The organism is Merdimonas faecis, assembly GCF_001754075.1.
Taxonomy (GTDB): domain Bacteria; phylum Bacillota; class Clostridia; order Lachnospirales; family Lachnospiraceae; genus Merdimonas; species Merdimonas faecis.
Window position 1 is genome coordinate 1 of the sequence record NZ_MIEH01000037.1, and the last position, 51,363, is coordinate 51,363.

At 42.1% G+C, this 51,363-nt stretch carries 50 protein-coding genes and 1 pseudogene; 49 read left to right on the forward strand and 2 right to left on the reverse strand.

Annotated features, from left to right (window positions below; translation table 11 throughout):
* Positions 1-126 precede the first annotated feature (126 nt).
* The 27 genes from BKD12_RS15430 (at position 127) to BKD12_RS15550 (ending at position 24,002) form a co-directional block, all read left to right on the forward strand.
* Positions 127-1,050 (forward strand): substrate-binding domain-containing protein, encoded by a 924-nt coding sequence (locus BKD12_RS15430; protein WP_070090247.1) that lies wholly within the window; start codon positions 127-129, stop codon positions 1,048-1,050.
* 1 nt (position 1,051) lies between these two features.
* Complete coding sequence (gene pstC / locus BKD12_RS15435; protein ID WP_070090248.1) at positions 1,052-1,927, forward strand: phosphate ABC transporter permease subunit PstC; 876 nt, start codon at positions 1,052-1,054, stop codon at positions 1,925-1,927.
* A gap of 85 nt (positions 1,928-2,012) precedes the next feature.
* Positions 2,013-2,813: a phosphate ABC transporter permease PstA gene (gene pstA / locus BKD12_RS15440; protein ID WP_070090287.1), complete on the forward strand. Its 801-nt coding sequence runs from the start codon at positions 2,013-2,015 to the stop codon at positions 2,811-2,813.
* A 12-nt stretch (positions 2,814-2,825) separates the two neighbouring features.
* Complete coding sequence (gene pstB / locus BKD12_RS15445) at positions 2,826-3,575, forward strand: phosphate ABC transporter ATP-binding protein PstB (RefSeq protein WP_070090249.1); 750 nt, start codon at positions 2,826-2,828, stop codon at positions 3,573-3,575.
* A gap of 3 nt (positions 3,576-3,578) precedes the next feature.
* Entirely contained in the window at positions 3,579-4,232 is a 654-nt protein-coding gene (gene phoU, locus BKD12_RS15450) for a phosphate signaling complex protein PhoU (protein WP_070090250.1), read from the forward strand.
* Positions 4,233-4,251: 19 nt separating this feature from the next.
* A complete protein-coding gene (locus BKD12_RS15455; protein ID WP_070090251.1) occupies positions 4,252-4,926 on the forward strand; it encodes a response regulator in 675 nt (224 codons plus the stop codon).
* 17 nt (positions 4,927-4,943) lie between these two features.
* Complete coding sequence (locus BKD12_RS15460) at positions 4,944-6,257, forward strand: sensor histidine kinase (protein ID WP_083263002.1); 1,314 nt, start codon at positions 4,944-4,946, stop codon at positions 6,255-6,257.
* A 206-nt stretch (positions 6,258-6,463) separates the two neighbouring features.
* Complete coding sequence (locus BKD12_RS15465; RefSeq protein ID WP_070090253.1) at positions 6,464-7,318, forward strand: tyrosine-type recombinase/integrase; 855 nt, start codon at positions 6,464-6,466, stop codon at positions 7,316-7,318.
* Positions 7,319-7,566: 248 nt separating this feature from the next.
* Positions 7,567-8,295 (forward strand): AP2/ERF family transcription factor, encoded by a 729-nt coding sequence (locus BKD12_RS15470; protein ID WP_242872785.1) that lies wholly within the window; start codon positions 7,567-7,569, stop codon positions 8,293-8,295.
* Positions 8,296-8,315: 20 nt separating this feature from the next.
* Positions 8,316-9,041 (forward strand): CpsB/CapC family capsule biosynthesis tyrosine phosphatase, encoded by a 726-nt coding sequence (locus tag BKD12_RS15475; protein ID WP_094078766.1) that lies wholly within the window; start codon positions 8,316-8,318, stop codon positions 9,039-9,041.
* Between the two features lies 1 nt (position 9,042).
* Complete coding sequence (locus tag BKD12_RS15480) at positions 9,043-9,816, forward strand: YveK family protein (RefSeq protein WP_083262995.1); 774 nt, start codon at positions 9,043-9,045, stop codon at positions 9,814-9,816.
* Between the two features lie 27 nt (positions 9,817-9,843).
* Positions 9,844-10,530 (forward strand): polysaccharide biosynthesis tyrosine autokinase, encoded by a 687-nt coding sequence (locus tag BKD12_RS15485; protein ID WP_070090255.1) that lies wholly within the window; start codon positions 9,844-9,846, stop codon positions 10,528-10,530.
* A gap of 3 nt (positions 10,531-10,533) precedes the next feature.
* On the forward strand, positions 10,534-11,241 hold the full coding sequence (locus tag BKD12_RS15490; protein ID WP_070090256.1) for an immunoglobulin-like domain-containing protein: 708 nt from the start codon (positions 10,534-10,536) through the stop codon (positions 11,239-11,241).
* Between the two features lie 40 nt (positions 11,242-11,281).
* Positions 11,282-12,712: an LCP family protein gene (locus BKD12_RS15495; RefSeq protein ID WP_242872786.1), complete on the forward strand. Its 1,431-nt coding sequence runs from the start codon at positions 11,282-11,284 to the stop codon at positions 12,710-12,712.
* A 33-nt stretch (positions 12,713-12,745) separates the two neighbouring features.
* Positions 12,746-12,901: a hypothetical protein gene (locus tag BKD12_RS17030; protein ID WP_176730989.1), complete on the forward strand. Its 156-nt coding sequence runs from the start codon at positions 12,746-12,748 to the stop codon at positions 12,899-12,901.
* Positions 12,894-14,762 (forward strand): polysaccharide biosynthesis protein, encoded by a 1,869-nt coding sequence (locus BKD12_RS15500; protein ID WP_070090257.1) that lies wholly within the window; start codon positions 12,894-12,896, stop codon positions 14,760-14,762. Before BKD12_RS17030 ends, BKD12_RS15500 begins: the two co-directional genes overlap by 8 nt.
* A gap of 166 nt (positions 14,763-14,928) precedes the next feature.
* The gene (gene loaP / locus BKD12_RS15505) at positions 14,929-15,435 is read left to right on the forward strand and encodes an antiterminator LoaP (RefSeq protein ID WP_070090258.1); all 507 of its coding nucleotides are present in this window, start codon (positions 14,929-14,931) and stop codon (positions 15,433-15,435) included.
* A gap of 78 nt (positions 15,436-15,513) precedes the next feature.
* Entirely contained in the window at positions 15,514-15,672 is a 159-nt protein-coding gene (locus tag BKD12_RS17035) for a hypothetical protein (protein WP_176730990.1), read from the forward strand.
* A 37-nt stretch (positions 15,673-15,709) separates the two neighbouring features.
* Positions 15,710-15,892, forward strand: coding sequence for a hypothetical protein (locus tag BKD12_RS15510; protein WP_070090259.1), 183 nt, complete (start codon positions 15,710-15,712; stop codon positions 15,890-15,892).
* Between the two features lie 308 nt (positions 15,893-16,200).
* On the forward strand, positions 16,201-17,421 hold the full coding sequence (locus BKD12_RS15515) for a DegT/DnrJ/EryC1/StrS family aminotransferase (RefSeq protein WP_070090260.1): 1,221 nt from the start codon (positions 16,201-16,203) through the stop codon (positions 17,419-17,421).
* An 18-nt stretch (positions 17,422-17,439) separates the two neighbouring features.
* Positions 17,440-17,721, forward strand: a complete 282-nt coding sequence (locus BKD12_RS15520; protein ID WP_070090261.1) for a hypothetical protein — start codon at positions 17,440-17,442, stop codon at positions 17,719-17,721.
* A 129-nt stretch (positions 17,722-17,850) separates the two neighbouring features.
* Positions 17,851-18,441 (forward strand): sugar transferase, encoded by a 591-nt coding sequence (locus tag BKD12_RS15525; protein ID WP_070090262.1) that lies wholly within the window; start codon positions 17,851-17,853, stop codon positions 18,439-18,441.
* A 15-nt stretch (positions 18,442-18,456) separates the two neighbouring features.
* Positions 18,457-20,022: a GNAT family N-acetyltransferase gene (locus BKD12_RS15530; protein WP_070090263.1), complete on the forward strand. Its 1,566-nt coding sequence runs from the start codon at positions 18,457-18,459 to the stop codon at positions 20,020-20,022.
* Entirely contained in the window at positions 20,019-21,230 is a 1,212-nt protein-coding gene (locus BKD12_RS15535; RefSeq protein WP_242872787.1) for an ATP-grasp domain-containing protein, read from the forward strand. The genes BKD12_RS15530 and BKD12_RS15535 overlap by 4 nt, the downstream gene beginning before the upstream one ends.
* Positions 21,224-22,456 carry a glycosyltransferase family 4 protein gene (locus BKD12_RS15540; protein ID WP_083262996.1) on the forward strand — a complete coding sequence of 411 codons (1,233 nt, stop codon included), beginning with the start codon at positions 21,224-21,226 and terminating at the stop codon, positions 22,454-22,456. Before BKD12_RS15535 ends, BKD12_RS15540 begins: the two co-directional genes overlap by 7 nt.
* Entirely contained in the window at positions 22,457-23,329 is an 873-nt protein-coding gene (locus tag BKD12_RS15545; protein WP_070090264.1) for a glycosyltransferase family 2 protein, read from the forward strand. It abuts the gene before it with no gap.
* Positions 23,322-24,002 (forward strand): polysaccharide deacetylase family protein, encoded by a 681-nt coding sequence (locus BKD12_RS15550; RefSeq protein ID WP_176730991.1) that lies wholly within the window; start codon positions 23,322-23,324, stop codon positions 24,000-24,002. Before BKD12_RS15545 ends, BKD12_RS15550 begins: the two co-directional genes overlap by 8 nt.
* A 170-nt stretch (positions 24,003-24,172) precedes the next feature.
* Here BKD12_RS15550 and BKD12_RS15555 read toward each other — a convergent pair whose 3' ends face one another.
* Positions 24,173-24,745 carry a hypothetical protein gene (locus tag BKD12_RS15555; RefSeq protein WP_141736963.1) on the reverse strand — a complete coding sequence of 191 codons (573 nt, stop codon included), beginning with the start codon at positions 24,743-24,745 and terminating at the stop codon, positions 24,173-24,175.
* A gap of 333 nt (positions 24,746-25,078) precedes the next feature.
* Between BKD12_RS15555 and BKD12_RS15565 the strand changes: the two genes are divergently transcribed.
* The 6 genes from BKD12_RS15565 (at position 25,079) to BKD12_RS15585 (ending at position 31,193) form a co-directional block, all read left to right on the forward strand.
* Positions 25,079-25,357 (forward strand): hypothetical protein, encoded by a 279-nt coding sequence (locus BKD12_RS15565; RefSeq protein WP_070090267.1) that lies wholly within the window; start codon positions 25,079-25,081, stop codon positions 25,355-25,357.
* A 531-nt stretch (positions 25,358-25,888) separates the two neighbouring features.
* Complete coding sequence (locus BKD12_RS15570; protein WP_070090268.1) at positions 25,889-27,079, forward strand: hypothetical protein; 1,191 nt, start codon at positions 25,889-25,891, stop codon at positions 27,077-27,079.
* Positions 27,080-27,170: 91 nt separating this feature from the next.
* Positions 27,171-27,452 carry an oligosaccharide flippase family protein gene (locus BKD12_RS17640; protein WP_083262997.1) on the forward strand — a complete coding sequence of 94 codons (282 nt, stop codon included), beginning with the start codon at positions 27,171-27,173 and terminating at the stop codon, positions 27,450-27,452.
* On the forward strand, positions 27,365-28,588 hold the full coding sequence (locus BKD12_RS15575; protein WP_083262998.1) for an oligosaccharide flippase family protein: 1,224 nt from the start codon (positions 27,365-27,367) through the stop codon (positions 28,586-28,588). Before BKD12_RS17640 ends, BKD12_RS15575 begins: the two co-directional genes overlap by 88 nt.
* Positions 28,589-28,635: 47 nt before the next feature.
* A complete protein-coding gene (locus tag BKD12_RS15580) occupies positions 28,636-29,958 on the forward strand; it encodes a nucleotide sugar dehydrogenase (protein ID WP_070090269.1) in 1,323 nt (440 codons plus the stop codon).
* Positions 29,959-29,975: 17 nt separating this feature from the next.
* The gene (locus BKD12_RS15585; RefSeq protein WP_070090293.1) at positions 29,976-31,193 is read left to right on the forward strand and encodes a glycosyltransferase; all 1,218 of its coding nucleotides are present in this window, start codon (positions 29,976-29,978) and stop codon (positions 31,191-31,193) included.
* Between the two features lie 133 nt (positions 31,194-31,326).
* Here the strand turns inward: BKD12_RS15585 and BKD12_RS17040 are convergent, their stop codons facing one another.
* On the reverse strand, positions 31,327-31,653 hold the full coding sequence (locus BKD12_RS17040; protein WP_176730988.1) for a hypothetical protein: 327 nt from the start codon (positions 31,651-31,653) through the stop codon (positions 31,327-31,329).
* 922 nt (positions 31,654-32,575) lie between these two features.
* Between BKD12_RS17040 and BKD12_RS15600 the strand changes: the two genes are divergently transcribed.
* The 16 genes and pseudogenes from BKD12_RS15600 (at position 32,576) to BKD12_RS15675 (ending at position 51,294) form a co-directional block, all read left to right on the forward strand.
* Positions 32,576-33,628: a polysaccharide biosynthesis protein gene (locus BKD12_RS15600; protein WP_070090272.1), complete on the forward strand. Its 1,053-nt coding sequence runs from the start codon at positions 32,576-32,578 to the stop codon at positions 33,626-33,628.
* Between the two features lie 32 nt (positions 33,629-33,660).
* The gene (locus BKD12_RS15605) at positions 33,661-34,857 is read left to right on the forward strand and encodes a capsular polysaccharide biosynthesis protein CapF (protein WP_070090294.1); all 1,197 of its coding nucleotides are present in this window, start codon (positions 33,661-33,663) and stop codon (positions 34,855-34,857) included.
* A gap of 16 nt (positions 34,858-34,873) precedes the next feature.
* A complete protein-coding gene (locus BKD12_RS15610; RefSeq protein WP_070090273.1) occupies positions 34,874-36,052 on the forward strand; it encodes a UDP-N-acetyl glucosamine 2-epimerase in 1,179 nt (392 codons plus the stop codon).
* Between the two features lie 359 nt (positions 36,053-36,411).
* Entirely contained in the window at positions 36,412-37,851 is a 1,440-nt protein-coding gene (locus tag BKD12_RS15615) for a hypothetical protein (protein WP_070090274.1), read from the forward strand.
* Positions 37,852-38,245: 394 nt separating this feature from the next.
* The gene (locus BKD12_RS15620; RefSeq protein ID WP_141736964.1) at positions 38,246-40,651 is read left to right on the forward strand and encodes a hypothetical protein; all 2,406 of its coding nucleotides are present in this window, start codon (positions 38,246-38,248) and stop codon (positions 40,649-40,651) included.
* A gap of 3 nt (positions 40,652-40,654) precedes the next feature.
* Positions 40,655-43,261: a hypothetical protein gene (locus BKD12_RS15625; protein ID WP_070090276.1), complete on the forward strand. Its 2,607-nt coding sequence runs from the start codon at positions 40,655-40,657 to the stop codon at positions 43,259-43,261.
* Positions 43,262-43,317: 56 nt separating this feature from the next.
* On the forward strand, positions 43,318-43,662 hold the full coding sequence (locus BKD12_RS15630; RefSeq protein ID WP_083263001.1) for a helix-turn-helix domain-containing protein: 345 nt from the start codon (positions 43,318-43,320) through the stop codon (positions 43,660-43,662).
* Positions 43,663-43,695: 33 nt separating this feature from the next.
* Entirely contained in the window at positions 43,696-44,853 is a 1,158-nt protein-coding gene (locus BKD12_RS15635) for a hypothetical protein (RefSeq protein WP_070090278.1), read from the forward strand.
* A gap of 68 nt (positions 44,854-44,921) precedes the next feature.
* On the forward strand, positions 44,922-45,260 hold the full coding sequence (locus BKD12_RS15640; protein ID WP_070090279.1) for a hypothetical protein: 339 nt from the start codon (positions 44,922-44,924) through the stop codon (positions 45,258-45,260).
* A 61-nt stretch (positions 45,261-45,321) separates the two neighbouring features.
* Positions 45,322-46,077, forward strand: coding sequence for a hypothetical protein (locus tag BKD12_RS15645; protein ID WP_070090280.1), 756 nt, complete (start codon positions 45,322-45,324; stop codon positions 46,075-46,077).
* Entirely contained in the window at positions 46,074-46,955 is an 882-nt protein-coding gene (locus BKD12_RS15650; RefSeq protein ID WP_141736965.1) for a hypothetical protein, read from the forward strand. Before BKD12_RS15645 ends, BKD12_RS15650 begins: the two co-directional genes overlap by 4 nt.
* Positions 46,956-47,017: 62 nt before the next feature.
* Positions 47,018-47,398, forward strand: a pseudogene (locus tag BKD12_RS15655) (UDP binding domain-containing protein); the annotation flags it as partial.
* Positions 47,399-47,604: 206 nt separating this feature from the next.
* Positions 47,605-48,180 (forward strand): hypothetical protein, encoded by a 576-nt coding sequence (locus tag BKD12_RS15660; RefSeq protein ID WP_070090283.1) that lies wholly within the window; start codon positions 47,605-47,607, stop codon positions 48,178-48,180.
* A complete protein-coding gene (locus BKD12_RS15665; protein ID WP_070090284.1) occupies positions 48,170-48,607 on the forward strand; it encodes a hypothetical protein in 438 nt (145 codons plus the stop codon). Before BKD12_RS15660 ends, BKD12_RS15665 begins: the two co-directional genes overlap by 11 nt.
* A 10-nt stretch (positions 48,608-48,617) precedes the next feature.
* A complete protein-coding gene (locus BKD12_RS15670; protein ID WP_070090285.1) occupies positions 48,618-49,967 on the forward strand; it encodes a hypothetical protein in 1,350 nt (449 codons plus the stop codon).
* A 112-nt stretch (positions 49,968-50,079) separates the two neighbouring features.
* The gene (locus tag BKD12_RS15675) at positions 50,080-51,294 is read left to right on the forward strand and encodes an SIR2 family protein (protein ID WP_176730992.1); all 1,215 of its coding nucleotides are present in this window, start codon (positions 50,080-50,082) and stop codon (positions 51,292-51,294) included.
* The last annotated feature ends 69 nt before the right edge of the window (positions 51,295-51,363 follow it).

Below are 51,363 nucleotides of genomic sequence, written 5' to 3' on the forward strand. Positions count from 1 at the left end.
TACGTCCCCATTTGCGATTTTACATAGATTTAACATTCGCCCTGTTTCAGATTTAACATTCCATCAGTATAGTATCCCTTGTGAAGAAGCTAACAAAAAATTCTGAAACAAAGGAGATTAAGAATTATGAAATTGAAAAAGTTTATTGCAGTTATGGCAACAGTAGGAATGGTTGCAAGTCTTGCAGTAGGATGTGGCGGATCTTCCGAAGACACATCTGCTGAGGGAGGAGATGCAGCAGCAGAAGGAAGCAGCGACTGGGATTCTTCCATGGACATCACCATCGTATCCCGTGAGGATGGATCCGGAACCAGAGGAGCTTTCATTGAGCTGTTCGGAATTGAAGAAGAAGTAGACGGCGAGAAGGTTGATATGACCACAGAAGAAGCACAGATTACAAACAGCACTTCTGTAATGCTTACTACAGTAGCTGGTGATGATTACGCAATCGGATATGTCTCTCTTGGATCTCTGGATGACAGCGTAAAAGCTCTGAAGATTGACGGGGCAGAAGCTACAGCAGAGAATATCAAGAGCGGAGATTACAAAGTATCCCGTCCGTTCAACATCGCAACAAAAACAGATATGAACAACCCGACAGCAGAAGACTTTATCTCATTCATCATGAGCCAGGAAGGCCAGGATGTGGTAGCTGAAGAAGGCTATATTCCGCTTGATGGGGCAGAAGCATATGCAGGAGATGCTCCGGCAGGCAAGGTTGTAGTCGGCGGATCCTCTTCCGTATCTCCTGTTATGGAAAAGCTGATCGAGGCATATGCTGAGGTAAATCCGGATGCAGAGATCGAACTTCAGACAACAGACTCTACCACAGGTATGGAATCTGCAATCAGCGGTGCATATGACATCGGTATGGCTTCCAGAGAAGTAAAAGAAGATGAGCTTTCTGCAGGTCTTGAGGCACAGGTTATCGCAACTGATGGTATTGCAGTAGTCGTAAACAACAACAACCCGACAGATGAACTGACAAGCGATCAGGTAAAATCTATCTATACGGGCGAAGCTCTTACATGGGATGAGGTAGTAGAGTAATATGAAATCAAAAGCATGGACTGAAAAATTCATGCGGGGAGTGTTCTTCATTGCCGCCTGCGCTTCGGTGCTGGCGGTAGCTCTCATTTGTGTGTTCTTATTTGCAAATGGTATCCCCGCAATGTCAGAAATCGGATTCTTAGACTTCCTGACGGGAAAAATGTGGAAACCTAACAATGACATTTACGGAATTTTCCCGATGATCGTTGGAAGCCTTTATGTAACAGCCGGAGCAATCATTGTCGGTGTTCCGATCGGAATCCTGACTGCGGTATTCATGGCTTTTTATTGTCCGAAACAGATTTATAAACCACTAAAAACAGCAACGGAGCTTCTGGCAGGGATTCCGTCAGTTGTATACGGTTTCTTCGGCCTGGTAGTACTGGTGCCTATCATCCGTCAGCTGGGAAGAGACCTGGGATTCGGCGGAAACGGAAGCAGTATGCTGACAGCTTCTTTACTTCTGGGTATGATGATTCTGCCAACCATTATCGGTCTTACAGAATCATCTCTCCGCGCAGTGCCGACCCAGTATTATGAAGGAGCCGTGGCATTGGGAGCAACTCACGAAAGAGCTATTTTCCGTGTAGTTCTTCCGGCGGCAAAATCCGGAACTATTGCGGCGATCGTTCTGGGTGTGGGACGTGCCATCGGAGAGACCATGGCGGTAATCATGGTAGCCGGAAACCAGGCAAGAATGCCGCAGGGTATTTTCCGCGGAATCCGTACATTAACAGCAAATATCGTTATTGAGATGGGATATGCGACAGACCTTCACAGGGAAGCTCTGATTGCCACCGGCGTGGTACTGTTCGTGTTTATCCTGATCATCAATTTCTGCGTAGCATTATTAAACAGGAGGGACAGCCGTGAGTAGTAAAAGCAGTAGCACACAAGCGAAAGGCGTCAATGAAGTGACCCTTGGGCAGAAGTTAAAAAGTTATACAAGAACTCCGGGATCCATGGTCGTCATGCTCCTGGTTATGCTGGCCGCAGTTATTACTTTTGCGGTGTTGATCTTTTTGATCGCATATATCCTGGTCAACGGTGTACCGTACCTTCAGCCGTCTTTGTTTTCGCTGGAATACTCCTCTGAGAATGCATCTTTGATGCCGGCGCTGATCAACACGGTCATCATGACAGCACTGTCGCTTTTGATCGCGGTTCCGTTTGGAATCTTTTCCGCCATCTTTCTGGTGGAATATGCAAAACGCGGCAACAAATTCGTAGAAGTGATTCGTCTTACAACGGAGACACTGCAGGGAATTCCGTCCATCGTATACGGTCTGTTCGGAATGTTGTTCTTCGTTACTACCTGTGGGTGGGGCTTTTCCATCCTGGCAGGTGCGTTTACCCTGTCCATCATGGTGCTGCCGCTGATCATGCGGAGTACAGAGGAAGCATTAAAGGCTGTGCCGGATTCCTACCGGGAAGGAAGCTTCGGACTGGGAGCAGGAAAGCTCCGTACGGTATTCCGTATCGTACTGCCGTCAGCGGTTCCGGGTATCCTGGCCGGCGTCATCCTGGCTATCGGGCGTATCGTCGGCGAGACAGCAGCGCTGATCTACACCGCCGGAACGGTTGCCGATATACCAAGCAGCGTCATGAGTTCCGGACGTACCCTTGCGGTACATATGTATAACCTTGCAAGTGAAGGTCTGTACATGGATCAGGCATATGCAACCGCGGTCATCCTGCTGGTACTGGTGGTTGGCATTAATACGCTGTCCGGCGTAGTAGCGAAGAGATTAACGAAAGCGTAGAGAGGGATAACAATGTCAAAATTAAGCATTAAGAATCTGGATCTTTACTACAGCGATTTTAAAGCGCTCAAAGATGTAAATCTGGAGATCGAAGAACATAAAATCACAGCATTTATCGGGCCTTCCGGATGTGGAAAGTCCACACTGTTAAAATCCATCAACCGTATGAATGACCTGGTGGAAGGCTGCCGCATTGAGGGCGAGATCCTCCTTGACGGAAAGAATATTTTCAAAGATATTGATGTAAACGTATTAAGAAAAAGAGTGGGAATGGTGTTCCAGAAACCAAATCCGTTCCCGATGAGCATTTACGATAACATCGCATATGGTCCCAGGACCCATGGAATCCATTCCAAGGCGAAGCTGGATGATATCGTGGAAAAATCCCTGCGCGATGCGGCGATCTGGGATGAATGTAAAGACCGCCTGAAAAAAAGCGCTCTTGGCATGTCCGGCGGACAGCAGCAGAGACTGTGTATCGCCAGAGCCCTTGCAGTACAGCCGGAGGTTCTTCTGATGGATGAGCCCACCAGCGCTCTGGATCCGATTTCCACCTCCAAGATCGAAGACCTTGCGATGGAACTGAAAAAGGACTATACTATTGTCATGGTAACACATAACATGCAGCAGGCAGTCCGTGTTTCTGACAATACCGCATTTTTCCTGCTGGGTGAAGTCGTAGAGTACAATGATACGGAAAAACTATTCTCAATACCGTCAGACAAGAGAACAGAAGACTATATCACAGGGAGGTTCGGTTAAATTATGCGTAATAAATTTGATATGCAGCTTGGCATGCTGAATGAACAGCTGATCCACATGGGAGAATTGTGCGAACTGGCCATCAACCGTGCAACGAAGGCACTGCAGAACGGCAGCATTGAGGAAGCAAAAAATGTGATCGATGCAGATCAGGAAATCGATCAGATGGAAAAGGATATTGAGCGTCTGTGCCTGAAACTGCTCCTGCAGCAGCAGCCGGTAGCAAGAGATTTAAGACAGATTTCCGCTGCTCTTAAGATGATCACGGATATGGAACGTATCGGTGACCAGGCCAGCGATATTGCAGAGATCATCATTTCCGAAAAGAAGTCTCAGGTAACGGATCTTAAGAAGATCGGAAGTATGTCAGAAGCAGCGGCAAAAATGGTCCGCGACAGTGTTACTTCCTATGTAAATAAGGATCTGGAGCTGTGCAGACGTGTGATGGAAGCAGATGATGCTGTAGACATCATGTTTGAAGAGACGAAAAAGGAACTGATCGATGCGATTGCAGACAACAAAGGTGATCAGGGAAAAGAAGCGATCGATCTGATCATGGTTGCCAAATATCTGGAGCGTATCGGAGACCATGCCACCAATATTGCAGAGTGGGTAGAGTTTTCGATCACTGGCATCCATAAAGACAGCCAGATTTAAATAATTAAGGAGATACAGCATGATATTTTGTGTAGAAGATGACAGCAATATCCGGGAACTCGTCGTATACACGCTTGAAACCACGGGCTTTAAAGCGCGTGGTTTTGAAGATGGAAGAGAATTCCTGGAAGCGCTGGCACTGGAAACCCCGGAGCTGGTGCTGATGGACATCATGCTTCCGGGTGATGACGGGCTGGAACTTTTGAAAAAATTAAAGGCGTCTCCCAAGACCCGGGAAATACCGGTGATCATGGTTACGGCCAAGGGTGCGGAATACGATAAAGTCAAAGGACTGGACCTGGGGGCGGATGATTATGTGACGAAGCCCTTTGGAATGATGGAGCTGGTCTCAAGGATCAAGGCGGTGCTCAGGCGTACCAGGAAAGATGCCCAGGAGCCTCAGGATATCATTGCAGTCGGCGAGATTGAGATCAACACAAAAAAACACGAGGTAACAGCGGCAGGAGAAGTGGTGAATCTGACATTGAAGGAATATGAACTTCTGAAGCGGCTGATGAAAAATCCGAATATTGTCATGACCAGAGACTGTCTGCTGGAAGATATCTGGGGTTATGACTTCGACGGAGAGACCCGTACCGTGGATGTACATGTCCGGACCTTAAGGCAGAAGCTTGGGCCCTGCGGCGAAAAGATTGAAACAGTCCGCGGCGTCGGATACAGGATGAGTGAGTAGGAGCACTGTGGATGAGGCTGAAAACAACGATTCAGAAAAATATGATCTTGATCATTGCAGCAACGCTGGTGATCGCCTATGCAATGACGACCTTTGTGGTATACCGGCAGACGGTGAGAGTCATGGAGGACGAGGTGCGTCAGGAAGCGGACTACATCTGTACAGCGATTGAGATATCCGGCCCTTCCTACCTGGAAGAAATGGATGCAGTCCGTGAAAACACCAGGGTTACCTGGATCACGGAGGACGGCGAGGTTCTGTATGACTCCGGACAGGATGAAGAGACGGAGATGGAGAATCACGCGGACCGCCCGGAAGTGAAGGAAGCGCTGAAAAATGGGCGGGGAAGTAATGTCAGGCGGTCGGATACCCTGAATGAGGAAATGTTTTACTATGCGATCCGGCTCTCGGACGGAACGATCCTTCGGGTATCAAAGACCATGGATACGGCTTTCCGGACGGCGCTTAACGTTCTGCCCGGAATGGGTGTGATTGCCGTAGTGATGCTTCTGCTGGCGACGGCCCTGTCCCGGAACCAGGTGGCAAAGATGATACGACCCATCAATGAGTTAGACTTAAATGTCCCTTTGGAAAATGAGATGTACGAGGAATTAACACCATTGCTGAAACGTATTGATGAACAAAACAAACAAAAAGATGCGATCGCGGATATGCGCAAAGAGTTTTCGGCCAATGTCTCCCATGAGCTGAAGACACCGCTGACCTCTATATCCGGTTATGCAGAGATTATGAAAAACGGCCTTGTAAAGCCGGAGGATATGAAGGTGTTCTCTGAACGCATTTATAATGAAGCAAGCCGGCTGATCACGCTGGTAGAAGATATTATCAAGCTTTCCAAGCTGGACGAGGGCGCGATCGAGGTGGAAAAAGAGGATGTGGATCTCTATGAGCTGACCAGGGAGATCGTAAGCCGTCTGGCGCCTCAGGCAGAAAGCCGGAATGTCCATTTAGAGGTTACTGGTGAAAATGTGATCTATCATGGCGTGCGGCAGATCCTGGATGAGATGATCTATAATATCTGTGAAAATGCAGTCAAATATAATAAAAAAGGCGGATCGGTCAGTGTCTGGGTAGGAGCTACCCTGAAAGGAAAGAAAGTGATCGTCAGCGATACCGGAATCGGGATCCCCGAAGATCAGCAGGAACGGATCTTTGAGAGATTCTACCGGGTAGACAAAAGCCATTCAAAGGAGACCGGGGGAACCGGCCTTGGCCTTTCCATTGTAAAGCATGGAGCGATCATGCACAATGCCCAGATCCATGTGGAGAGCGAAGAAGGCAAAGGAACTAAGATGGAAATTACTTTTTAAGGAAAGAAGAATAGACAGAAGCGTACGCACTGGAGAAGAATCTCAGGTGCGCACGCTTCTTTTTTTTCGTAAAAAAATGCGGACTTCCTGCTGGGAATTTAAGATTTATCTGATATACTACAAAGTTCATATGCCAAAAGATGAGGCGGAGCAGGTTATGAAAAACCACTTGTAGAGGCATAATATCACAAAGGAGGAAGCGCAGTATGACGAATACAACATTTTATTTTTCAGAGAAAGACATCAGAGAATTCAGGTATTATCTGCAGGAGAGAGAAAATGCGCAGGCAACAATGGAGAAGTACATCAGAGATGTGAGAAATTTTATGGAATACGTGGGAAAAGGCAGGAAGGTCGATAAAGAAAAGCTGCTCCAGTATAAACAGTGGCTGGTGGAGAATTACGCCATCAGCAGTGCAAATTCGATGATCGTGGCGCTGAACCAGTTTTTAATATTCAAGGGGCAGGGCGGACTCAGGCTGAAACGTATACGGACACAGAGGAATGGTATGCTGAATGTGGATAAAACGCTTGAAAGGGAGGAATTTTTAAGACTTGTGCGGACGGCCCGCGGTCAGGGAAAAGAGCAGATTGCCATGATCATGGAAACCATGTGCGCCACCGGGATCCGGGTAAGCGAACTGAAATTTTTCCGTGTAGAAAACCTAAAAAGCGGAATGATCCGGGTATGGAACAAAGGCAAATATCGTATCGTGATCCTGCCGGAAGTTCTAAGAAAAAAGCTTCTGGCCTATGCAGGAAAACACAGGATCCGCTCCGGAATGATCTTCTGCACCAGGACCGGACGTGAAAAGAACCGTTCCAACATCTGGAGGGAAATGAAGAAAATCTCCGAGCTGGCCGGAGTCAGACTTGAAAAGGTATTTCCCCATAATCTGAGACATTTATTTGCCCGTACTTTTTATAAAATGACAAAAGATCTGATCAACCTGGCAGACATACTGGGGCACAGCAGTGTAGAGGTGACACGGATCTATACGTCGGATAGTATTAACGAATGGCGAAGAAACCTGGACAGGATGGAAATCCTGGAAGAATAACAACATAATGTTAATTATGTAGTAAAACTTCTTTATTAAAAGGAATCTTTCTTTTTACCTTCTATAGTTTATATCAGTGAAATATGATTGTCAACAGATGTAAAGCAACTTTAGCCGCGATATGTAGAGAAAATCCTGGCAGCTATGGAAGCCATTGTCTACATTAGATATAAATTGCAATTAAAATTATACAATTATGCCCTGATACAACAACATAATTAACATTTTGTTGTAAAGGGGAAATTGCTGTGGCTAAAGTATCAAGAAGAACAGCAGAAGACTTGACCGGCAGAAGATTCGGCCGGCTGACTGTGATCAGACAGCTTGAAAACCGCAACAATAGAACCAGGTGGCTGTGCAGATGTGACTGTGGCAACGAAAAGGATGTCGCGGCCAGAGATCTGAAGGCGGGAAAAGTCAAAAGCTGCGGCTGTCTCAGGCGTGAAGGGAACCGGAAGAAGATGGACATTTCCGGGCAGCATTTCGGGAGGCTGACCGCACTGTATCCTACCGACCGCCGTGATTCCCACGGTGTTGTGTACTGGGTCTGCAGGTGCGACTGCGGCAATCAGACGGAGGTGCCGGCTTCCAATCTGGTAAACGGTACATGTAAAAGCTGCGGCTGCCTGAAAAAAGAGAATCAGGACAAGATCCAGGACCGTCTCCATCATATAGACGGGACCTGTGTGGAATTCCTGGAAAAGCGCAAAAAGAGAAAAGATAACAAAAGCGGTTTCCGGGGAGTATATCAGGGCAAAAATGGCAGATACAGAGTCAGCATCGGATTCCGCGGGAAGCGGATTTATCTGGGAATGTACGACGACTTTGAAAATGCCGTGGAAGCCCGGCTGGAAGCAGAAAAGAATATCTATGGAGAATTTCTGGAACTGTATCATGAATGGGAAAAGAAGTCCTCTGATGATCCCGAATGGGCAAGACGCCACCCCTTTTCTGTATCAGTGCCGGTGCCGAAGTAAACATGCAAGGAGGACAAGTGTTGGACAATTTCATAGATATGCATGTTCACATACTGCCAGGAGTAGACGACGGTGCAGAAGATATAAAAGAAATGGAAGAAATGCTGAAAATTGCATATAGCGAAGGCATCCGCTGTATCATAGCGACCCCCCACCACCATCCAAGACGCGGAAAAGAATCGCCGGAAGTGCTGAGGAAGAAGGCCGCTCTTTTGCGGAAGTCTGCCCATGAGATCGACGAACATTTCCGTATATATCTTGGAACGGAAATTTTTTTTGGGCAGGATGTGCTGGAGAAGCTGAAGGAGGGACGGATCCTTACCATGAACCGGCGCAATTACGTGCTGGTAGAGTTCTCTCCGTCTGAACCGTTTTCCTATATCAAACAGAGCCTGCAGCAGCTTATGATGGCGGGATACGAAGTCATCCTGGCGCACGCGGAACGGTACAGGTGCCTGACCGATGAGCCGGAGCTGGCGGAACAGCTGGGAGACATGGGGATCCTGCTCCAGATCAATGCCGGAAGCATTACCGGAGACGGCGGCAGAAGGATCCGGAAATTCATCAGGTATCTGATGGACGAAGATCTGGTCTTCTGCGTGGGAACCGACGCCCACAGTGCCAGGAGCCGGGCGCCGCGGATGAAAAAGGCCGCGGAGTACGTAAAGAAAAAGTACGGCGAGGAATATGTAAGAAAGATATTCTATGAAAATGCCAAGATGATGCTGAGGAAGGAAAAGAAATAAGATGAATCAAGAACGACTGATGAATCAGGAAATTGACAATGATGAAATTACCATAGATCTGACAGAGCTTTTTATGGCGCTTTGGTCCAGGCTCCATATCATACTGATGGCAGGAGTGCTGGGGGCGCTGATCGCCTTTGTGGGCACCAATCTTCTGGTGACGCCCATGTATACCTCGGAGACCAAGGTCTATGTGCTGACCCGCTCCGACAGCACGGCAGGCATCACCTACAATGACCTACAGATGGGAACACAGCTGACGCAGGACTATATGCAGCTGGTGACAAGCCGTCCGGTACTGGAGCAGGTGATCGCAGTCCTGAACCTGGATATGGAACCCGGTCAGTTAAAAGACATGATCTCGGTGGAGACGCCGGAGGGAACCCGTATCTTAAGTATCCGCGTCCAGAGCGAAGATCCCAAACAGGCCAAAGAAATCGCCGATGCGGTAAGAGACTCTGTCAGTATCCAGATCACGGAGATCATGGATGCCGATGCGGTTAACACGGTGGAGGAGGGGAACCTTCCTACCAGCCCCTCATCGCCCAGTATTCCCAGGAACATTGCCATCGGCGCCCTTTTGGGTCTGATCATTGCCATGGGTGTGATCACTCTGATCTTTATCCTGGACGACACGATCAAGACACCGGACGATGTGGAGCATTATCTGGGCTTAAATACCCTGACGTCCATTCCGATCAGCGAGGGGATGAAAAAGGGGAAAAAGGTAAAGAAACTTCCGGAAAAGCAGATGATGCGCAATATGAAGCGATAAGTGATGTTGGATAAAGGAGATACATAGATGCAGGAGATTACATTAAAAAATCTGGCAAAAGATTACCGGAGCAATGAAGCCTATAAGACTCTCCGGACGAATATTGAATTTTCGGGATCAGATAAACAGGTGATCGTGTTTACCAGCTGTACGCCGAACGAAGGAAAGAGTACCGTATCCCTTGCCCTGGCGGCCTCCCTGGCGGAAGGGGAGAAGCGGGTGCTGTTCATTGATGCGGATCTCCGGAAATCGGTAATGATGGGACGCCATAAGATTATCGGGGAACTGAATGGTTTAAGCCATTTCCTTTCCGGCCAGGTGGAATTAAAGGACGTGATCTGTAAAACCCAGATCCAGGGACTGTCCGTAATCATGGCAGGCGTGGTGCCGCCAAATCCTTCAGAGCTTCTGGGAAATCACCGGTTTGAGGCTATGCTGGACGGGGCGAGAAAAGCCTATGATTATGTGATCATCGATGCGCCGCCCCTTGGAAGTGTCATCGACGCGGCCATCGTTGCAAGACACTGCGACGCTTCTGTCCTGGTGGTGGCAGCGTCCACCATCAGCTATAAATTTGCCCGGACGGTCAAAGAGCAGCTGGAAAAAGCAGGCTGTCCCATCCTGGGTGTGGTGCTGAATAAGGTAGATATGAAGCAGAACAAATATTACGGGAAATATTATGGAAAATACTACGGATCATACGGGGAGAAGTAGAAGATGAAACAGCGTTTGGTAATGCTGGCTCTGGCGGCGGGCTGCATCGTACTGGCAGTGGCCGGTGCGCTGGTCTATCTCGGACAGGACCGGAAGGCGCCGGAGATTACAGTGGAAGATACGGAAATCAGTTATACGGAAGGCGGAGACTATGAGGAACTGCTGGAAGGTGTAACTGCAGAGGATAACATAGACGGCGACCTGACAGACCAGGTATTCGTAGATAAGATCATCCAGACCGGGGAAGATACCGGGATCGTCTACTATGGCGTCATGGATAAGCATCACAACGTAGGGACGGCCAGACGGACCATCACGTATCATCTGTCAGAAAACGGCGATGAGGCCGTGGCAGAACAGACAGAGGAAGCGGAAGAAGCGGAAGGCGAAGAGGAAGAGGCTGCCGGCCAGGAGGAGGCAGCGCAGACAGAGCCGAAGGAAGAAGAGACGCTTCAGCCTGACGGGGCCCGCCCTGCACTGGCTCTGACAGCGACAGAAACCACGATCGCCGTGGGGACAGCCTTTGATCCCATGAGTGTGGTCAAGGACGCCGTGGACGATGTGGATACCAAAGACTCTCTGTATCAGCGGATCAGCGCCAACGGAACCTATGATACCAACGTGCCAGGGACCTATACGATCCAGTATTTCGTGACAGACAGTTCGGGAAACACTTCGGATCCCCAGAATTTTACATTGAAGGTACAGTAGACAGGAAACGACTGAACGTACCGTGTAGAGGAGATTAGAGATGGAACATCATCATAAACGGAAAAAGAACAAAAATATGGCCGGAAAGCTGATCACGATCCTGCAGCTGATCCTGTCCGCGGGACTGCTGATCCTTGTCTGGAACAGCGGCATGGTTCCGGGACTGTATCTGGCGCTTCTGGGCGGAGGCCTGCTGCTTTTATTCGCAGTCACCTTCTGCCTGCAGTATGTGAAAAGCAAGGTTAAATATGCCGGTATGGTTATCAGTATCCTGATCAGTATCGGACTGACGGTGGGTATCGTCTACTTCCTGCGGATCCAGCAGACTATGGCGGATGTGGGAGGCGCCACCTATAAGACCGATAACATGATCGTGGTAGTCAAGGCCAGTGATCCGGCAGAAAGCATCCTGGATGCAGCAAACTACCGCTTCGGATATCAGACCAGCGTGGATCAGGAGAATAACGACAAAATGCTGGACGACGTCCAGACGGTGGCGGGCAGGGAGTTAAAACTCAGCGAGTACGACACGGTGACAGACCTGGCGAACGGCCTGCTGTCCGGCCAGATTGAGGCGGCCATCTACAACGAGGCCTTTGACGGCATCATCGAGGAGAGTATTGAAGACTATAAAGATCAGGTGAAGATCCTGTACCAGTACGGTATCGAGACGGAGATCCAGCAGGAAGACACCAGTGTGGAAGCGCCGTTCAACGTATATATCAGCGGTATCGACGTATCCGGACCGATCACCACCAACAGCCGGAGCGATGTGAACATTATCATGACGGTGAACCCGAATACCAAGAAGATCCTGCTGACCACCACGCCGAGAGACTATTACGTGACGATCCCGAATATTTCCGGAGAACAAAGGGACAAGCTGACCCATGCGGGAATCTACGGGGTGGACGCCTCCATGGCCACCCTGGAGCAGCTCTACGGCATCGATATCAGCTACTATGCGAGAGTCAATTTCACATCCCTGATCACCATCGTGGATGCGCTGGGAGGCGTGGATGTGAATTCGGAGTATGCCTTCAGCGCCGGCGGCTATGACTTTGTCCAGGGCACCAACCATCTGGACGGAAAAGCTGCACTGGCTTTCTCAAGAGAGCGTTACAGCTTCGAGAGCGGAGACAACCAGAGAGGCAAGAACCAGGAGGCAGTGCTGACGGCTATCCTGCAAAAAGCCATGTCTCCGGCTATCCTGACCAGCGCAAACCAGATTCTTTCTCAGGTCAGCGACAGTGTGGAGACCAATATGACCCAGGACGAGATGGCCAAATTCATCAATATGCAGTTGTCCGACGGTGCGGGCTGGACGATAGTATCTACAGCGGCCACCGGTACGGGAGACAACCAGGCATGCTTCTCGTCGGGATCACAGCTTCTCTATGTGATGTGGCCGGATGAGGCCATCGTGGGGGATATCTCCAGACGGATGGATCAGGTCTTAAGCGGCAATTAAGATGCAAAGTTATGAGGGAAAAGAGGAAATGGTATGGGATACATAGGATGGGCGCTGGCAAGCGCTGCAGTCGTTGACCCGGAACGGGCGGTCATTGCGGCCGGCGGTGCAGTTGCTGCAGGGATGGTGATCTTTTTTATAAGAAATAAAAGAAATATTGCAGAGAGGCTGAAGAAACATCATGGATAAGTGGATTCGAAATCCGGGGTGGACCTGGGTACAGAAAGCGTTTCTGATCGCCTTTCTGGATGGACTGATTATCCTGGCAGCCTATCTGATGGCGCTGCTCCTGCGGTTTGATTTCATATTCTCCCGGATTCCCAGAGAATATGTGGAAGGATATATCTGGTCCATGCCCTACTGGATCGCCATAACGATCGTAGTGTTTTACGGGTGCCGGCTGTATCACAGTGTCTGGCGTCTGGCCAGCATTTCAGAACTGCAGATGAGCATCGTTGCTTATATCATCTTAATACCGGCCTATACACTTGGCATGCTTTTCATGAAGCTTCAGATGCCCAGATCGTATTACTTCATGGGATATGTCCTGTCATTTCTGCTGACTACGGGATTAAGGTTTTCCTTTCGGTTCCTTCGCTTTTATGTAAGGAAGCGGGAAGGCGAAGACGAAGGGCAGGACCGGATCATGGTGATCGGCGGCGGATCGGCAGGGCAGGCAGTCATCAAGGAACTGACCGGCAGCCGCGGCAATCCGGCCAGAGTATGCTGTGTCATCGATGACAACCCTAACAAATGGGGCCGGATGCTGGAGGGCATCCCGATCGTGGGAGACAGGAATGACATCCTGGAAGCTGTAGAAAAATACAGAATCAACCGGATCATCTATGCGATCCCGGCGACCACCGGAAAGAACCGGAAAGACATCCTGAATATCTGTAAGGAAACCAGCTGCAGGCTTCAGACCGTGCCCAGCGTGGCGCAGCTGGTGAATGGAGAGGTCAAGGTGACCAGGCTTCGGGATGTGGAGATTACCGACCTTCTGGGACGTGCCCAGGTGAAGGTCAACAATCAGGAAATATTTGATGTGCTGAAGGATAAGGTGGTCATGGTGACCGGCGGCGGAGGCTCTATCGGAAGCGAGCTGTGCCGCCAGATTGCCGGTGCAGGCCCGCGGATACTGATCATTTTCGATATATACGAAAATAATGCCTATGCGATCCAGCAGGAATTAAAGAAAAAATATCCGGGACTTCACCTGGAAACGCTGATCGGTTCCGTAAGGAACACCAACCGGGTTAACAGCATTATCGAGAAGTACCGGCCGGACGTCATCTACCATGCGGCAGCCCACAAGCATGTGCCGCTGATGGAAGACAGCCCTAATGAGGCAATCAAGAACAATGTAGAGGGCACGTATAAAGTGGCCCGGTCCGCTGCAAAATATGGGGTGAAAAAGTTTGTACTGATCTCTACGGACAAGGCGGTGAATCCCACCAATATCATGGGGGCATCCAAGCGCCTGTGCGAGATGGTAGTACAGATGATGAACCGGCAGTCGCCGGGGACAGATTTTGTGGCGGTTCGATTCGGAAACGTGCTGGGCAGCAACGGCAGCGTGATCCCGCTTTTTAAGAAGCAGATCGCGGAGGGCGGTCCGGTGACAGTTACCGATAAAAATATTATCCGCTACTTCATGACCATCCCAGAGGCGGTGTCTCTGGTACTGCAGGCCTCCTACTATGCCAAAGGCGGAGAAATCTTCGTGCTGGACATGGGAGAGCCAGTCAAGATCGACGATATGGCCAGGAACCTGATTCGGCTGTCCGGTTACACGCCAGATGTAGACATCCCCATCGTCTATACCGGGCTCCGGCCCGGGGAGAAGCTGTATGAAGAGCTTCTGATGGATGAAGAGGGAATGCAGGAAACAGACAATGAACTGATCTTCATCGGAAAACCTATTGTGATGGATGATGAAGATTTTAAGGAAAAACTGGAACTGCTGGACAGAGAAAGCAGGAATGAGTCCGGCAGGATCAAGGAGATCGTGGCAGAAATCGTGCCAACGTATCATCCGGATTTGAACTAAAAATCTTATCGCATTTTCAATCGTCGCTTTGCCGCGTTGGAAACGCATAAGTGTAATAGGGTGTGTGAAAGATTCGGGCGTGCAGCTTTCGTAAAAGTTAAGCTGCAGCAGGCCGGAATGGCGAAGCATACCCTCTTATCAGGAAGGCAAAGCAGAAAGGACTGCTATGTGGTATGTGATCCAGGTCAGAACCGGTACAGAAGAGGAGATCCAGAGGCAGTGTGAAAATATCATTGATAAAAGCATATTAGAAAAAAGTTTCATTCCAAGGTATGAACAGGAACGGAAATATCGAGGACAATGGCATACAGAATTAAAGATACTGTTCCCGGGATACGTGTTCCTGGTCAGTGAGGAGAAAGAGAAGCTGTTCTTTGAACTGAAGCGGATCATGGGACTTACAAAGCTGCTGGGGACAGGAGAGACAATCGTCCCGCTGACGGATGAGGAAGTGAATTTCTTGCTGAGACTTGGCGGCGAAGAACAGACTGTCGGGATGTCGGAGGGAATCATTGAAAATGACAGAGTGGCCGTGACCAACGGCCCGCTGAAAGGAAATGAAGGACTGATCAGGAAAATCGACCGCCACAAACGGAAGGCCTGGCTGGAGATCGAAATGTTCGGGAGAACGGTGGAGATGCAGGTAGGGCTGGAAGTTGTGGGGAAGAGATAGAAGAAAATCAAAAAGAGAAGTTTGAAATGAGAGCCTTGCGGAGGCTCTTATTTTTGTGGAGAAATAAGGAAGAAGCAGATGTTAGCAGAAAGAGAAATAACAGAAATTCAGCCATTTGAAAAGAAGATCTGGCTCTCCAGCCCTACCATGCACGGGCCGGAACTAGAATATACAACAGAAGCCTACAGGACAAACTGGATGTCTACAGTGGGAGAAGAAAGCTATCTATATCTATAAGAGGTACAGAGAGGGCTTTAAAGATTTGCCAGTAACCATGAGCCCCTATGATGCCAAGAACAGTGAGTCAAACATCAGGCTGACCTGCATAATCATCAACCCGGAGGCCATGTGCCGTCAGGTGAGGGGAGAGCGGAAAGTTCTGTATATTACAGGGCCGCAGAGATCCTGTTCTATAGAAGTATTGGAGACGCTGGCATCCTGCAATGCAGAGAGATAACCCATCTGAAGACCTATGCATATGTGGCCGATGATGGAGATGGAAGAGGATTATGACTCTGTGTAGCATAACTTTAGAAGGATAGTGATTTGTATAAAACAAAATATTGGCGTAGAACTTAGAAGTTTGACTCAATATTTATGAAAGGTTAACAATAATAAACCGCACATAATCCTATAAGATCCACTTATGCAAGAAGAACCAGAAGGTATAGGCAACATATGTATGATGGGGCAAATAGGTCTACGTAAGTGGCTTGATGAATTACTGTGAAACAAAACATCGCATAGAAAGGAAAGACGATAATAATGAGAATATCATTTTCACCGCCAGACATGACTGAGTTGGAAGTAGAAGGTGCAGCAGATGCAATCAGGTCCGGATGGATTACTACAGGACCTAAAACAAAAGAATTTGAACGGCAGATTGCAGATTATTGTCACGTAAATATAGCAGTATGCTTAAACTCCCAGACTGTCTGTGCAGAAATGGCTCTCCGACTTCTTGGGATAGGTGCTGAGAATGGTGGAACCGCATCTGATGAGGTGATAGTGCCGGCCTATACATATACTGCATCGGCATCCGTTGTATTCCATGTGGGAGCAAAGCTTGTTTTGATAGATTCGCAGCCAGATGCTTTTGAGATGGATTATGATGCTGTGGAGAATGCCATTACAGAAAATACGAAAGCAATTATTCCGGTGGACCTTGGCGGCATTCCATGTGACTATGATCGGATTTTTGCAATAGTTGAGAATAAGAAGTACCTATTCAAAGCAGCAAATACCGTGCAGGAAGCTATTGGTAGAGTGGCGATTTGCTCTGATGCGGCTCATGCGTTCGGCGCAAGCTGGCATGGGAAAATGGTAGGGAAAATCGCTGATATGAGCAGTTTCTCATTCCATGCCGTAAAAAATCTGACGACAGCAGAAGGAGGAGCATTAACTTGGAATATTCCGGGAATTAATGATGAAGAACTGTACCATATGGCACAACTGTACAGCCTTCATGGACAGTCTAAAGATGCATTGGCGAAGACACAGCTTGGTGCGTGGGAATATGACATCGTAGGGCCGTGGTATAAGTGTAATATGACAGATATTATGGCTGGAATCGGTCTGGCACAGATGTCCAGATATGAGAAGATTCTGGAGAGACGACGGGAGATCATAGGGAGATATGATGCGGCTTTTAAGAAACTTGGTGTCGTTGTGCTGCCACATTATACAGATGATCATCAGTCTTCTGGTCATCTTTATATCACTAGAGTGCCAGGGATAAGGTTGGAACAGCGCCAAGAGATTATCGTAAAGATGGCTAAAGCCGGAATTGCAACGAATGTCCATTATAAACCGCTTCCAATGATGACCGCATATAAGAAGAGGGGATTTGATATTAAGGATTATCCAAATGCCTATAAGCAGTTTGAGAATGAAATTACATTGCCGTTGCATACAAAACTGACGGATGAGGAAGTGGAGTATGTGATTGAGAAGTATTGTGGGTTTGTTGGAGAGTATTTGAAATAAGAAATACGAGGAGCATAGATGAGCAAGAGGAGGCAAAAAGAACTTATAGCCCTTTATATCTTCTTCATTCTGTGGGTGACTCTTTTCACTAGAGATACGAGAGCAGTAAGAATAGTTAAGGGTCTGTTCTGGGAAGTTCGAATGAGATTCTGGTGGGATATTGCCCTCAATATTCTGCTACTCATCCCTCTAGGCTTTCTGATTGGAGAAAAAGGCTGGAAGACCGTTCTGCTCAGGTTCTTGTTAACTGTGTTAGTTTGTCCAATACATAGCGGTATTGGGTTACTACGAAGCGGATGATGTGTTGAATAACACGATTGGAACCGCTATGGGAATCGATGTTTGGAAGATGCTTTCTGTATCGAGAAGAAAACGGAAACGCAAATACATATTTTGCGAAGAAATACATCGAAAAATGGAGGATTAGTAATGTACGCAAAGTACATAAAAAGAATTGTCGATATTGTTGTTGCCTTAACGGGGCTACCTTTTTTTGCCATAATATTTGTGATAATAGCCCCCATTATCTATCTATCTGATAAGGAACCAGTTTTTTATAATGCACCTCGTCTAGGGAAAAAAGGCAAAGTTTTTTATATGTATAAGTTCCGATCAATGAAGGTTAATGCTCCCGATATTAGAAATGCTGACGGATCAACATATAATGCGGAAGATGATCCTCGGGTAACGAGTATTGGAAAACTAATGCGAAAGACAAGCTTGGATGAGATTCCCCAACTTTTAAACGTGCTAATTGGGGATATGAGTATTATTGGTCCAAGACCATTCGTGCCTGTTGAAGGCAAAGAAAATACCTCAAAAAATTTTCAAGATAGGCTTTTAGTAAGGCCGGGAATTACTGGCTATACGCAGGCATATTTTAGGAATTCTATTTCTCAAGAAGAAAAAATAAAAATGGATGCCGAATATGCAAGAAACGTAACTTTTTTAGGCGATATGAAAATACTGTTAAAAACAATTGAAACAGTTGCTCAGAGAAAAAACATCTATAACAAGTAAAAGTGGGTAATAAATATGAAAAGAGTGTTAGCGATTGTTGGAGCTGGAGAAGCAGCCATTCCAATTATTAATAAATCTAAAGAAATGGGAATTACCACTGTTGCATTCGGTGAAGGTGATTCGGTGGCAAAAAATCTAGTAGATTTATTTATTGAAAAGTCTATTTTTGATATTGACGGCATGGAAGAAGAGAGTCGCAAATACCGAATTAATGCAGTTATTGCATCTAGTGAAGTCACAACGGAAAGCGCAGCTTTGTTAGCTAAACGATTAGGATTGCCAGGTAATAGATGTGACAAAGGATTCTTTGCTCGAAATAAGTATTTAATGCGTGAAGCAATTAAACTAGCTAAAAATGTAAAACAACCAAATTATTTTCTCTTTAGTGGACAGAAAGTTGAACACTTCCCTGTGATGGTAAAAGCAGTTGATTCTTGTGGAAAAAGAGGAATTTCTTTAGCAAGAAGTAAAGAAGAATTTTTAATTGCAGTAAACAATGCAAAGGAAATGTCATCAAATCATACTGTTTTGATTGAAGAATATATTTCAGGGGGGCAGGAGTTTTCTGTGGAATGTCTTGCAGATGGAGAAAAAAAATATGTCATTCAGATAACCGAAAAAATAACATCTGGGGCACCTCATTTCACAGAGATTTCGCACCACCAGCCAGCTCAGCTAAATTGTACATATAAAGAAATGGTTGTTGATGCCGCAAATGAAATTCTAACTCTGCTTGGTATTGATTGCGGAATGGCGCATTTAGAAATAAAGATAGTTAATGACGAGGTATATTTTATTGAGGTCGGTGCAAGAGCTGGTGGAGATCATATTGGTGATACATTAATTGGACTGAGTACTGACTATGATTACTATAGGGGAGCCATAGAGTGCAGCTTTGGGTATCTTACTATCCCTGAGGTACACAACATTGCATACTCGGGAATCATATTTCATTGTTGGGAAAATAGAAATCTGAAAGAAATATTTGAAGCATCTCGAAATGCGGATTGGTGTATTGCAAATACTGTCAAGGACAGCAACTTCAAAAAAGCAGATAGTAATATTGAGACTGTAGAATCCGGATACATTATATATCGTATGGATCATAAGTTATCTTTGGCGGATGTAAAAATGTCAAACTATGAAGCAGAAATCATAAATAAACGCAAAGATGTTTTTGAATTGGTATGGAATCACAATAAGGAAATTGGACGAACTCTTACAGATGAAGAATTGAGAATAGGAATTCAAAAATTCATCGATTTTGGTAATATTATTTCAGTTATTGAGAACAAAAAAATAATAGCATTTTTAATGCTTTATTGTAACAATACTGAAACGTTAGAGGCATATATCTGTAATGTTTATGTCCTAGCTACTTATAGAGGTTTAGGACTCTCAAAAGTCATTTTAGAAAAAGCGATGGAAACATGTATATCAAACAAATTCAAGACAATTAAACTGCATGTTGCCGAAGATAACATGGTTGCAATTAATCTCTACAAACAATATGGATTTGAACCAAATGGAAACATTAAAAATGATGGAGAAAAACAAATCGAAATGATTAAGCAGCTTTGAAAGGTGTAGATATGCAAAAAAAGATTATGATTCTGGGAGCAAGCATTCTGCAGCTTCCTGCTATAGAAAAAGCTAAAGAAATGGGTCTTGATGTAATTGCTGTGGATATGAATCCAAAAGCAGTTGGATTTAAAGTGTCCGGAGTAGTAAAAGAAGTCATTAGCACCATAGACACACCAGCCATTGTGGAAGCAGCAAAGAAGAATCAGATTGATGGAATTATGACTCTGGCTACTGACATGCCGATGAGATCTGTTGCTGCAGTTGCTAAGGAGATGGGATTGATCGGCATTGACGCAGATACTGCGCTCAAGGCTACAAATAAAGCTGTAATGAGAAAAGCGCTCCAAGAGAGTGGTGTTCCAATCCCTAAGTTTTATAAGGTTACAAATGAAGAAGAATACATGGAAGCGGTCAAGAACTTCACTGTTCCTTTTATTGTAAAACCTGCTGATAGCTCTGGAAGTCGTGGAATCTACGAAGTCCAGGATATCAAAGACCAGAAAATAATAAAAGAAGCATATGAGTACTGTAAACCATTCTCCAGAGTAGGTGATGTGGTAGTTGAAGAATATATGAGTGGTCCGGAGGTCAGTGTTGAGACTCTTTCAATCAACGGAGAGTGCCATGTAATACAGATTACAGATAAACTCACAACAGGCGCACCATACTATGTAGAGATGGGGCACTCACAGCCTACAAGGTTGGGGAAGGATACCGTTCGAAAGATAAAAGAAGTAGCTAAGGCTGCCAACAAAGCAATCGGAATTAAGGACGGTCCATCCCACACAGAAATAATTGTTACTTCAGAAGGCCCGAAGATTGTGGAATTGGGCGCACGTCTTGGCGGAGATTGTATCACAACTCATCTTGTCCCACTCTCCACCGGTGTTAATATGGTGGAATGCTGCATTAGAATTGCGCTTGGTGAGAAACCGGATATTGAGCCGAAGTGGAATAGAGGGTCTGCTATCCGTTATTTTGAGCAGCACGCAGGTGTCGTTAAAAACATTGAGGGCGTGGAAGAAGCTGAGAAAGTTTCTGGTGTGAAACAGATTAGTATTGTCCATGGGATTGGAGAAGAAGTAACCGAGATTAATAGCAGCGGGGCAAGAATAGGATTTGTTATTGCGAAGGACGAGAATGCTGAGAGAGCCGTAGCAGACTGCTATAAAGCTTTGGATAAGATGAAGGTGGAAATATGTTGAAGATTCTGCAGATGTCTGCATATTGTGATCCTGAGCAAATATCTAGCTCACATTTGACAGACGATTTATATGATGCGTTTTCTAAAAGTAATATTTGTGTTGAGGATTACGTACCAACACCTTGTAGGGGTATATCTAAAGAGGTAAGAAGTAAATTCAAAAAGATACCATATGAAGAAAAGTTTAACGGACACTATATCATTAATAGATTTCCGATGTTCCCAGAAGGTAAAAATCCACTATTAAGAGCCTTGAGATATATTCTTGTAAATATAATACAGTACTTTAAAGGAATCAGAGCAAAGAATGTTGATGTGATTTTTTCCGGAAGTACACCCCCAACACAGGGATTGCTTTGTAGCATGGTAAAGAAAAAACTAAAAGTGCCATTTGTCTTTACCCTACAAGATGTATTTCCAGATTCTATGGTAAATACAGGGTTGACTTCAGAGGGGGCGCTAATTTGGAAAATTGGTAGAAAACTAGAAAGCTACACTTATGATAATGCGGATGCAATTATCGTTATTAGTGAGGACATAAAGAAAAATATCATTAGAAAAGGTGTTCCGGAAGAAAAGATTTATGTAATTCATAACTGGATTGATACAGATAAAGTGTATCCTATTTCAAAGGGAGAAAATTATCTTTATACAAAATATAAAATTTCCAAGGATATGTTCAATGTTGTGTATGCGGGAAATCTAGGATTCGCTCAAAATATTGAGGTTATTTTGTCTGCGGCCAAAACACTACAAGAAAAGGAGAATATCCAATTTCTGATTTTCGGTAAAGAAGCCCAAGCGGAAGAATACAAAAAAAAAGTGCTAGAAATGGAACTATCTAATGTACGATTTCTTCCCATACAACCATATAGCGAGGTTTCCTATGTGTACAGTCTAGGAGATGCCTCAATAGTTTCCTGTAAAAAAGGTTTTGGAGGAAGCGCAATGCCAAGTAAAACATGGTGTATTATGGCAACAGGTACTCCTGTTTTAGCGAGTTTTGACTCAGAAACTGAAATGGAGAGCATCATTAAGACAGTAGAAGTTGGGGTGTTTAGTGATGCAGATGATTTCAGAGGATTGGCTGATAACATATTAAAATTATATGCAGACGAAAGTTTAAAAGAGAAATTAGGAATGAATGCACGTACATACGTTGAAAAAAATTTAAATAGAAGAGTATGTACTCAAAAATATATAGATACGATAATGGAGACAGTATAAATGCCAGAAGTAAGTGTTATCATACCGTTTTACGCAGGTGTCGATTGGTTAAAGGAAGCTGTAGACAGCGTATTGCTTCAGACTTTTAAAGATTATGAAATAATAGTTGTTAATGATGGTTCGCCTGAAAATATGACAGAATTTTTGGCACAATATTCTAACAAAATCAAGTATATAAAAAAGGAGAATGGTGGGCCTTCAACTGCGCGTAATACAGGAATAGAAACTGCGACGGGAAAATATATTGCTTTTTTGGATTCAGATGATCGATGGTTGCCTAAAAAACTGGAAATACAATTAGAATACATGAAGAAGAACGATGTCATTTGGTCGTATTGTGGTTATAGGACTTTTGGGGTAGGAGAAAGTGTTGAATATAAAATGACTAACTCAGATGTTCCAATTGTTCATCGGTATAATACACCATATATCGCTACACCGTGCGTGATGATTGAACGACAGTATTTAGTTGATTATCCGAATGTGAGATTTAATCCAGATTTAAGATTTGGTCAGGATTCTTATTTTTGGCTGATGATTAATGCCGATAATCCTATATTGGCAATCCCTGATGTACTTGTAGAAGTTCGAATCAGAGGAGAAAATGCTTCTAAACGCGCAAGAGTTCAGATTCAGGCGAGAAGTAATGTTTGGAAGTGCAGAAAAAATAACAAAGAGCAGCTAATAGATAAATACAATATTAGTATTCTATTTAAACTGGCTTCAGAACTTTGTGTGGTTGATGACAAGATGATTTCAGTATTTGAAAAAAACCACTCTCCTAAAATAGTAGAAAAATTGTCAAAAATTTTTTTTGTGCTACCTTGGGCATTGTTTAAAATTGATAGAAAGATTAATGGTAAGTATGTTTAAAAAAATATATTCGTTGCAACAAAAAATTTACGAATTTAAAAGAAAATCTGATACTGGAGTACCTATTTTTATGATTCACCATGTTAGCGATGATCCTATAAATGAGGAAATGAATTTATCAATTCGCACAACTGAGTTTAAAATCTTTATAAATGGATTGCTGGATGCAGGCTATCAATTTATTAAACCTAGTCAACTTGAAGACAGTTTTGATAGGAAAGCATGTATGATTACGTTTGATGATATTTTTAAAGATGCCATGACAAATGCAATTACCTATCTTGAAAGTATCAATATACCATATATGTGTTTTGTATCACCCGTATTTATTGGAAAAGAGGGATATATTGATGAACGGGAATTAAAAAATCTGCGTGATAGTTCGCTATGTACAATTGGTGGACATGGTATTAGCCATAAGTTGTTTCGATTTTTGACAAGTCAAGAGAAGATAGAAGAACTTTGTAGAGAGCGCCATGAGCAATTACTTGGCTGCGAAATAGAAGATTTTGCGTTTCCATATGGGTCAATTTATGCGTGTGATAGCAAGTCGATTAAGATGGCACAAAGAGAGTACAAAAGAGTGTATTCAACTTTAAATTGTAAAGTGACCTCAAGAGATAAAATTTGGTTTTTACCAAGGATTAATTTGAATTCTAAAACTGTTTATTAGTCTAAATGTGAATACATTAACGGACGCTTTATAACTTCTAGGAATCTCAATGAATGAGATTCCAGCCGAAACTTGACAACTGAATATCGTGCAGGAAAAGAAATTTATGAAAAATAGACAAAACATTGGACATAGTGGGTGCTATGCCTTGGAAAATCTTAAGGAGTTGTTTAAGATATCATTGTTAGGCAGCTAATCTTAATAATAATTCGTGAAATGCTCGACTGATGGCATTTCACGAGCATCATGATGTCGTAGAGGCGGCAGTACCACATCTTTGTAGAGTGGTGCCTGCCGTCTTCTAATTTATAGTCCTCTTTCTCACGCTTGTTCGAGCGTTCCACGGGAGTCCTTCCGTCATATTCCTTTTCCCATGCTTTAGAATCCCTTGGCGGTATGTTAAATAACTTTGGATTATCATCGGTAAAGATGTGTACGGTTCTGCCATATTTCGCTGGTGAACAGGGATGTTCACAGAAGCAGTCGCGTTTTCGGTTTGCTTTTGGACACCGGTATTTCGCCCGATGCTTGGCAGTTTCATATCCATCTTTGTGCATACGTAAGCCCATCTTACAGATCGGGACGCTGTTCTCATCAATGGTGAAATGTCCGGTATGACAGGGATTGAGGCCGATAAAGGGAGTGATATTTTCCCGTCTGCAGTATTCATAGACAGCATAAGCGTCGTGGGCGGAATCCAGAAGGAGTTTTTCAATCCGAAACTCCGGAAGGTATGCTTTCATGGTGAAAAAAGAGTGTAGAAAAGAAAGCATATTACGCCGGGAAGCTTTTTCCAAAAGCGGAGATGCAGGGAGATCGCTGTAGGAATCGGAGACCACATACATATAGAGGTGGTAACCGAAGAAATAGCATTCTCGATGGGAGCTCCATCCCCAGTTGCAGTCCGGCTGGGAATAATAGCGTTTGCAACTGCAGGAAGGACAGCCTTTTTTCTTGCAATCACAGACTCGCTTTTTCCGTTTCGCGGCAGTCCGGACAGGGGTGCCGTTACCGGCAAGAGCCAGATGATCTGGGGCAATGAGTCCTTTTGAGCAGGAAACAGACAGGAACTGCTGATGATAAGGCTGAAAGATGAGAAAAAAGGGATTCTCCGGTTTCAACTGCCAGTGTTCCAGCAAAGGAAGAAGTCTGGACGCAGTACTGGAAGAATTACAGGGAGCTTTATCACTTTTCTTCTTTACCTTGGACGGTTTAATTTTAGGGAAACGGTCTTTCGGGGAAAGATTATCGAAGTTGCCCTGCCAGATGTGGGAAAAGAAATCATAAAAAGTCTCGGCACCGGGGTTATCCCCGAAAGGGAATCCGCTAAGGATGGCATAAAGAGGGGGCCCTGAGCATGCAGCGCCAGACCGTAATGGAAGTTACTTTCAGTTTCAGAGCAAGCAGGTAAGAGCAAAGCAAGCAGGAAGGGAGCCGGGGCTCCGAGCTAAAAACAGAGTAAAACTCCTGCATAATGGAATCAGTCAGAGAAAGATCCAGATACCAGAACTGCACGATATAGTCTCAGATGCTTTTAGGAAGCACAAAGGGATCCAGATAAAACTTAAGGAAATTGAATACGAAAGTATCCTGTGGCATGGCCGCCAGGATTACAAGGTAACAAAAAATTGCCTCCAGTCGATTGAAATAAAATATAATCAATCGGCTTCGTCGCAAATTTTGAGTGATTTGTCAAGCGTTTTTTGAAAAAAGTGGGTGTTTTTTGAAATAGGGGGCGGAAGGCCTTATAAAATCAGGGCTGAAGATTCCGAAAAGTTATGCTTTATTAAAGGGAGGTAAAAGTGAAGAGGATTACTAGGAGTTTGTTTTTCTCATTGTTATATAAAATATGCTGTGAATTGTCCTATGCATTAGGAGTAAGTGATATGTATTCATATATGGGTTTAGTTTATACCCCCAATATTATGAAATGTATAGTCTCATATGTGTTATTCATTATGGGGTATTTCATTTTGCCTAAGAATAAGGATAAACCTTCATATTATTTGGTCAGAATAATGTACTTATTTACTCTGACACCTTTGCTTTCTATGTATTGGCAAGCTGATAGAGCAAATAAGTATATGATTTATGCTTTTATGGCATTTATAATAATATGTTTAGTAACAAAGCATATATGCATAAAGAAGATAAAATTAATTGAATGCAATATTAGTATTTCCAAAATGCTAATACTAATTATAAGTTTTATACTTATTTTGTTTACACTTAGATTCGGCATTGCGGATTTAAGAGCACTTAATCTTTATAACGTATATGAAATTAGGAGCGAAAGATTCTATCCGGGAATTTGGGGATATATTATTAATTGGCTTACTTATGCTTTGATACCCGCACTTATCTGTCGCTCATTATCGGAAAGGCGGTATGGTATAGCTGCATTAGCTTTGGTATATCAAGGCTACTTATATTTATTTACTGGATCGAAAACAGTTTTATTTTCAATAGTACTTATAATAGTTTCATATTTTCTGGTAATGAGAAAATTTGATTTTTTACGATATTGGTCTCTTTTCTTAGGAATAGTATGTATATTTCCGCTGTTTTTATATCTACAGTTTGGCAGTACGGCCTTTATTGGAATATTTCCAACAAGATTACTTAGTATACCCGCTAGTATAAATTTTAATCATTATGATTTCTTTTCAGAAAATCCCAAATTATATTTGTGTGAGACGATTATTGGACGCATATTTAATATCGAATCACCTTATGGCGAGTTTTCTACGTATTTACTCTCAACAGGATCGGGGAATGCAAATGTTGGTTTTATAGGGGACGCTTACGATAATGGCGGTGTAGTATTCATTGTTATATATGCAATTCTAATAGGGCTTCTTCTTGAGGTGTTTGATAAAATATATGAGAAGAATAAAACGCAATTAGCCGCATATGTTGGGACCCTAACTTATACAATGATTTATTTGAATGAAGGTCCGTTAACATCTGCAATAATTACAGGAGGAATATGGATTCACCTTGCACTGTTCTTGCTGAAAGATAAAAAGACGATACAAACGTATAGATATAATAGTAAAGATAGTAGACTAGAATGAGTGAAATTCATAAAATATTTCTGATAAATAAACTATAAATCATTTTTTATGCTTTGAATTTTAGAAGGCAAACTTAGAAAGGTTGTGGGATATGAGACAATTAATACACAATTTGGGATATCAGACTATATATCAAATATTAGCAGTATGTTTACCACTGATAACAACGCCATATATTTCGCGTGTTCTTGGAGCGGAAAGTTTGGGAATATATTCATATACATATTCGGTTACAAATTACTTTACAATCTTTGCAATGATGGGGATTCTTAATTATGGAAGTCGATCTATTGCCATAGTAAAAAAAAAAACAAACAGTTACGTTCAAAGAAATTTTGCGAGATATATTCCTTACAACTCATATCTAGTTTAATAGCACTTTTAGGATACTGTGTTGTAATTTTTGTATCTAATGAGAATAAAGAGATAGTTCTTACTCAGGCAATCTGGATAGTTGCATGCGTATTTGATATTAGTTGGTTCTTTTTTGGAATAGAAAATTTCAAAGTTACAGTTATAAGGAATACAGTAATTAAACTATTAACAGTCATTGCAATCTTTTTATTTGTTAGAACTGCAGAGGATTTATGGAAATATGTTGCGATAATGTCAGTGGGAACACTACTGAGTCAGTTGGCGCTATGGCCATTCCTTCGGAGGGAAGTTATTTATTGCAAACCATCCATCCATGGGATTTTATCTCATCTAAAACCTAATTTTCTCTTGTTTATACCATTGATTGCGACAAGTGTTTATCACATTATGGACAAGACCATGCTTGGCATTTTCAGTACATATGAACAGTCTGGATTTTATTACAATGCTGATAAAGTGATTAATATTCCGCTGTCATTGATTACTGCGATGGGAACGGTTATGTTGCCACGCATGTCTGCCTTGGTAGCGGAGGGAAGGAGAGAGGAGGGAGGACGACTTTTAGATAAAACATTAGACCTGTTTATGTTTTTGACATATGCCATATCGTTGGGAATCGCTGCTGTTGCACAAGAATTTATCCCTGCATTCTTTGGAAGAGGCTATGAAGAGTGTATTCGGCTGATATATGTATTTGCTGTAGTGATGGTAATTAAATCCCTTTCTAGTATCATAAGAAATCAGTATTTGATACCCAATAATGAAGAGAAGGTATATACGTGTTCAGTTATTGCCGGAGCAATTTTAAATTTTTCTTGCAATTATATGTTTCTAGTACCGCTTGGACTCGGTGCTATGGGAGCAACTTTAGGCACCTTGATAGCAGAATTTGCGACATGTCTATTTTATATCATTTTTACTCAGCGAAGGATTAATATTTTAAAACCGATAATTGGTTCTCTGGTTTATGTAATTCCAGGTTTAGTGATGATTTTTGTTGTGCGAATGTGTGCGTTCCTAGATGCGTCGATATTTGTTCGACTGGTTATTGAAATTGCTGTCGGGGCAGGTGTTTATTTACTGCTCTGTATTCCTATAATCAAAAAGAAGAGAACTATGAGCAATGCAGGATAGTGTTTTAGAACTATTTAACAAGAATTTTGCAAAGGAGATTAGTGAAAATGAAATTATTTGACAAACTTATCAATCATGAAGAAGCCCTTTCTCTTGTGGGTTTAGGATACGTCGGTATGCCTATTGCCCATGCTTTTGCTAAAAAAGGATTAAATGTAATAGGCTTTGATCTAAATAAAGAAAAAATTGAAATCTACAAATCTGGCATTGATCCAACTAACGAGGTTGGTGATGAAGAGATTAAAAATACAAAGATTAACTTTACTTCGAATGAGAAGGATCTTCAACAAGCTAAGTTCCATATTGTAGCTGTTCCTACACCTGTGAACACTGATCACACGCCGGATCTAACCCCTGTTATTGGCGCTTCTGAGATTGTAGGGCGCAATCTAGTTCCAGGGGCGATAGTGGTATATGAGTCTACAGTTTATCCTGGCTGTACAGAAGATGTTTGCATTCCAATTCTTGAGAACCAAAGTGGATTGAAGTGTGGCAGGGATTTTAAGGTTGGCTATAGTCCAGAGCGGATCAATCCTGGTGATAAAGTTCATCGCTTGGAAAATATTCATAAGATTGTGAGCGGTATAGATGAAGAATCGTTAGAGGAGATTAAAGCTGTGTACGATCTTGTGATTGAAGTTGGAACCCATCCAGTATCAAACCTACGTACGGCAGAGGCAGTAAAGGTGGTAGAGAACAGTCAAAGAGATATTAACATTGCATTCATGAATGAACTTGCTATGGTATTTGACCGTATGGATATTGATACAAATGAGGTTGTCGATGGCATGAATACCAAGTGGAACGCTTTAGGCTTTAGACCAGGCTTGGTAGGTGGCCATTGTATTGGCGTTGATCCATATTACTTTACATATGAAGCTGAAAAGTTGGGTTATCACAGCCAGATTATATTGAATGGGCGTATCGTGAATGATTCTATGGGAGCCTATGTGGCTGATGCTGCCATCAAAAAGATGATTGAATCAGGACAAGCACCGAAAAAGAGTAAAGTCGTCATTCTTGGACTGACTTTTAAGGAGAATTGTCCGGATACCAGAAACTCTAAGGTAGATGACATTATTAAGCATCTTAATACATATGGAATTAAACCGATCATAGTAGATCCTTGGGCAAGTGAAAAGGACGCTCTGCATGAGTATGGCGTAGAGTTGACTAAGATTGAGGATGTTAAGGATGCGGATTGCGTGATTGTAGCTGTTGCCCATAATGAGTTCAAGGAATTGGGATTAGTCAAAATCAGAGAACTATATAGAGACGTCAGTGATAAAGAAAAGGTACTAATTGATGTTAAAGGTTTATACGCAGTTAAGGAATTGCAAGAAACGAATATGACATGGTGGAGGCTGTGATTTGGCAGAAAAAAGATATGAAAATAGTAAGCATTGTCCTTCATGGCAATTTTACAGATGGAATGGCTTATCAGGAAAATTGCCTTCCGTATTATCAAAAAAAAGTATTTGGAGCGGACGTCGTTATTGTTGCTGGACAATATAGTCTTAAAACCGGAAGCAATGAAAGTGTAGTTAATGCTCCTGGAGAATATACTTGTTTTAATGGGTTAAGATTAATACGTATAGCAAATGCAAAAGGTAAAATTAGAAGGAAGTTAGCATATATGCCGGCACTATATGATGTCTTGGAGAAAGAACAGCCTGACTATATTTTTGCTCATTTAATACAGTCTGTTTCAATTAAAGATGTTGTCAGGTATAAAAAGAAACACCCTGAGGTAAAGGTTTATGGAGATAGTCATGCCGATTACATCAATAGTGCGCATGGATGGCTATCAAAAAAAATATTACATGGGATAATATGGAAACATATTTTAAAAAAATCGGAAGTATATTTTGAAAAGATATATGGAGTATTGCCGGCAAGAGTGAGTTTTCTAAAAAAAATGTATGGTCTTTCGGATGATAAGGTTGATTTGTTATTGATGGGGGCGGAAGATGAACTTATTGATTACAAACAAAGAGCAGCAATTAGAAAAAAAATAAGAGAAAACTTGAATTTCAGTGAGGATGATTTTGTAATTATTACAGGTGGAAAAATTGATGAAAGAAAAAACCTTAAAGTTCTAGTGGAGTCGATTGAATCTTTTAAAGATAATAATATTAAGTTGTTGGTTTTTGGAAAACCAGATGATAAAATGCAGGTTTATATGGATGAAATTAAACGGAAGGACTACATAAGAAATCTGGGATGGATTGATTCCAGAAGAATGTATGAATATTTTCATGCCTCGGATTTATGTGTTTTCCCAGGAACGCACTCTGTTATTTGGGAGCAAGCGGTGGGATATGGATTGCCTGGAGTGTTTCGTCATTGGGATGAGATTGATCATATTGATCTTCGGGGAAATATGAGGTTTTTCTATAATAATTCTGTGTCTGAGTTAACAGATATACTAAAGGAAATAATATATTCAAAAGGAACTTATGAAAAAATGAAGTCTCGTGCAGAAGAGATAAGAAGAGAGTTTCATTATTCAACTTTAGCGACTAAATCATTAGGAGAAAATGTGATGGAACAAGCAGATAATAAGCAAGTGCCCGGGATATTGGGGAGACTGTCTGAAAATTAGCTGGAAGTGGCAGGATCCGAACATAGAGGTTGGATCGCCTGAAAAGGTATTTGACATAGATTTATATATACCTTGTCACGAAAATAATATTTTTACAAAATAACTAAACCTTGACTATAAATGTTTTCAACAATCATGAAAGCATCATGATTAAATAGTCATAAAACTGTCTGCTATTAGTAAAATATTGATAATGCAAAAAATCAGGCTTGTGCTTCTTCATGGTAGCCATGCTTTTCTGATTCCCGTATATATCAGGGTAGCTGCTTTTGTTTACAGTTTTACGCCCCGCTTTAAAACAGGATCCATCGAAAAGAGTGCCCTGCTTCAGAATTGTATAAATAATCACGAAAAGCTTTCCGGCAAGGGAAACAATAGGTGACAGTCCTTGAACGGGAGCCTGCGCTTGTGGAAGGAGACGCCCCCAACGGGGTAAAATTAAGGTCAATATATATTTCATATCAATCGTGGCAGAAGATCGCAACAGCAAAGACTCTAGTTTTATCAGCGAAAATTAAAAGAATTTGACAAACAGTTGCGTACGATTGGAAAGGTATATAAAAATACGACAGAACGATGGGAAAATTTTTATATCGGCACGATAGTTGTCCCCATTCGAATCTCTAATCGATTGCTGTTCTATACTCCAGAACAGGATTCATACAATATCTTGGGCTTCCTGTGCGTGGATTCGTTGAGTTAAGAGGCGTTTCCTATGGACGCAGAGACGAAAAGAAGAAATGTCTATATATTAAAAGCATTTGCGGCAATCATTTACAATGTACTTAGTAAAAATCAGTTTTCAAGGAACAATTAAATAAAATATAGGCCTAAAGAGGAGCAGGAAAAGAATGGGGTTAATGTTCAGAATACGTAAGATAATGAAAAGATCAAAAAATATGCGCAGGAAAGAAAAAAGCAGAGGCGTTGTTATATGGCTATAAAATGAAAAGAGTTGCGCTGGAAAGGAAAACGTGGAAAGAAACAGAGCCGGAGAATAAAGATAAATATGTTTTTCATCCATTTTTCCCAATGCAGAAGTTATGCAGCGGGTATATAAGATCTTACAGGAAAACAATGACTGAGTTTTTTGACATTTTTATCAATGCTTATCGTTGTGAAATCTTCCTAAAATCGTATCTGAAGTTATTGTCGGAGGTTCTACTTTAGTGTGAGAACATCGAGAGATTAGGTCATTATCAATGAGAGCTTTAGGGAGAGATAAAGAAATGCCAGAAAAATAGATTTAAAGTATATATATCAATTCAAAGAAAAATAAGGAATATATATTCATAATTCTTACAAGACTGGAAATAAAGCTTTTTCTCAGCATACAGTGCTATAGAGGGCTTTTTCATTTTATTCAAAAAGGAGATTAGGTCATGAGCAGTACATTTGCAGACAAGACACTCTTAATAACCGGCGGCACAGGTTCCTTCGGAAACGCCGTCCTGAACCGCTTTTTAAAGACAGATATCAAAGAGATCCGCATATTTTCCCGCGATGAGTTAAAGCAGGACAATATGCGGCATTTTTATCAGCGGGAATTTCCGGAATACAGTGACAAGCTGAAATTTTATATCGGAGATGTGCGGGATATCCAGTCTGTGCGCAATGCCATGCACGGGGTGGACTATATCTTCCATGCGGCAGCCTTGAAGCAAGTGCCCTCCTGCGAGTTCTTTCCCATTGAGGCAGTGAAGACCAATGTCCTTGGCACGGAGAACGTGCTGACCGCGGCTATCGAGGCGGGAGTGAAGAAAGTAATCTGCCTATCCACAGATAAGGCAGCTTACCCCGTGAATGCCATGGGGACTTCCAAAGCCATGATGGAGAAAGTCATCGTGGCCAAATCGAGGACCGTATCCCCGGAGAAGACGACCATCTGCTGTACAAGATATGGCAATGTCATGTGTTCCCGCGGATCCGTGATACCGCTGTTCATCAGCCAGCTTAAGGAAGGAAAAGAGCTGACCGTGACAGAACCTACAATGACCCGTTTCATCATGAGCCTGGAAGAGGCGGTGGAACTGGTCGTTTTTGCTTTCCAGAATGCTCAGAGCGGGGACATCATGGTGCAGAAAGCGCCGGCCTGCACGATTGAGGTGCTGGCCCGGGCAGTAGAGGAAGTGTTCCATGTGGCCAATCCGATCAAAGTGATCGGCATCCGCCATGGGGAAAAGATGTACGAGACCCTTCTTACCAACGAGGAGTGCGGACATGCCATTGACATGGGCAATTTCTATCGTGTACCCTGTGATAAGAGGGATCTGAACTATGATAAATATTTCAAAGAGGGGGATGTGGAGAGAAATCCCTTGACAGAATTTAACTCCAATAATACAGAGCTGTTGAATGTAGAGCAGGTGAAGGAGAAGCTTCTTTCACTGTCCTATATCCAGGATGAGCTGAAAGAGTGGGAGGAAAGGCTGTAGCCGAAGCGGCATGCCGGAAAGGGAGAAGGAAAATGAAAATATTGATCACCGGAGCCAAAGGCTTTGTGGGAAAGAATCTGACGGCTTCCCTGGAGAATATCCGGGATGGGAAAGACCGTATACATACGATAAAAGGACTGGAACGTCCCTCTGATCTGGAGATCTATGCATATGATATAGACTCCACCCAGGAAGAGCTGGAGCGGTACTGCCAGGACGCAGACTTTGTGTTTAACCTGGCAGGGGTGAACCGCCCCAAAGATCAGGAAGAGTTTATGAAAGGTAATTTTGGATTTGCCTCTACTCTCCTTGATACACTGAAAAAGTATAAAAATAAAGCGCCTGTCATGCTCTCCAGCAGTATCCAGGCTAGTCTGGAAGGGCGGTTTGCAGGGAGCGAATATGGAAAAAGCAAGCTGGCGGGAGAGGAATTGTTCCGCAGATACAGTGAGGAGACAGGAGCCAAAGTACTCATCTACCGATTCCCCAATCTGTTTGGAAAGTGGTGCAGGCCCAACTATAACTCTGCGGTGGCTACATTTAGCAATAATATTGCTAATGACCTGCCTATCCAGGTCAATGATCGCAGCACAGAGCTGGAGCTTCTCTATATAGATGATCTGGTAGAAGAGCTGTTGCTGGCCTTGAATGGTCAGGAGCACAGGGATGAGAAGGGATTCTGCTATTGTCCGGTTACGTTCCATGTGACATTGGGAGAGATTGTGAATCTTTTGTATTCCTTTAAGGAGAGCAGACAGGATCTGTCCGTGCCTGACATGAGCGATGGATTTGCCAAGAGGCTCTATGCCAACTATCTGTCTTATCTGCCGACGGACGGATTTTCCTATAAGCTGAAGATGAACAGAGACGACAGGGGCAGCTTTACAGAGATCCTACGGACGGCGGACCGGGGCCAGGTGTCTGTCAATATCAGTAAGCCCGGCATCACGAAGGGGCAGCACTGGCACCACACCAAGAATGAGAAATTTGTAGTGGTATCCGGGCGGGGACTGATCCAGCTCCGGAAGATCGGGAGAGATCAGGATGGCAATCCCTATCCTGTGGTCAATTACGAGGTCAGCGGTGAGGAGATCACTGTGGTAGAGATGATCCCGGGCTACACCCACAATATCATCAATCTGTCCGACACAGAGGATCTGGTGACAGTCATGTGGGCCAATGAGCCTTTTGACCCGGAACATCCGGACACATTCGGAGAACCGGTGTAGAGCGAGGAGGAAGAGAATGAAGACAAACTATACGGATATAAAGTTTAGGGATAACGGAAAACTGAAGCTGCTGATCATCGTGGGTACCCGCCCGGAGATTATTCGTCTGGGGGCAGTGATCACCAAATGCAGGAAATATTTTGACTGTATTCTGGCCCATACAGGCCAGAATTATGACTATAATCTCAACGGCGTCTTTTTTAGAGACCTGAAGCTGGATGATCCAGAGGTGTACATGGATGCAGTGGGAGATGACCTGGGAGAAACCGTGGGCAACATCATTAACTGTTCCTACAAGCTTATGAGCCAGATCAGGCCGGATGCTCTGCTGATCCTGGGGGATACAAATTCCTGCCTTTCTGCCATTGCAGCAAAGCGTCTTCACATTCCTATCTTTCATATGGAAGCCGGGAACCGATGCAAGGATGAGTGCCTGCCGGAGGAGACGAACCGCAGGATTGTAGATATTATTTCCGACGTCAATCTGGCGTACAGTGAGCATGCCAGAAAGTATCTTCACGAGTGCGGTCTTCCAAAGGAGCGAGTGTATGTGACGGGAAGCCCCATGGCAGAGGTGCTTCACCAGAATCTGGATGCGATAGAGAAGTCAGATATACTGGAGAATCTGGGGCTGGAGCCTGGAAAGTATATGCTTCTTTCTGCCCACAGAGAGGAAAATATTGATACAGAGAAGAATTTCCTGTCCCTTTTTACAGCGATCAATAAACTGGCAGATAAATACGACATGCCCATTCTCTACTCTTGCCATCCTAGATCCAGAAAGCGGCTGGAAGAGTCTGGGTTTGAGCTGGACCCGAGGGTGGTACGGCATGATCCCCTGGGCTTTCATGACTATAATCATCTGCAGATGAACGCTTTTGCTGTAGTGTCCGACTCGGGTACATTGCCGGAGGAGAGCTCTTACTTTACTTCCATAGGGCATCCATTTCCGGCTGTGTGTATCCGTACCTCCACGGAACGCCCCGAGGCTTTGGACAAGGCCTGCTTTATCCTGGCCGGCATTGACGAGATCTCCCTTCTGCAGGCTGTGGACACAGCGGTGGAGATGAACCGGAACGAGGACTATGGCATGCCGGTGCCTGATTACGTGGAGGAGAATGTGAGCACAAAAGTGGTGAAGATTATCCAGAGCTACACTGGAGTGGTGAATAAGATAGTGTGGCGGAAATCTTAAGCAAATGACTTGGAGAGTAGGTGGCAGAGGAGTATAGTGATCCTGTAAGAATAATTCCTATTGTAGACACAATCATGAAAAGTCAAGGAATTCTAATATAATACGCAAAATTATACTATATTAGAAAATGAGAGGATTATTCTATGCTATAATAAAAATACTGATTTAATAGGAGGTACAGCTTATGTGCATGGAATTAATAATAGCATATCATAAGTATATTCGAAATCTGCTTATCCATGCATGCTCTTTACCTGCCATATCTATTGTAGAATAAGAAGTATATATGTTCGATCCACTCTTATTTCATTGAGTGTCGGCGCATATAATAGATATAAGAAAATAGAAATGAGATAGATATGGAAGAGTTAAGGGCGATAAAAATAGTACACGATCGGAAAAATAGAGTATTATATAATATTCTGGCGGAATTTTTTAGGTTTATCGGTATCTTTGTGTTGGAAGATGCAGTGGATTCTTTGCCGAGAGAACAACAGTCAGATGACACACAGTTTGTAATATATCTGATGAATGAGAGATTTTGCCTAAGTAAATCTTTAGAGGATAAACCATATTGTCTGATCATTGTAGGGGAAGATAATTTTGAAAAATTGAATATGAAAGAATTAAGGGAATTGACACTTCAGCCTGAAGTTCTGCAGACGGAAAATGCACAGAAAAGCATGCAGGGTTTGTTTGCATATATTTTTGATAAAATCTATTTATATAAGCTGAATGTTTCTCAATCTGTGATGCAGAAGTTGTTGGATATCTATCTGGAACAGAATGTAGTCATTGCTGCCTGTGATTTGCAGTATTACCGTATGTTATCGGAAATCCATGTAGAATCTAAGAAAAAGTTTCTAAATGCAGTAGAAAAGCTGCAGGCTCTGGAGGATGATGATAGTTCCCAAAAGGCAGGGAATTCTTGGGGAAGAGGAGATCGACAGGGGGAGTTTTATTATCGATATAGTGTTCTTTATTGTAAGCAAAGAGTGAATCTGGCCTGCTGGTTTCTGAAAGATGAGGAGTATTATCTACGTGGAAACGGAGAATTGTGTGATAAAAATGGTTTCCGAAGACAGCTTAATCTGGAATATGGGGTTGCAGAGCTTGTGAAAGAATGTTGGTCACTGATTTATGCCTACCCTGAAAAGGCAAATCTATATGTGTTGTTAGGGCTGATAACGGAAAAAGCAGATGATGCGTATCAGTTGACAGTCAATGCTTATCAGACAGCTGTGCAGATGATTGGGCGGCAGCCATACGCATCACATGTTTATTACTGGCTGGGATTGCGCTTTGAGCGAAACAATGGAACTTTATCTGAGGCAAAACAGGCATACGGTGAGGCCTACCTATTACAGCCTAAATATCGAAATATTTATAAAGTTGCAGTGATGTACGAAAGTGAAGGCAACAAAGGACAGTTTATTCAATACCTTATGGCATGTCGAAAGGAGATTAGTCATAGAACTGATAATGAAGGGAAATTGGATCCTTTGGAAATCGAATATTATTGCAAATCCTGTCTTCTGCTATGCCTTCGTTTTTGGAATTACTGGAATGACGCAGATAAAGCAATCGAGTACGGGGAAGAAGTCCTGAAATTTATAGATCAGCATATTATAAACGATATGTTTGAAGAATATCAGACCCTTTACGGATCAAATAAAGCCGATTATCAGAGAGAAAGTCAAAATAGAATAAGAGTAAAACGGTTGCATGAAGTGTTAACGGCAGCTTACCGTTCCATAGGTGATATGGAGCAGTCAGAGATGCATCGGGCGAAGTATTAATGTGAAGAAGGCTATGTAGAGGTGAAAGAGAAAAAGTGAGGGAAGAGATTCTCTCATTTTTTAATGGAGGAAGATTATGAGGGAAAGATTCAAAGAACTGGAATTGAAGTTAGAAGGACAATATGACACGACAGTACAGGAACATGTACAGTATCCGGTTTATACGGATAATTATGAAGATGCGCTGAGGACTATTTTCTGGGATGTGTTGTGGAAGGAGTCTCTCTGTAAAGCAGACAAAGATTGTGAGTTCGACACATTGAACCGGGAGACGGCAAATATGATTGCGTTTCTCGGTGAACGTGGATCGGGAAAGACGACGGCTATGGAAGAGTTTTGCAGAATATTAAAAAGCCTGTCGAAAGAAAATGAGTATCTGTGGTGGCTGAAACGTGTGGTTCCGGAAGAAGATGTTAGGGAAAAACTGGAAAAGAAACGGTTCTGTTTTCATGTCTTTTCTCGAATTGATGTATCTATGCTGGAAAATAAGGAAGATTTATTTGAATTGATTATGTCAAACTTACTTTGTTTTTTCCAGGAAAAGGAAAGAAATTGTTGTGCCATGGCGGAGACCAGAATACAGAAGGATGATGTTCTCAAACAGTTTGAAAGAATACTGAAGGCATACTATGCTATCAGGGATAGTAGAGAAGATGAATTTGTTGATTCATATATTGCAAAAGTACAGTATATTTCGGGCAGCCTGATGCTTCAGACAATGATTGACGAGCTGCTTCAAATGATATTTTATCAGGGAAAATTTTCAGAGGATCAGCATTATCTGGTTATTGTTTTGGATGATCTGGATTTGAATGTTGAGCATGGATTTGAGATGTTGAAGCAGATGCAGAAATACTTTGCCAGTCCTCATATAATTATCACCATTTCAGCGGATTATAAACAATTGAATGAAATCTGCTGGATTCATTTCGTAAAAGCCTTTTCGGCAGAAAAATCCCATGTAATTGAAGAAAAAGTAGAAGAGAAGTGCAGAGAACTGGGCAGGGATTATATCGGAAAAGCCTTGCCTATCAGTAAAAGGATCTATATGCCGGATCTAAACAGTGATACACGGAATATTCTAGTTTTAAATGATTCAAAAGAAGGGGACACAGTGAAGCAGTATGTAATGCGGAACATGTCCCGAAAGATGAATATTTTATATGATATCAAAGGCAAAAAACGTCATTTTGCAGAGCCGGAAAATGTCCGGGGGCTGGTATCTTATCACCGTTTCCTGGATGAGTTATATGATATTGATTTTAAGGCTTGGGAGAAAGTAAAAAAGAAACCGGATCAAAGCCGCATTTATATGGAGCGTTATGACCAAAATCACGAACGGATCAACATGGATATCGTAAATCGGTTGGCAAATCATTTGCTTTCGGATCAGCAGAAAAAAGAATTTTACCAGTGGCTGGATATTCGTTTGGAACGCAGACCGGAAAGTGCATGTGTTTATATGGGGTCTTGGTTAAAGCAGAGTCATAATGATGATGTGGAATTGGTGTCGGAAATGGATTCCATTCTGGAAAGGGACAGGAAAACTGGTAAGAGACCAAGATCGCAGATAAATGACTCATCAGAAAGAAACCATGCACAAAATGATCCGGTTCAGGAATATCGTTACGGGGATCTTATGGAGCGAATTTATGAATATGGCAGGGAGAGCAGAGAAAATAAAGCATATGTGAAATGCGTACTGGCATCTCTAACATCGGAAATGGTACGGGAAAGAGTTTGTTTTACAAGAAATCCGGATCATATCAGGAGAGAAGCATCAAAACAGATTTTGCTGAGACTTGCAGGAAAAGCCTTTGGGAGTTCATGGATCGGGGATATGATGCCTGGAAGAAAACAAGAGGAATCAGTGCTATTTACTAAAGAGGTTAGTGGAACACGTAATCTTGGATATCAGGAATTGATTGCTGGAAATGAGATGACCAAAAATCTTTGTTTGATTCCAACAGAAGTGTTTGGGAAAAGAAAGAAAAAGTCATTTACTGAGATTGATGAGATTACCGGGAAATTGACAAAAATTATGGAAGAAAATAAGTTGATTCCATCTTTGGAGTGGATGTTCTTTTTTTTGAACACACCTGAAATTGGCACAAATCGAGAGGCTTTTCCGATTCGATTTGAAATTGTCGAATTAAAGAACACTACAATAGCAGCCGATGCAATAACAGGGGGCACAGACGGATATGTGCTGCAATTGAGGTTTGAGAATATAAATGTCTCCTGCAGTATTCTTGAAATGATTCCGAAGACACTGGTACTCAAAGAGTATTTAGCTATGCTTCATAGGAAAATCAGTCAGAAGCTGACAGAATCGTTGAGTTCTAATTTGGGACATTTGGATACAGAAATACAAGAACGCGTAAATAAAAATCTACTAAATTGGATAGAAAAAAGCTCTATGATTAAAGAAAAAGAAACTCGTCCGATTTTTCCTTTCTATCAAGTAGATTATGCCTATAACATCTTGAAAAGAACTCGCAGAGAACTTCAGGAAGACAATCCGGAAACCTGTGACAAGCATGAATGGCTTGATTATTTGAAAAAGGCATATGAGAAGCTGATTGATAAGATGAAAGAAGAAGAAGGAAAAGAAGAAGGATATGGAAAAATCGGTGTGAATTTGGATTATTCCGAAAGATTCTCAAAATTTTATTTTGTTTGGCTGTCACTAAATGATCAGATAAAAGAGCAGATAAATAAAGAGATTGTGGATATTGTGCATCAGATTTTTTATGGAGAGACGGGGGCAATAGCAACAGTTTATGCAGAAGGAGAATAGAATATGGCAGAAACTACTGTGCTGGATAAAATTGCAAAACTGTTTTTTGTCGATATGCCAGTGGAATTAATTCTGCAAGAAGGCTTTGACGATAGAAGATTTCCGGCCGAAAGACTGGCGGAGTTGATGGGAAGTTACTGCCGAGAGTATTCGGATACAGAGGCGAAGATGATCAGCGAGTTTCATCTGGAGCGCACCGAGAAGCATAGTGTGTTTGAAGCATTGGCCAAGATCGCAGCAGAACTTCTAGTTGTGAAAAATAATCAGCCCTGCTGTCGGTATGAAACAATTCTGCGATGGCGGGACATATCACAGGATTTAGGAGAGGATCTTTTGACATGCGCATTTCTGGCAGATGATTCTCAAAAAAATGGACGAGACTGGAGTGACTTTAATTGGAATATTGTATTGGGGCATGATAATAAGCAGCTGAATGGAATTATGCAGCAAGGGCTTTCAGATAATCATTTTCATCTGTATGGTTCAGCTCCGATATTTCCATTGATCTGGATTCGTCTGATGAATGATATTCATCATGGGAAATATATGACTGGACTGATGGGGATGGAGAAAACACGCAGACATTTTCAATATGACATCAGCGGAATGGATAGTCGTTTTTTGATCAATGCACGGATTTTGCAGGCTGCTTTGATGAGGGTGGTTATGTATCAGGCACTGCAGGAGAAAAGCTCTGGGAAAAATGTGATTGATGCCAAAAAGAGCTGGCAGATTTTGCAGTCCGGTAATCTGATTCTACATGAGAGAGCGTGGATTTCAGGAATGGTTCAGGACTTGCGTCTCAAAACTTTTGCTATTGCGTCGGATGGGACAATGGCTCCAGACTATACTTTGTGCGGCAGGAGAGAACCAAAGATGTACTCTAATTGGCTGTTTAGTGGAGAGAGGAAACTGATCTATGAAATGCTCCGTGATATTTTCGGAGAAAATCGGCTGCCGGAGACTGTTCACAGAATGCTGTATCCTTATCTGGTGATTCGTACTTGGTTTCGTAAGGAATTGGTTCAGAGCAATGACAAAATCGGTTTTGAGAATTTTTCAGTATACAACAGACGGAAGGGATTTTTTCTGCCAGTGAATCCAACAGCCAGTGAGAAGAGAGTTTTCTGGGAGACAAGAGAACGGAAACAGAATATGACATGGATGGTACAGCATGCAGTACTGGAAAGTTTCTGTAAGGAAAATCTGCAGTCGCTGGAAATTCGGATTACGCCAGAAGATGATTTTGCTGCCAATGTAAAGCAGATAGAGACTTATGATCGTTTGCTTCGGAAAAGAAACGAAGCAGACAGAAAGCAGGAAATTAAGCTTAATGAGAAGTATTCGGGTGTCTTGTCAGAGGATCAGTTCTTCTATGTGCTTCATTTCGCCAAAAGTCAGGAGAAAAGCAAGAAAGAGAAAATCCTGATTGAATGCAGACATGACAGTCTCCGAAAAAAGTTGAACCGACAGAAAGAGGCGATTCTCAAAATGCGGAGACTGCGCCCACAGATTGCCTGTCGTGTTCGGGGAATCGATGCCTGTGCTATGGAAATCGGATGCCGTCCTGAAGTGTTTGCCTGTGTTTTCCGAAGATTGCGTATGGATGTTGATCCGGAGTTCAGTGAGGAAAAACAGAAGCTTCCACAGTTGAGTGTGACTTATCATGTTGGGGAAGATTTCCTGGATCCTGTGGATGGACTTCGGGCAATTGATGAAGCAGTACGCTTTTTGGAAATGGGATCAGGCGATCGGCTTGGTCATGCAACGGTGTTGGGATTGGATCTGAAAAAATGGTACGAAAAGAAAGGGTACTATATCCATCTACATGAGCAGGATTATCTGGATAATGTGATGTGGTTTTATATGATGATTCTAGAATTCCAGATGGAGGGCTGCGAACTTCTGAAAGAATATTTGCATCAGGAATTTATCAAATTCTTTCACAGAATATACGAAAATGGCGAAAAGAACGTAGGATTACAGAATGTCAGTCAAATGACAATTTATAATTATTATGAGGCTTGGAAACTGCGAGGAGATATACCAGAAAGATATCGGACTGGAAGATATATAGAACCGGAATTTGAGATAGCAGAACCAGGGGTGATTGCGTGGGAGAATAAGGAATTAGAAGAAATGCGCAAAGATCCACTTATTTCAGAACTGTATTGCCGCTATCATTTTGATAAAGAGGTTCGGGAAAAAGGAGAAAGAGTTATTGAGAAGCGAGTTCCGGAGTTGTACATACAGGGAGTTCTTTGTCTACAGAAGTGTATGCAGAAAAAAGTAGCTCAAAAAGGTATAGGGATTGAGGTAAATCCTTCTTCTAATCTACTCATTAGTACCATGGATTCCTATGCAGAGCATCCAGTTTTAAATTTATATTCTTTGGGATTGTGTAATGACCAAGAGAATGCACAGATGTTTGTTTCTATCAATACAGATGATAGAGGAGTATTTCATACCAGTCTGGAAAATGAATATGCTCTATTGGCATCTTCCGTTGAGAATCTCAGAGACAAAAACGGGGAAAAACTTTATACCCCACAGCAGGTTTATGAATGGCTGGATCGTATTAGGGTGATGGGAAACTATCAAGTGTTTTGAAAGTTGGATTGGTGGAAAGAGGTCTTTAGAAGGAAGATAACAGTGCGGAGGAATGAATGATGCAAAACAAAGGCAAAAATGAGACAGAAATGGCGGAAATAGGAGAAAGAATTAAATACTTGTGCAGGAAAAAAGGGATGTCCTATCAGGAATTGGCTGATCAGTCCCAGATTTCTCTGGCAGCTTTGTACAAATTGATGTCAGGCAGGGGAAATCCGACGATATCTACACTTAACCTGATCTGTAAAGCCTTGGATATGTCTCTGGGACAACTGCTGTCTTATGAATTGTATCAGATTGATTTTGATGTTTCAAACGAGGAACTGAAAAGGAAAATCGACAGACTAAGTCCAGCGAAAAAACGGTTGTTAAAAATGTATCTGGATTTGCTGGAGATATAGTATTAAGAACTATTGCATAAGTGAGGCTAAACTATGATGATATTTCTTTTTTTAACAGGGACAAGATTAGCATATGTAAATGATATTCTTATGACTTTATATCTTCCCAGAGGAGCAGTAAAAACTCTGAAGTATAAATACACTTCCGGTTCACGGCAGGATGGTATTGTGGATGCTTCAGCTGCTTTAGAGCACTGCCAACGTGAGGATGATGTGATAATATTTTACTATGATGAAGATAAAGAGGGGAAACAGGGATTTATCCCTCTGCGAAGAGGAAAACTTCTTTCTTGTATATGTGAAGATGGACAGTTATATTACAGAGTGCAGCTGGGAAATTTTTGTTTTTCTTCTGACCCCGAACAGCTTAATGAGGAAGTCGCATCTGTGTTATACCCCGAAGGGTATGAAAAGTATCACCATATCAGGCTGGCAGTTCGCAGTGCTTCTGGATATCAAATAGAGCATGATTTTATAGATTACACGGAGGAATCTTGGATATATACAGCTCATCGCATGGCCAAGACAGAAAGGTTTCAGAAATATTATACTGTTTTTGCCAAGATTTCAATGTTCGAGACTGGGAAAAATAAAGAACTTATCTGCGGAGAAAATGGCTATCATTTGAATGCCGGAAAAGGATACTATCTTGTGCTGTCATATTATGTTCCGCATTTTAATGAAAAGCCGTTTTCTGAGATCCCTTTCTTAGTTTCAGATGCCATGAGGTTTTGTCGTATCCCGGAGAACAGTAATTATTTCGAAAGTGAGCAAAATAGACTGGAGATACCGTTTCGTCCAATGAAAGTTGAGGAAAATGGCCAAACAATGCTGTTTATGCAGGTACTGCAAAAAAAAGTTGATGGTAAGCAGATTTATTATCCTATGGGCATGCTGCCGATATCTGTGGAAGGCGTTATATCTCCTCTATGTAAGTATTTATGCGTTGCAGGATTAGTGGCCGGAATAGGTCTGACATCTTATATTGTTCAGTTTCCCTTTATGGAAAAGTTGACACAGTTGAATAGTATTATTGAAAGTGGTACGGAATTAAGCAGATATGAACAATTTGCGTTGGATGCCTGCAGAATTTATGAAAAGTATTCGGAAATCATCACAGGAGCTGGGGCTGCATTAAATGCGGTTTTTACATTTTTGCTGGTGAAGATAACAGGGAAGCCTAAGATTTAGAAAAATGGAGAGGAGATGCAGAAAGGCAGAAACTATTCCCTGCTACCCAAAATGGTGAGGTATCAGATATGAATGATTACGATCTGATCAATTTTAAGACAATGTATGATATAGTTGTAGGAAATGTAGCAGAAAAGTATAAACTTATTGAAAACGAAGATATCGTACAATGCTGTGGTCAATTAGGTATTAGTAGAGCACAGTTGGAAATATCAATAAGTAAACTACAAAAGCATGGTTTGATTGAGGATAAATACGAGATATTATTAAGTCATGAAGTAACCTTTGAGATGTTTTCGGCGGGTGATGTATATAAAAATCTATATTTTCATGAAGCATCAAGTCAACTATATGAATATGTTGTAAAAGTATGTGATAACCGATTCCAGAAGGAAATAAGAGAATGAGGTTTATAAAGTCAGTTAAATAAAAAGGTCATAATTTGAGTAATAATGGTTGGTAAGGCAAATGAAGATTTCATATGGAACAATTAAAAATACAAAACAACAGGATAAGCCAAATGAAGATTTAGTTTTTTGTGATTTGGATAGAAATATATTCATTCTGTTAGATGGAGTTTCAAGAGATACTATAAATGGCGTATATCCTTTCCCAAGTCCGGCGGCAGAGGCAACGGAAATTTTAAAGGCTAATATCCATAAGGAACTTTCTGTCACTTTAGGGAATGTGCGAGATAGGATTGTGACTGCTATGATGAAGGCAAATGCAAAGGTACAAGAATATAATCGTGAGCATATACTGGATTTTGCAGCTGGCGCAGTAGGAATTATAGGGGTGATCGAAGATCAGCGGTTTTATTACGCATATATAGGTGATTGTTACGGCAGAGTTATTACAGGCGATAAAGTGGAAATTTTTACAACGTGTCAGACACAGGAGATTGCCAGGCATAAAAGGGAATATTCGACTTATGAGATCCGACATATCATTTGCAACAATATAAAACATCCCTGTGGTTACGGGGTGTTGAATGGCGATGAAAGAGCGTATGATTTTATTCAGAGTGGCGTAATAGACTGTGCGAATATAGATCAGATTATCTTATCTTCAGACGGGATGGAGGGGTATTTATCCGGTGCTTTTATCGGAGAAATATATGAAAGCACTGCCCAGGAATTGATAATCAAGGCGATGAGATACAATAATAAAGCCCAGGATGACCGTTCTGTTATAAAAATAGAGAAGGAACATTTGTTACAATGAAGAAAGTAATAAAAAATATAACAATACAAATATTAGGATATAGTGTGTTTTTAATTGCCCTTAATATGTTAGGGGCTTTTTTTATTTCAAAATATCTGGAAAGTAGTACATATCTCAGGACATTTCTTTTGCTGTTTAGTAATAATAGTATATTAGCGCCAGAAAGTACGAACGAGCTATATGTCAGTACAATTATCAGCATAAAACAGATAATTGAGGGGCTGGTATTTGCGATTATGGGAAGTATGATTTTTGCATATATCCTGGATCGGGATGTTCAGTTGATTTTTCCTAAAAAGCTTGTAATTAGAAGAAGAACCAGTGAAGGCAGCGAAGGAGAATTGACATTAGGACTTTTGCTTGGAAATCCTGGTAAAAAATGGATATATGACGTGCAGTGCAGAATATACTGTTCTTATGTGAAATCAATAGAGGATATTGTAGAACGGAACAATGAAACTACGTTAAAAGCTACGGTTGATCTTATTCAGAATTATTATAGGTTTTCATTCAAAATTTCGGATCTTCCGGCCACATTTCTGAAGCATTATCTTGAAAAAGAAGAAAGATATATAGAAAAAGATTATTTATATGTAACAATCTTGGCAGAAAGTGATGGAATTCGAGGAAAATTTAAATGTGAGCAGAAATATTTATTGCAGGATATCGTTACTGATCTTCATAACCCGGAAAAACATTTTAAGAAAAAAGCTAAGAGTTTGTTTAGCCAAGAAGAGAAAACCAAGATTGATTGGAAGGAATTTCCTAAATACATAGAGGCCGGAGAAGAGGATCGGGCAGAGGTTATTCAGGAAATAAGGGATATTATTGCGGACAAGGAAGAGGAAGCCCGAAAGAAAAGGACTAGGAAAGGATGAGAGAATATCTCATGTGGGTTCAGTATCTTTGAGTATTAATATGCTTTTATAAATATTTAGGAGCTAACCGAACCCGGAAGGATTTTATTGCAGATCGTGTACTGGAACTGGCCGGCGGCTACGATGCCAACAGTGAATACGATGTGGCGAAAGAAAAAGAAATTGTGATCGGTGTTTACCGTCTGACGATGAAGAGTCATTCTGATAACTTCCGGCAGAGCAGTATCCAGGGAGTGATGAAACGGGTAAAGGCGAAAGGCGCTACAGTGGTTATCTATGAACCGACGCTGGAAGATGGAAGTACATTCTTTGGAAGCAGAGTTGTGAATGACCTGGAGAAGTTTAAGGAAATGAGTCAGTGTATTATTGCGAATCGGTATGATGAATGCCTGGATGATGTGGAAGAGAAGGTGTATACGAGGGATCTGTTTCGGAGGGATTAGCATGTTAAAGGGCTTTAATCATGCTTAATCATGATAGGTCCGACTGCATGGGGGAGAATATTTCTTGTAGTATATAAACATAATAAATTTCTTATAGGAACTGTCGGGAACTTGTGTTAAGATATATGCATAAAACATGATGTTTCCGGCAGTTTTTTTGATTAAACAGGATTGAATAAAAAGCGGAAATGGAAGGAGGCTGTAATATGGGAGCTAAACTTCTGGGCTCGGATTATTTATTGCTTTTATTATATATAAACGATAAAGAACCGATAAAAGGCTCTGTCAGACTGATGAAAATGATGTTTCTATTTAATGAACAGATTGCTCCAGCATTGAAAAAGAAAGGTCTGGACAGCGAGAAGCTGCCTGATTTTATAGCGTATAATTACGGCCCGTTTTCTAAGGACCTTTATGAGCAGGTCGATTTTTTTGCGGGTATTGGCTTTATGCAGATTCACGATCTCAATGAGACGGAAGAAATGTCAGGTGTTGATAATATTGTTGAGAAAGAATTTGTAGATGAATGTTATGAAGATGAGGAGGAAACGAAATCTGAGAACAGCTTTCGGGAGTACAGTATCACAGATACAGGAAGCGGATTTGTAGAGGAGGAGTTATTAAAAAAAATTACTTTGCCACAGCTTAAACTGCTGGAGCAATACAAGAAAAAGATTACGGGGATGACACTGAAACAGCTACTGCATTATGTGTATACCAGATACCCGAAGTATGCGGAACAATCACTTATCAAAAAAGAGGTTCTTAACTATGAAAAATAAGATTTCAGAGGAAGAGCAGAGGCAGCTTTTTATCAGCCTCTGGCATGATCATAATGTTCAGCTGGTATGTGAAGTGCCGGTGTTCTGTCGTTCTGTCGATCTTGTAAAATATAATCAGAAGGAGCGTGCCGTGACAGCTGTAGAGTTTAAGACACACAATTGGAAAAGAGCGATTGAACAGGTGATCAGTACAGCGGTTTCATTTGATTATCTGGAAATATGTGTTCAAAAACCCAAAACTCAGAAGGTGCAGGAAAAGATTATCAAGAGATGCGGTGAACTGGGAGTAGGTATTTATTTTATGGAAAGTGAAAAACAGCAGTTTGAGCATGTGCTTTTGCCGCAAAAAGTGAAAAAGATGTGGGAAGTGCAGAAGACGCAAGTGATTCAATTCATAGAGAAAGGTGGGTGCGCTCTGCGTGGATGATGTAATTAGAATGCTTAGATATAATACAGGTACGGATAAAAAGGCGTTTGTAAAGTTTAAAAATGACTTTGATGCCGTTATTTTTAATGCAACAATTGTGGCATACAGTGGGGCTGCCGTTGCAGATCTGGTATCGGTGCATAAAAATCAGTATATCATTGATCCACAGACCCATATTCTGCAGCACAGTGTTCATGCGATAATGTCAAAAAAGTCGCGGAATGGGCAGCCCTGTATCAAAAAATCAGTGCAAAAATATCTGGAGCAGCTTCCGCCGCGCATTCAGAATATTATTTCAAACGAAAGAAGACCCCTTTCGGTTGCCGAAATGAGAGATGTAATTGATGATCTTACACAAAGCATTTATGAATTTGAAACAAAGTATGTGGACCGGTTTATAGAAAAGAAAGAGTACAGTAAGTATCTGAAATATATAAACGCAGGTCCGGCACCCAGGGTGGTTATTGCACCTTATTTTATGTTAAAAAAGGAAATGTCTGATAGGGAGCGCTCTGAAGTTTTTCATCTTAATAAACTTTATATGCAGCGTTTCCTGGAAATCCACAGGGAAAACGGAGAAAATTGTCCTGCAGCGGCACAGCTGGTGATGGATAAAGAAGTTTTGACGGATGAAAAATTGTTGGAAAGGATCTGTGAAAGCTATAGAGAAGAAAATTTCGAATATTTCTTTATCTGGATCAATGATTTCTCGTCATGGGATTGTTCCAGGGAGGAGAAGCAGTGCTTCTGTGAATTGCTTAGTACGTTGAATGAAATCGGGAAGAAGCCGGTTATGTCATATGGCGGATATGATTCAATTTTCCTGTGCAATAAAGAAATAAAGCCCAGATTATATGGGGCAGCGCAGTCTGTAGGATACGGGGAAACGAGGACAATTACTCCGGTAGGAGGCGGACTTCCTGTAAATAAATATTATTTCAGGCCGCTGCATAAAAGGATGCGTTTTGATGAAGCACTGAATATCCTGATCGATACAGGATATTTTGATCCGGAAAAAGGAAATGATGAGCATGCGGCTGATTATTACAGGAACATCTGCGATTGTGAACAGTGCCATGAGGTGATTCAAAACGATATCAACAATTTTAATACTTATAATGAGTCTGTGCCGTATATCGTAAAGGCAAGGTTCGGCAATATAACAAGGAACCGTCCGACTCAGGAGGCTGCTCTGGTAGCAGCATTTCATTTCCTTTTCAGTAAGCAGAAAGAGTGGCAGGATGTGGAAAAGTATAGGTTATCAGAATTACGCGACATGTTGATAGCAGATTATGAAACCTTTGGAACGGAACATCAGCGTGCGAATATAAAGGAATGGTGTGAGATATTTGCGGGATAAAATTGTTATTGTGACCGGCGCAGGCCTCTCAGCGCCTGCGAATCTTCCGATACAGGATAAAATCCTGAAGGAAATGACGGAACCGCCAGAGGAAAACATTATCGACTCTGCGATGGACAAAGAAAGCGTGAAGTTCCTTTCAGCTTATATTCAGGTAGCCATATATCTTCTTCGGGAATATGCAGCTGATATCGATGTGAAAAAGATTATTGAACGTTATAAACGTATTAATGAGATATATCGTTCAAATAACAGAGTACTTGAAATTATAGATTTTATCGGTACGAATTATAATTTTAAGGCAGAAGAAAAAGATTTTAATCTGATTGATGTTTTGAGTGATACAGGAAAAAGATTTTACCTGGAACCGGATGAATATTGCAATGAACTCATGCTCTTAAGAGAAGAGTTAAGGGAACAACTTCAGAAAGCAGATATACAGATATGTTTAGAAGATATCTTTACGTTGTTTGACAAATGTATCACAATGAAAGATAATACAGCTGATTATACATATCCGGAAATTGACAATCTTCAAAATGCCATTTTAAGGCTTTTCACTTTTTATTTTTCCAACAAAGTTATTAGCCATGCTTATGATAAGTCGGACTACCTGGAAACAATAAGATATATTGGCAGGCATGCTGGGCATATTGCTGTGATTACAACAAATTGGGATATTCTTCTGGAGGAGTATTTTAGGAAAAACGGGATTGATTTTGATTACAAATTTAATAGCCCATATGTCATAAAGTCGGATGGAAAGCTTTACCCGGATGCAGATGGTAGCTCTAGCCTCAGAATCCCATATATAAAAATTCATGGTTCGATCAACTGGTTCAGATGCCTGAAGTGCGGAACATTACAAATCTGTGATGCGGAAACTTGTGGGAAATACCTGTTCGATGACAGTGAAGAGGAAAAATGTATTAAGTGTGGGCAGAAGGCCGAAGGAGACGCAGTTCAGATAAAACCTGAGATTATAACGCCTACTATGATGAAGCTGCTTAATAGTCAGCTGTATAATAATCTTTGGCAAAATGCAGCGTATGAATTGCAGCAGGCGGATAAAGTAGTATTTTGCGGATACTCACTTCCGCTTGCCGATTATGAATTTAGATATCTGCTCAAACAGAATATACGGTCAGGTACAGATATAGATGTGGTTTTGTACCACAATGATGACCCGGGAAGATGTACGGATGATAATATGATCAACTTTCTGCCGGAGAAGCGGTATGCAGATCTGTTCCCGAATAGTAAATGCAGGTTTTGTTATGAGGGATTTGGAGAGTACTTTGCTGAGGAGAATAAGAGGGGGAAGTAAGTAAATTTTGATAAAAAGTGATGAAAAGTATTAAAAGTGGGAAGTTTACTTGAGTTTCCGCAAACTGCA

What these genes read in the sequence shown, in the direction of transcription:
- BKD12_RS15430 (WP_070090247.1), top strand. Translation starts at nt 127, where the DNA reads ATGAAATTGAAAAAGTTTATTGCAGTTATGGCAACAGTAGGAATGGTT.
- pstC (WP_070090248.1), top strand. Translation starts at nt 1,052, where the DNA reads ATGAAATCAAAAGCATGGACTGAAAAATTCATGCGGGGAGTGTTCTTC.
- pstA (WP_070090287.1), top strand. Translation starts at nt 2,013, where the DNA reads ATGGTCGTCATGCTCCTGGTTATGCTGGCCGCAGTTATTACTTTTGCG.
- pstB (WP_070090249.1), top strand. Translation starts at nt 2,826, where the DNA reads ATGTCAAAATTAAGCATTAAGAATCTGGATCTTTACTACAGCGATTTT.
- phoU (WP_070090250.1), top strand. Translation starts at nt 3,579, where the DNA reads ATGCGTAATAAATTTGATATGCAGCTTGGCATGCTGAATGAACAGCTG.
- BKD12_RS15455 (WP_070090251.1), top strand. Translation starts at nt 4,252, where the DNA reads ATGATATTTTGTGTAGAAGATGACAGCAATATCCGGGAACTCGTCGTA.
- BKD12_RS15465 (WP_070090253.1), top strand. Translation starts at nt 6,464, where the DNA reads ATGACGAATACAACATTTTATTTTTCAGAGAAAGACATCAGAGAATTC.
- BKD12_RS15480 (WP_083262995.1), top strand. Translation starts at nt 9,043, where the DNA reads ATGAATCAAGAACGACTGATGAATCAGGAAATTGACAATGATGAAATT.
- BKD12_RS15485 (WP_070090255.1), top strand. Translation starts at nt 9,844, where the DNA reads ATGCAGGAGATTACATTAAAAAATCTGGCAAAAGATTACCGGAGCAAT.
- BKD12_RS15490 (WP_070090256.1), top strand. Translation starts at nt 10,534, where the DNA reads ATGAAACAGCGTTTGGTAATGCTGGCTCTGGCGGCGGGCTGCATCGTA.
- BKD12_RS15495 (WP_242872786.1), top strand. Translation starts at nt 11,282, where the DNA reads ATGGAACATCATCATAAACGGAAAAAGAACAAAAATATGGCCGGAAAG.
- BKD12_RS17030 (WP_176730989.1), top strand. Translation starts at nt 12,746, where the DNA reads ATGGGATACATAGGATGGGCGCTGGCAAGCGCTGCAGTCGTTGACCCG.
- BKD12_RS15500 (WP_070090257.1), top strand. Translation starts at nt 12,894, where the DNA reads ATGGATAAGTGGATTCGAAATCCGGGGTGGACCTGGGTACAGAAAGCG.
- loaP (WP_070090258.1), top strand. Translation starts at nt 14,929, where the DNA reads ATGTGGTATGTGATCCAGGTCAGAACCGGTACAGAAGAGGAGATCCAG.
- BKD12_RS17035 (WP_176730990.1), top strand. Translation starts at nt 15,514, where the DNA reads ATGTTAGCAGAAAGAGAAATAACAGAAATTCAGCCATTTGAAAAGAAG.
- BKD12_RS15510 (WP_070090259.1), top strand. Translation starts at nt 15,710, where the DNA reads ATGAGCCCCTATGATGCCAAGAACAGTGAGTCAAACATCAGGCTGACC.
- BKD12_RS15515 (WP_070090260.1), top strand. Translation starts at nt 16,201, where the DNA reads ATGAGAATATCATTTTCACCGCCAGACATGACTGAGTTGGAAGTAGAA.
- BKD12_RS15520 (WP_070090261.1), top strand. Translation starts at nt 17,440, where the DNA reads ATGAGCAAGAGGAGGCAAAAAGAACTTATAGCCCTTTATATCTTCTTC.
- BKD12_RS15525 (WP_070090262.1), top strand. Translation starts at nt 17,851, where the DNA reads ATGTACGCAAAGTACATAAAAAGAATTGTCGATATTGTTGTTGCCTTA.
- BKD12_RS15530 (WP_070090263.1), top strand. Translation starts at nt 18,457, where the DNA reads ATGAAAAGAGTGTTAGCGATTGTTGGAGCTGGAGAAGCAGCCATTCCA.
- BKD12_RS15540 (WP_083262996.1), top strand. Translation starts at nt 21,224, where the DNA reads ATGTTGAAGATTCTGCAGATGTCTGCATATTGTGATCCTGAGCAAATA.
- BKD12_RS15545 (WP_070090264.1), top strand. Translation starts at nt 22,457, where the DNA reads ATGCCAGAAGTAAGTGTTATCATACCGTTTTACGCAGGTGTCGATTGG.
- BKD12_RS15550 (WP_176730991.1), top strand. Translation starts at nt 23,322, where the DNA reads ATGTTTAAAAAAATATATTCGTTGCAACAAAAAATTTACGAATTTAAA.
- BKD12_RS15555 (WP_141736963.1), bottom strand. Translation starts at nt 24,745, where the DNA reads ATGAAAGCATACCTTCCGGAGTTTCGGATTGAAAAACTCCTTCTGGAT.
- BKD12_RS15565 (WP_070090267.1), top strand. Translation starts at nt 25,079, where the DNA reads ATGATAAGGCTGAAAGATGAGAAAAAAGGGATTCTCCGGTTTCAACTG.
- BKD12_RS15570 (WP_070090268.1), top strand. Translation starts at nt 25,889, where the DNA reads ATGTATTCATATATGGGTTTAGTTTATACCCCCAATATTATGAAATGT.
- BKD12_RS17640 (WP_083262997.1), top strand. Translation starts at nt 27,171, where the DNA reads ATGAGACAATTAATACACAATTTGGGATATCAGACTATATATCAAATA.
- BKD12_RS15580 (WP_070090269.1), top strand. Translation starts at nt 28,636, where the DNA reads ATGAAATTATTTGACAAACTTATCAATCATGAAGAAGCCCTTTCTCTT.
- BKD12_RS15585 (WP_070090293.1), top strand. Translation starts at nt 29,976, where the DNA reads ATGAAAATAGTAAGCATTGTCCTTCATGGCAATTTTACAGATGGAATG.
- BKD12_RS17040 (WP_176730988.1), bottom strand. Translation starts at nt 31,653, where the DNA reads ATGAAATATATATTGACCTTAATTTTACCCCGTTGGGGGCGTCTCCTT.
- BKD12_RS15600 (WP_070090272.1), top strand. Translation starts at nt 32,576, where the DNA reads ATGAGCAGTACATTTGCAGACAAGACACTCTTAATAACCGGCGGCACA.
- BKD12_RS15605 (WP_070090294.1), top strand. Translation starts at nt 33,661, where the DNA reads ATGAAAATATTGATCACCGGAGCCAAAGGCTTTGTGGGAAAGAATCTG.
- BKD12_RS15610 (WP_070090273.1), top strand. Translation starts at nt 34,874, where the DNA reads ATGAAGACAAACTATACGGATATAAAGTTTAGGGATAACGGAAAACTG.
- BKD12_RS15615 (WP_070090274.1), top strand. Translation starts at nt 36,412, where the DNA reads ATGGAAGAGTTAAGGGCGATAAAAATAGTACACGATCGGAAAAATAGA.
- BKD12_RS15625 (WP_070090276.1), top strand. Translation starts at nt 40,655, where the DNA reads ATGGCAGAAACTACTGTGCTGGATAAAATTGCAAAACTGTTTTTTGTC.
- BKD12_RS15630 (WP_083263001.1), top strand. Translation starts at nt 43,318, where the DNA reads ATGATGCAAAACAAAGGCAAAAATGAGACAGAAATGGCGGAAATAGGA.
- BKD12_RS15635 (WP_070090278.1), top strand. Translation starts at nt 43,696, where the DNA reads ATGATGATATTTCTTTTTTTAACAGGGACAAGATTAGCATATGTAAAT.
- BKD12_RS15640 (WP_070090279.1), top strand. Translation starts at nt 44,922, where the DNA reads ATGAATGATTACGATCTGATCAATTTTAAGACAATGTATGATATAGTT.
- BKD12_RS15645 (WP_070090280.1), top strand. Translation starts at nt 45,322, where the DNA reads ATGAAGATTTCATATGGAACAATTAAAAATACAAAACAACAGGATAAG.
- BKD12_RS15650 (WP_141736965.1), top strand. Translation starts at nt 46,074, where the DNA reads ATGAAGAAAGTAATAAAAAATATAACAATACAAATATTAGGATATAGT.
- BKD12_RS15660 (WP_070090283.1), top strand. Translation starts at nt 47,605, where the DNA reads ATGGGAGCTAAACTTCTGGGCTCGGATTATTTATTGCTTTTATTATAT.
- BKD12_RS15665 (WP_070090284.1), top strand. Translation starts at nt 48,170, where the DNA reads ATGAAAAATAAGATTTCAGAGGAAGAGCAGAGGCAGCTTTTTATCAGC.
- BKD12_RS15670 (WP_070090285.1), top strand. Translation starts at nt 48,618, where the DNA reads ATGCTTAGATATAATACAGGTACGGATAAAAAGGCGTTTGTAAAGTTT.
- BKD12_RS15675 (WP_176730992.1), top strand. Translation starts at nt 50,080, where the DNA reads ATGGACAAAGAAAGCGTGAAGTTCCTTTCAGCTTATATTCAGGTAGCC.